Raw genomic sequence first — 56,856 nt, forward strand, 5'->3', positions numbered from 1 at the left:
AGACGCCGCACAGGTCTCCCTGCGCCGCATGGTGTTTCAGGGTTCGCTCGAGCGATACCGGGTCGATCCGGAAGTCGCTACCGGGGGTCACACTGCTGGTCGCCATCCGCATGCCGAATTTGGCGATGTGCCCGGCCACGCTCTTGTAGTAGCCCTCCGGGCAGACCAGGACGCCACCGGGCCGAGCCAGCGTGGCGATCGCCTCCTCCAGCAGGACGGTGCTCGAGTAGGGGCTGACGATCACCTCGCCGGGATCGATATCGACTCCCGGCATTCCGTCGATCGGTTGCGATATCCGCGCGAACAGCCGCTCGGCGGCCAACCGGCGCAGGACCGCCGGCTGCTTCTTGGCGTAGGGCGACCCGTCCCGGCCGTCGGTGAGATTTCCGCCGCCCGCCGCGCCATGACCGGCCATCACCTCGGCCCATGCGGAATTCAGGGCCGCCGTGGCGTTACGGTCCATGGGCAGCCCGGTTTCACCGTGATACGCGTCGATGATCCCGCGATAGATCCGGCCGTTCGTCCCGGCGAATCGGCTCTCGCTGTCGAGGTAGTTCCGCGCGAGATGCTTGCGCTGGTCGGAACGGTCCGCCACGTCGACCGGGTCCAGCGGCGGCGACACCGCGAACCCTCGGCTCATCTGGGCGCGCCTTCAGATCCGGGCTGCTCGTCGCTCCACGCCTGACGCAGGGCCGCACGGAAACGGTCGCGGCAGTCCTCCTGGTCCAGGTGCTCGAACCGAATGAGTCCCGTCCGTTCCACGAGATCGTTGACGACGAGCGCCATTCCGTCCGCCCTGAGATCGCGGAGGTGCTTGAACTTGCGGTGGGCGGTCTGGACATCGTGCCAGAGTGACGAGAACCGGCTGGAGTCACGCTCGCGGCGGCGGAAGTCATAGTCGCCCGCCAGCACGTAACTGTCGTCGACGATGAGCATGCCCTGTGCGTTGGGAGCGAACTCCCGGTTCACCAGGGTGGTTTCCACGTTCGCCTTGACCTGTTGCCAGAGCTTGTCCTCATAGGGCGTCACGTTCACAACGTCGTCCAGCACATAGACACGCTGCACCGACACACCGGCTCGGGCCTTGGCGAGGATCGCCCGGTGGTATTCGACGCCGACGTCGCCGCCGATCGCGCCCAGTTCGGCGGTGTGGATCGCGCAGATCCGCTGCTGCGCGCGATCCAGCACGGTCAGCCAGTCCAGGACCGTATTCCATTCCGGCACAACGACACTGCCCGAGGGAATCTGCACCAGCACCTCCTCGGCCCGGACCAGCTGGCGCTCGGCGATTTCCCGGAGCGGCACGAGCTGTTCGCCCATGTCGTCGAGGTTGGACAGGCTCTGAGCGAGCGCGAGGACGCGGGCGGCCAGGTCGGGCTTCTCGGTCGAGAGGATCTCGAAGCGGATGCGCAGGTCGCTGATGACACGCTCGGCCTCGGTCTCGTCGTCGAGGCCGGGCAGGCGTTCGCCCAGGGCCGCACTCAGCTTTTCGCGCTGGGGGCGGGGTGGAACGCGTCTGCCGTTCTCGATCTGTTGAATCAGACTGCGCGAGCAGCCGACCCGATCGGCCAGTGCCTCCTGGGTGAGATTGCGTTGCCGACGGAGTCGCTTGACTGCCGCGCCGATCTGCTCGCCGTCCGAGGCCGAGCCAGACATGCTCGTCTCCCATCATGATCCGCATTGCTCAGACGTGTCACGCGAAGCCCATCCTAAGCACGATGTGTCATCTTCGCCATCGCAGATGTAGCACGAGTCTGCCGATTCTTTTACAGGTCAGGCTAAACGGGCGAAACGACCATGGCGGATATCAGCTGGGCCGCAGATCTGTGATTGGAATACGGCAACACTCAGCGCGGCAGCACCCAAACCGCTTGATATCTGCGATATCCGGGATACTTGTATGCCGATACGCTTATTTCTAAGCAACGGCTGCTTTTTCAGTATCTGCCTTGAGCAATTCTTCTGGCTATGTGCCATCGAAGCACTCCAGTATCCTTGGTGCTACAACCACTCTTCGAGGAGGTTCCCGACCTCATGGCCCTCGAATTCACGCCCTGGACCGTCCGCAGCGACAAGACGCCCGAGATGGCCGTTCGCACAACACCTTCCACCGACAGCTGGGTGCTCACCTGGCTCCCGGACCGATTGCTCACCCAGGAAGCGGCCTGCCGCGGCCTGGTACTCGACGAGATCCTGAGCGATCCGAGTCCGGACGATCCCGATCAGGCGCTGGCGGTGGCCGAGCTGCTGGCCGCCGAGCTGGACCTCACCCTGCGCGAAGTCGTTGTGCTGCTGTGGGTTCGGTCCGCACAGCGAGACCTGCACACCGAATTCACACCGGCGCCGCCGCACCCGGCCGCCCCGGTCCACAGCTGATCAGCGAATCCGCTGACCGGCACCACCTTTCGAGATCCCGGGGAGGAGATCTCCATGACCACCTATTCCACCCTCCGATGTTCGCGCTGCGGCTGGACCAATGCGCACGATGCCCGCGCCTGCCGGGGCTGCAGGCGGCCCCTCGGGCAGGTCGCGGCGGTGCCGCTGCCGACGGCCGGGTATCGGAGGTCCAGTTTGATCGGCACGATCACCTCGCCGCCGCGACCGATGGAAATGCCTGCGCTGCAACCCTTGTGGTTCGTGGGTACCGCGGTGGCGCTGGTCGGCGAGGGAATGCTCCCGCTTTCGCGGGCGGCGATGGCGGTGACGGCGGGAGGGGTGGCCGTCACCGCCCTGCTCGTTCATCTGGCGGCCCGGCCCCGGATCGGCCCGCTGGCCCGGCTGGCCGGGCGCTGCGCGCCGGTACGCCGGTACCTCGGGATGCGGGTCGGTATCACCGATGATGCGGGGGCCCACTGGGTTCTGCATTTCCTGCCGCTGTTCGGCACCGACCTGCATCTGGGGGATCCCGCGTTCGCGGACGGCCACGAGAACCGGTTCGGGGAGTTCCGCGCGCTGACCGTCACCAATATCCGCACCGGCAACCGGCATTTCAGCCGCTGGGCGACCGGCTCGATCGCCGCCGCGACCAGCGTGGTGCTGGTCGGGCTGATGCTCGGGACCGCTCCCGCCTGATCAGGCACCCGCCCGGGCCGCCGCCGGTAGCGGCGGCACCACCGCGGGGTCGGAAAGGACTGCGCGGCGGGCGAAGCCGAGGGCGCCGGTGAGAATCCCGTTCTCGCCGAGGGCCGCCGGGGTGACCCGCAGGGCCAGGGCGGGCGCGAGGGCCCGGCGACCGGCGAGGCGGGACTCGATGGCCGGGATCAGCCAGCGGAACCAGTCGCTCAGCAGGCCGCCCAGGACCACTTCGTCGGCGTCGAGGAGTGCCGTGATGGACAGGATCGCGGTACTGAGGGCCCGGGCCGCGGCGTCGAGCGCGGCCAGCGCGCGGGTATCGGCCCGGCTCAGCAGGGCCAACAGTTCGGCCTGGGCGGCCTGCGAACCCTTGTGACGCAGCAGTTCCCCGAGTCCGGCGGCCTCGAACACCGCCTCCGGGCCCGCGAAGCAGACCAGGCAGCCGCGGGCGCCGCAGACGCAGGCGGGGCCGTCCATGGCGACCGGGATGTGCCCGGGTTCACCGGCAATGCCGTGGCTGCCGGTGTGGATGCGGCCGTCGAGGACGACGCCGCCGCCTATTCCGGTGCCGGCCTCGATCAGAACCAGGCCGCGCGAATCGTGCTGCAGAGCATGGAATTCGGCCAGCGCGGCCGCATTCGCGTCATTGACCACGTCGATCGCGACGACAGGCGCGGGCAGCCGGGCGGCCAACAGAGCACGCAGGCGCACAGGTTCCAGCCAACCGAAATCCGGTGCCAGCACGACGGTTTGCGCCGCGTCGTCGCGCACGGGTCCGGCCATGGCGATCACGACCCGGGCGAGCACCGGCGCGGTGTGCGGGCCCGAATCCGTTTCGGCGGCGACGAATCCGGGTAAGGACGTCTCGATGCGGGCGACGATGGCGGCGACGGCGTCCGCCATGGCCTCGGGCGTTCCGGGGGCCAGGTCGTGCGGCACGACCTCGCGGTGCACGACGCCGCCCGCGAGATCGGAGACGGCGACACCGAGATGTTCGGAGGAGATCTGGATCGCGGCCACCGCGGCGCGGCGCGGTTCGAGGCGGAGCGGCCGGCCGGGCCGGCCGCGGGTGCCGGAGCGGAGGACGTCGTCCTCGCGGAGCAGGCCGCGGTCGGTGAGATCGGCGACGAGGGCGGTGACGGAACCGTGGGCGAGTCCGGTGGCGGCGGCCACCTCGGTGCGGGGGCAGGGACCGTGGTCGGCGAGGTGACGCAGGACCAGGCCCAGATTGCGGCGGCGGATGGCGGCGGCATCGGTGGGCGGGGGTGCGGGATCCACGGGGTTGAGATTAGGGTGTCGGTTAATTATTTCAAGTATTGATGTAAATATGGATCAGGGGTTGGCATGGCCGCGGAACAGATCGGACGACGGACCCTCCTGCTCGGGGGAGGGGTATTGGCCTTGACCGCGGCCTGCTCGAGCGGGAAATCCGGATCGGACCGGACAAGCGTGACCGACACCGTCACCACCACCTCCGGGCCCGTCCGCGGCGAGCGCCGCGACACCGGCGTCGCCTTCCTCGGCATCCCCTTCGCCCAGCCGCCGATCGGCGATCTGCGCTTCGCCGCGCCCAAGAGCCCGGTTCCCTGGGTGGAGACCCGCGACTGCACGAAGTACGGTCCCACCGCGCAGATCAAACAGCTGTCGGAGGTGACCGCCATCCCGGAGCCCTCCATCCCGGGCGACGGCATCCTCACCGTGAACGTCTTCACCCCGAACCCGGACCGGACCGCGAAACTGCCGGTGCTGGTGTGGATTCACGGCGGCGGCTTCGTGGCGGGCAGCCCCGCCAGCCCGTGGTACGACGGCGCGGCCTTCAATCGCGACGGCGTGGTACTGGTGTCGGCCGGCTATCGGCTCGGCATCGAGGGCTTCCTGCATCTGGACGACGCTCCCGACAATCGCGGGGTCCTGGACTGGATCGCGGCGCTCACCTGGGTCCGCGACAATATCGGCGCGTTCGGCGGCGACCCGGCCCGGGTGACCATCGCGGGCCAGTCGGCCGGCGGCGGCGCGGTGTGGGCGCTGATGAACACCCCGTCCGCGAAAGGCCTGTTCCGCGCGGGCATTTCGGAGTCCGGCGCGGTCACGCAACCCAATGATCGCGCCACCGCGCTCGCCATGTCCGAGCTGTTCACCAAGCGCACCGGCATGCCCGCCACCGCCGCCGCGCTGCGCGACGTCAGCAAGGTGCAGTTGCAGGACATGGAGGACAGGCTGCGCGCACCCGGTCCGGACAGCACCGCCGCCACCCTGCTCGGCCTGGCCCCCTGGGCGGACGGCACGCTGATCCCCGCGACCAGCGCCGAGGTCCTGAAATCCGGTGCGGACCAGGATATTCCGCTCATGATCGGCTTCACCGCGCAGGAGTTCAACGGCGCCTCGCTCAGCGGCGAACAGCCGCTGGTCACCGACGCCACGCTGCCGGCGGCGCTGGGCGCGCTCGGTTTCGGCGGCGCCACCACCGCCGCGTTCGGCCTCGCCTACCCGGGGATGAACGCGAATCAGCTTGCGGGACAGGCGCAGAGCGACGCCGTCATCCGCATGCCGTCCTACCGGGTGGCGGAGATGCGGGCCGGGCGCAACCAGCCGACCTGGCTCTACGAGTTCACGTGGGCCTCGAATGCGCCCAAGTACCAGGGCATGTCGTTCCACTGCCTCGACGTGCCGTTCGCCTTCGACCTACTGGGGGCGCCGGGCGTGACCGCGGTGGCGGGTGCCAATCCGCCGCAATCGCTGGCCGATGCCGTGCACCGGGCGTGGGTGTCGTTCGTCAGCAACGCGGACCCGGGTGGCGGCTGGCCCCGCTACACTCTCGACCGGCGCGAGACCATGATCTGGTCCGATGCTCCGCTCGTCCAGTCCGATCCATTCGCCGCACAGCGTCCGATCTGGCTGCGCTGATCTCGGAGGCTACCGTGTAGCGAAAGCCGGAAGCCGTACGCGTCGAGTCGGATAGGTGGTAGGCATGCAGGTGAACCGTTGGATCGCACCCGTCGCGGTGGGCGTTACGCTGGGGCTGTCCGCCGCACCCGCCGCCCACGCCGATCCCGGCGACACGCAAGCCGCGCTCGGCGGCGGGTCCGGTCTGGTCCTGGGCCGCGCCACCAAATGCAGCCTGACCACCATCGGCTACGACGCCGCCGGGCGACTGGTCGGCTTCACCGCCGGGCACTGCGCCGAGGCGGGGACCCCGGTGCGCGGTGAGCAGTTCCCCGATGCCGGCGTGGTCGGCGTGGTCCGGGACGCCGACGAGCAACTCGACTATGCCGTCATCGAATTCGATCCGTCCGTGGTCACCCCGCTGCGCGCCGTCAACGGCAGCACCATCACCGCCGTCGCCCCCGCACCACCGGCGCTGAGCATCGTCTGCCAGAACGGCCGCACCAGTGGCCACGCCTGCGGCGTCGTCTTGGCCACCAGCCCCGTGGGCTTCCTCGAACAGGCCTGCTCCAGCTACGGCGACTCCGGCGGCCCCGTCACCAGCGGCGACCAACTGGTGGGCATGGTCTCCGCTCCCTTGATCAGCGACACCCGCGTCATCCACTTCAGCTGCACCAACGCCGACAACCCGGTCCACACACCGGTCATCGCCGTAGCCTTCGACACCGTCCGCGCCGCCGTCGACGCCGGCAAGGGCGTCGGCAGCGGCTTCCAGCCGATCTGACCTCCGGCCTACCCGGCGAGCACGTCGAGCGCCCGGTCGATGTCCGCCTCGGTGTTGTAGAAGTGGCAGGCCAGCCGCAGTCGCCCGGCCCGCAGGGCGCCGACGATACGCGCCTCGCGCACCCGCTCCAGGGTCTGCTCCGGCACGTCGATCGACACGATCGCCGAATTGCCCTCGGGCAGGCCGAGTCCCTTGCGCAGCCGATCCGCCAGCGCCACATCGTGCCGGTGAATGGCGTCGATACCGACCCCTTCGATCAGCTCCAGGCTCCGCCGCTGCCCGATCCATGCGGGCCACACCGGCCCGACATCGAACCGGCGCGCGTCCTCCGCCAGCCGCAACGGGCCGTCGTAGACGGTCTCCCAGGGGTTGTACCCGGCGTACCAGCCGGCGGCGACGGGGCTCAGATCATCCAGTGCCGCAGGCGTTCCCGCAAGGAACGCGGTGCCCTTCGGACCGAGCAGCCACTTGTAGCCGACACTCACGACCCAATCGGCCCCGGTATCGCGCACCGGCAGCCAGCCGACGGCCTGGCTCACGTCGAAGAGCACCCGCGTGCCGTGGGCACGGGCGGCGGCCACGGTCGCCGCCACATCCAGCACCGCACCGTCGGCGGACTGCACCAGGGCGGCGGCCACCACATCGTCGCCGGGCCGGATCGCGTCCGGCAGGTCGGCCAGCGGCACGACCCGCACGTTCACGTCGGTTCGGACCAGGAAAGGCCAGAGCACCGAATTGAATTCGTGCTCGGGCACCAGCACGTTCGCGCCCGGCCGGAGGCTCTGCGCCACCAGCCCGATCAGTTGCGAGACCTGCGCGCCGGCCGCCACCTGGGCCGCCTCGAACCCGGTGAGCCGTCCGAACGCGGCCCGGCACGCGTCGACGTGCGCGTCCACGCCGGGGATGTCGAACTCGCCGCGCATGCGCTGTTCCTCGGCCGCGATCACCTCCGCCACAACCGATTTCGGCAGCAGGCCGTAGCTGGCCGCATTCAGGTAGGTCGTCGCGGGCGCGAACTCCTCGCGCACCATGGCCGGGAACGAAGGCGGAGTGGTGGTCATTCCACCATCCTGCGACCCCGCCGGCGGTGCGCGAAAGGGCCAGCGGCCGGATCACTGGCTTGATCGTGAATCCGGCGGCGCGGGAAAAGGGTCAGGCGGAACGGGATTCGGCGGGGGTCGGGGTGGACTGGCGGGTGCTGCGGCGGAAGCGCAGGACGCCGTCCTCCAGCGGGGCCTTGCGGAGCATGGCGCGGTCGCGGAAGTAGTTGTTGATGACCTGCCATGGGCCGCGGGTGCCCTGGCGGGGCATGACGCCGTCGCCGCGCTGGATGTAGCCGGAGGTCAGGGCGCCGCCCATGAGGGACGCCTCGGAGCGGTCGCCCTCCTCGGGGATGGCGACGACCTCGGTGAATCCGTTGTCGCGCATGTGGTTCAGCAGGCGGCAGAAGTACTCGGCGGCCAGATCGGCCTTGAGGGTCCAGGAGGCGTTGGTGTAGCCGAGGATCACCATCATGTTCGGGACGGTGCCGAGCAGTGCGCCCTTGTAGGCCACCAGATCCCGGGTGGCGAGCGCCTCGCCGTCCACCTCCAGCTCCGCGCCGCCGAGCATCTGCACGGTGAGACCCGTTGCGCTGACGATGATGTCGGCCTCGAGCTCCTCGCCCGAGGACAGGCGGATGCCCTTCTCGGTGAAGGTCTCGATGGTGTCGGTGACGATGGACGCCTCGCCCTTGCGCAGCACCCGGAACAGATCGCCGTTGGGCACCACGCACAGGCGCTGGTCCCACGGGTTGTAGCTCGGGGTGAAGTGCTTCATGTCGATATCGGGCCCGACCTGTGCGCGCACCGCGGCAAGCATGAGCTTGGCCGACAGCTTGGGGTTGGTGCGCGAGAGCTGGTAGCTGGCCCGCTGCAGCGCGATATTGCGGGCCCGGCCCGCCCTGTAGGCAATGGCGGCAGGCACTCTCGCGAACTTGAAGCCGACCGCGACCGGGTCGTCGGCGGGCAGCGCGGCGATATAGGTGGGCGAGCGCTGCAGCATGGTGACGTGCGCGGCGTCATTGCTCATGGCCGGGATGAGCGTGATGGCAGTCGCGCCGCTGCCGATCACGACCACGCGCTTACCGCGGTAGTCGAGGTCCTCGGGCCAGTGCTGCGGGTGCACGATCTGCCCGCCGAAGTTCTCCTCGCCGGGGAACTGCGGCCGGTAGCCGTTGTCGTAGTCGTAGTAGCCGGTGCAGCCGACCAGGAAGTTGCTGGTGTAGGTCTCGGTCTTGCCGGTGCGCTCGTCGAGCACCTCGACGGTCCACCCGCCCTCGTCGCTGGACCAGGCGGTCTTGGTGACCTTGCGACCGAAGCGAATGTGGTCGGTGACGCCGTATTCGGCGGCGGTGTCCTCGATGTACTGGCGGATGTGCGGTCCGTCGGCGAGCACCTTGGTGCCGTGCCAGGGCCGGAAGCCGTAGCCGAAGGTGTACATGTCCGAGTCGGAGCGGATGCCGGGGTACTTGAACAGGTCCCAGGTGCCGCCGATGGCGGTCCGGCGCTCCAGGATCAGGTAGCTGCGCCCGGTCTGCTCGCGGGTCAGATGGCAGGCCATGCCGATTCCGGACAGACCCGCTCCGATGATCAGTACGTCGACATGCCGCGTCATTGAGGTTCTCGCTTCTCGTCGCGCCCGGACATCGGCGTCCGGACGCACCGAGTATTACATGTTATTTACGGTAACGTCTACTGTCGCGAGCGGGCGGGAACCGAAGCCCCCGGTCCACGCCCGCCACCCGGGTCAGGCCGCGCGGACCTGACTCGGGCGATCCGGTTCCGATCGGTAGCGGGTGGTCCCACCGTCGATACCCAGCGCCTTCCACACCTGCTTGGACACCGGATTCATCAGCCCGATCTTCTTGGCCAGCGACCGCACGTCACCAAAGAAGCCCGCGAAGGCCTCCTCGGAGTCGGGCAGCCCGAAGAAGACGTCCTTGCGGACCGAGCGCGGAATCCCGAATTCCCGGAAGAACGCGCGCGGCGGGACGAGGATGGCCCGCCCGCCGATCCACAGGACGATCGGGAAGGCCAGCGACAGCACGAATCTGCCGATCGGGTTCGCCTGCGGCACATGATGTTCCAGGAACTCGTGGGCGAAGGAGATGTGCCGGGCCTCCTCGGCGATGTGGATCGCCATGACACCGCGCATGATCGGATGAATGTCCTCGCCCGCACGCAGAATCGCCTTCTGGATGTGGTCGATCGGCTCCTCACCGGAGAGCACCGCCATGAAGAACAGGTTCGGGAAGACCGAGGCGAGCGGCGGCACCAGATAGGTGAGCTGCTTGAGGATCGGATTCATGCCCGGCACGTCGATCCCGATGCGGTTCACCATCTCCTGGAACATCAGGGTGTGGTTGCACTCCTCGATGACCTCGTGGGTGCAGTACCGGAACTCCGGTGAGCCATTGGGCAATTTGAAGGTGTGCTGCACCATGCCGCCGATGAGCAGCGTCTCGAACTGCAGCCCCACCTTGGCGATATTGGCCTGGCGCCACAGCCCGATGGCGATCTTGCGCGCCTCGGACTGCGCCTGGTACCACGGATGCCGGGCGAACATGTCGCCTGAAACCGGCAGGATCCACCGCTTGTCGTCGGTCTTCACCACGAAATCGGGGTGATCCCAGTCGATATCGGTGAACGGATCGAAATTCTTGTCGACCGAGCCCTGCGAGAGCAGCATGAGCTTCTCGGCATACTGCCGGGCGAGTGCGACCGCGGGGTCGCCGGCCGTCATGGATGCTGACGACATTGTCAGAGCCTCTCGGGAAGTGATCTATGTATCTGTTTCCCATAGTTACGCCTATATTGGCCGGTCGTCAACAGGAATCCACCCGCGCTGCCCGCCGTCTCGGGGCCCTAGGTGCGCGAGCACATAGGGTGGGTCCATGCTCGACACCCTGATCCTCGGCCTGCTGGCACTGCGCCCGCTGTCGGGCTACGACCTGGGCAAATGGATGGCCGGGCCAGGCCGGTTCGTCGGTTACCAGGTGACCCTGCCGCAGGTGTATCGCACGCTGGGCAAGCTGGTCGAGCGCGGGCTGGTCGAGTTCGAGGTCGAGGCCCGCGAGGGCAAGCCGGATGCCAAGGTCTACCGGCTCACCGCCAGCGGCCGGCAGACCCTGCTGGACTGGGCCCACTCCCCCTACAAGCCCGCGCCCCGCCGCCTGGATCCCGATTTCATGATGCGATTCCTGCTGGCCGGAGCACTCGGTCGCGAGCTCGCCATCGAGATCCTGCGCACCGAACTGGACTACCGCCGCGAGCAGGTGCGCACGCCCACCCGTATCGATGAGCTGACCGGTGCGCTCGCACCCATCGACGCCATCGATCCCGGCTGGGCCGGACAGGTCATGCGGGCCGCCCACGACCAGGGCCGCGCCTCGACCGCCGCCTATATCGGCTGGCTCGAAGTCACCCTCGCCGACTTCGAGAATCGCTCCGGCGAGTAGCCGCACCCTGCGGGCTCAGCCGCGGTGGAGCACCGCCTCGGAGTACGGGGGCAGGTCGATGGTGCCGGAAACCGTTGTGCGGGTTTCGGAGACCGTGTCACCGGAGACGAAGGCCGGGGCAGCGGTCGGAGATGCCGTATATACGGTCACGTCCTGCGCGCCGGTCACGCTGGGCGGCAGCGTGATTCGCAGGCACCGGTCGGAGGTGTTGATCAGGATCGCGGTGGCTCGGCCACCGTTCAACAACTCCGCGCCCGTGAATGCCTCCGCGGCACCGGCGTAGGGCGGGGAGATGAGCGCCGCGGGAGTTCGTACGGTCTGGTCGAGGTGCAGGGCACAGACCGTGGTGCCGTCCGCCATCGAACGGTAGATCGGGGTGAGCGCCCAGTTCAGCGCGGTGCGGCCGTACAGCTGCGAGCCGCCGGAACCGTCCGAGATGAGCGCGTGCACAGCCTGATTGGTGGTGCCGCCGCCTCCGGTCGTGGTGGCCGGCGCGCCGTTCAACGCGCAGTGCACGACCGCCAGCTCCATGCGCGGGTCGAGCAGGGCCCGCAGCGTGAAGGAGGCGACGCTGAGGCCGACGGCCCAGGTCTGCTGGACGGCGGGCAGGTGGTCCAGCGGAGGAGTCGCCTCCTTGCCCATCTGGTTGTATTCGGTGACCCAGGCCCGCATGCCCGCCGGCAGGTCACGCAGTACCTTCTCGGCGAGGGCGTTCCAGGTCACCGCGCCGCCGTCGGCCGTGGAGGCGATATCGGCGGCGACCGGATCGACGATCCAGTACGGATGGAATACCGCGGCGTCGGCGTCGCGAATCGTGTCGTACAGCCCGCGATTCCAGGTGGCCAGGCGCTGCAGGGCGCTGATGAGCGGCGAGGAATCGTCGACGGCCGAGACGCCGATACGAGCGTCCGGGAACTCGCGCCGGAGGGCGGCGATCCAGTCATTCATGGCCCGCCCGTAATCCGCGCCGGTGGGATAGGCCGCGGTGTACGCCGCCATCGGCGCCCAGAGCTCATTGCCGAGCTCGACAAACCGAATGGGCATGCCCAGCCGACGCGCCTCGCGCAGCATGTCGAGTTGATCGTCCAGGGTCGAGGTAACCACATTCAGGTCGAAAACCGGTGTCGCGCCGGTACGCCGGAGAATTCCGGCCCAGTCCGACAGTGTCAGCGGCGGCCTTTCGTCATTGCGCCCGGCGAAGCCGACACCCTCCCGTTCGTCGAAAAGCCCGGTGCGCCAATCGATCCACTGCGACGTGGTGCCGCCCTGCACCCGGATCAGGCCGGGCCCGACCGCGGCGAGGGTGTCCTGGAAGGCGGGATCATGCCACTGCCGGGCGTTCTCGGCGGAGATGATGCGAGCGCCGTTGACGCCGAAGAAGTCCCGGTCCGCGGTGCGGAAAGCCGGGTCGGCGGTGAGACGATACGCACCGGCGGCCGGATCGGCCAGCGCCGTGGGAGTCGCGGCCGAGACCGCCGCCAAGGCCGCGCCACCCAGCACGCCGAGGCCGAACGCACGCCGGCTAACGGGTCCACCGAACTCGCGGTAGGCGTTCGAGTGCTTCATCGGTGCGGCTACTTTCGGTTGTCGTTCGCCACGCAGCGAACCGTCGGATGGCGGTCTGGGTCGAGCGCGTGCAGCACCAGATCGACCGTGCGGGGATCGGTGGACCCGGCCATATGGCCGGTGTGGTCCTCGGGGCAACCGTCCTGGACCAGGATGTTGGTGACGCCGGGTGCGTCGATGAACGCCGTGCTGTAGGGCGTGACGATCTCGTCGTATGCGGTCGCGGTCATGACATAGCGGACGCCGGGTGCGACCGGTGGACCGCTGTCGAGCCCGGCCAAGTACGGCGAACCGGACAGCATGTCGAACATTGCCGGCGACAGGAACGGAAGCCCCTGCGGCACAGTGGCACCGGCAGGTAGAGCTGGCAGCCGCATGCCCGCGATGCTCGTGCCGTGCTGAGGTCCGCTCACCGCGACGACGGTCCGGACCGGGTTCACGGCGCGTCCGGCGAATTGCAGACCGACGGCTCTGGCGATCAACGCACCCTGCGACTTGCCGACCAGATCAAGGGAATTCGCCTGATTCACCGCGAGAATCCGGTCGACGGCGGCGGTGAAGTAGTCCACCGAGGTCGGCAGCGACTCGTCGGAGTCGTAGTCGAGGCCGTATACGCAGCGGCCGTCGTCGAGCAGCGCCTGCCGCACCGGTCCGAGGCTGGTGTTCACGTCGGCATGCGTGCCGTGGATCAACAGGACCGGTGGGTCGGTGCGGGAGGCCGCCGGACACGCCTCGAGGGTGTCGAGCGGCGTGCTGCCCGCGGATTCCGCGGCGGCCGTGCCCGCGCTGAAACCCATGATCGCGAGCGTGCCGAGAATGCTGGCGAGAGTGCGCACAAGGCCCTCCTGGATAGAGTTGCACGCATATATCTATCAGCAGGCAATGTGGATTGTCATCCACACATACAACTTCTTAATATGTGCACAGACACTTATGACCAGAAGCTCGGTGTGAGTCCCCAGGCTTCGAATTCGTCGATGACCTGATCCCGGAGCGCGGCGCGGGTCGGGAAGCGGTCCGGGTCAGCGCCGGTGATCGCGAGTGTGACGGTCTCGCCATCACTCGACCAGGACAGATTCAGCCCGACCTCGAGGCGGCGGAAGAGTTCGGTCTCGCCGGTGCAGACCACCGGGCGCATGAGGACCGAGCGGGCGCGGACACCTGCGATGGTGGCGACGCCCTGGCCGGTCTCGCCCAGATTGGTGCACAGGCATTCCGGAGCCTTGGCGGTGCGGGAGAGTTGGGCGAGCACGATTCTGGGCAGCATCATCTGGACCGGTTGCAGGTGCTGAAGGGCCGGGGTGTTGGCCGGATCGTAGGCCTGAATGGCGGTGTACGACGGTACTTCCCCAGAGCCGGGTGAGATCGCCACAGTCCCGGCGCCGTCGCGTAAGGCCGCGATTTCGGAGGCCAGCGCCCAGGCACGAGCAGTGGTAAGAGCCTTCCAGCGGAGACGATTGACAGGTCCGGGAAGGTGACCGCCCCCGGGCATGGCAAGCACCGCGACCGACCGATTCGGCCGGATCGGGAAGAAATGCATCGCCGCGAGCGGGATGCCGTGCTGCCGGGCAGCCTCAGCGGCCACCTCTTCACACGCCATCCCGCTCACAAGAACCTCGTTGTCCCCCGCGAGAGCGAGCAGATCGCGCGCGGCCTCGGCGAACCCACGCCGTCGCAGATCCAGCGCCGCGCGCACCCGCTGCACCGGATTCACGTGCCGGAACCGCCGGTCATCCCGCTGAGCACGCAACAACTCATCACTGTCGATTCCGAACGGCGCGGCCGAAACCCCGTGCCGCTCAGCGAACTCGACCAGATTCGGTGACACGGCCACGGTCACCCGGTGACCCCGAGCCGCCAGCTCCCGCCCGAGCAGCACCCCGGCTGCGCATCACCCCGGCTACCAGCGAAGGCGAGCAACACCTTCATCGCACACCCCCGATCCGATCCAGCCCCGGCGCGCGCACGACTCACACCTGCGCCGGGGCCGGGATCCGGGGCGCCGGCGTGGCCAGGTGCCGCCGGCGGAATGCCGAAAGGCTGTCGCGCGGAAGTGGTTCGGGCCGCATGGCCGCCGCCGGGGGTCCGATCCGTCACGTCGGTCCCGCCGCACAGGGCGGTTGCCGCCGGTTCCCCCGAAGCGAATTCGCGTATGGCGCAGGTGAATTCGGCGAGGAATCGGTCCATTTCGATGGTGGGGAAGGAGGCGGGGAAGCGCGTGGAGAGGCGGAGGCCGTCGGCGGCGCGGACGATCCAGAAGAAGACCTCGTCGGTGGAGTAGGACTCGGCGCGGAGGGCGTGGCCGCGGAGGGATTCGACGAGTTCGTAGTCGGGGAGGACGCGGATGTCGAGGAAGGAGATGCCGAAGCGGGGGCGGTCGGTGCAGTCGAGGAGTTCCAGCACTCGGGTCCAGGTGGCGTCGTGGGCGATGCGCGAACGACGCAGGACGGTGCGGGTGGATTCCAGGGCGCTGTCGGGGTCCAGGCCGGGGGCGAGGGTCCACGCCGCCCGACCGGCCGGCCGGGATCGAAATGGAGTTGCTCGCCGGTGCCCGGTTTCTGGGATCCTGGGCTGGTGAACGCAGGGGAAATCACCGTCGAGTTCGCGCCCGAGCTGCGCGTGTTCGTCGGTCAGCGCGACGGCTCGCCGGTCCGGGTGGACGGCACCTCGACGCTGGGGCATGTGGTGGAGTCATCTGGCGTGCCGCTCACCGAGGTGGGCGCCCTGCTGGTGAACGGGGAACCGGTTGCGGCCGGTCATATTCCACGCGGCGGCGAGAGCGTCATGGTGGCGGCGGTGGCGCGTCCGCAGACCAGCCCCGAACCGCTGCGCTTCCTGCTCGACATCCACCTGGGCACCCTGGCCCGGCGGCTGCGCCTGCTGGGGATCGATGCGGCATACGAGAATCCGGATATCGGCGACGCCGCGCTGGCGGCGCGCTCCGCGGCCGAGCGCCGGGTGTTACTCTCCCGCGATCGCGGCCTGCTGCGCCGCCGCGAAATCTATTCCGGCGCTTACGTTTACAGCCACCAACCGGCGGAGCAGCTGGACGACGTGCTGTCCCGCTTCGCCCCGCGCCTGGCCCCGTGGACCCGCTGCACCTCCTGCAACGGCACGCTGCGCCCCGCCGACCGCGAGACCGTCCGCGACCACCTGCCCGACAACACGGGCCAGACCTACGACTCCTTCGCCCAGTGCGTCGATTGCGGCCAGACCTACTGGAAGGGCGCCCACCACGCCCGGCTGGACGCCATCGTGGCGGACGCACTGGCCAAATTCGCGTGACCGGAAACACTGCCCGCGTACCCGTCGCCGATCACCGGCGTGGTGACCGGGCGGGGTCGGCGGTCCAGGGATCCGCGGTCAGCGGGCGCGGGCGGCTGCCGCGGCTGCGTCGAGGCGGGCGCCCAGGGCCTTGACCTGGTCGCGCAGCGTCTCGATGTCCTCGATCGGGACGCCGACCAGGTCCACCACGGTGCGGATCATCTCTTGTGCGCCGTGCTGGAGGTCGCGGCTGGCGTCGGTGGCGTGCAGCACCACCGCCCGGCCGTCGGTGGCGCTGCGGACACTCTCGACCAGGCCGCGCGACTGCAGTCGCTGGACCAGGGGCGAGAGCGTGCCGTAGTCGAGATGCACCTGTTCACCGAGGTCCTTCATGGTGATGCCGGGCCGTTCCCACAGCGCCAGCAGCACCAGGTATTGCGGGTAGGTCAGGTTCATGTCGTCCAGGAACGGCCGGTAGGCGGCGGTCATGGATCGCGACGTGGAGTACAGCGCGAAGCACAGCTGGGCATTGAGCGACAGCAGTGCGTAGTCGATCTCCTCGTCCGCTCCGGCCCGTTGCCCGTCGGGTGCGGAAGGCGGATGTTCGTGCATTACTGCACTGTACTGCGGACCGTGGCGAGCACGGCGTCGGTGGCCGCGCGATCGCCGACCGTGATGCGGATACCGGTGGGATAGGTCTTGACGTGGATGTCCGCGCCCGCCAATGCGGTTGCCACCCGATCGGCCTCGGCGCCGGACAGGGTGAGGTAGGAGAAGTTGGCATAGCTGTCGGGAACGCACAGGCCGAGCTCGCGCAGCCCGGCGGTGAGATGAGCGCGATGCTCGCCCAGCACCGTCACCCGGGCCGCGATCTCGTCCTCCGCCTCGTAGCAGGCCCGCACCGCCACCTCGGCCAGCGCGGTCATGCCGAACGGCAGCTGCCAGCGGGCGATGCGCTCGATGAGCTCCGGTGCACCGAGCGCGTAGCCGACCCGCAGGGCCGCGAGGCCGTAGGCCTTCGAAAAGGTGCGCAGCACGAGCAGATTCGGGTGCCGGTCCAGCAGGGCGAAGACATCGATGCGGTCCGCCTCGGCGACGAAATCCACGTAGGCCTCGTCCAGGACGACGGTGACCGCCGCCGGGATCTCATGCAGGAAATCCTCGAATTCCCCTGCCGGCACCAGGGTTCCGGTCGGATTGTGCGGGCTGCAGACCACCAGCAGCCGGGTCCGTTCGGTCACCGCGGCGGCCAGCGCCGCCAGGTCCTGGCGGCCCGCGCCGGTGAGCGGCACCGTGACGGGGCGCCCGCCCGCCATGCTGGTCAGGATGGGGAACCCGTCGAAGGTGGGCGTCGCCATGACGACTTCGGCCGCGCCGGAACCGAATTCCTGGACGATGTGCATGATCACGCCGGTCGCGCCGGCGCCCACCACGATGCGATCGGGGTCGCAGCCGAGCCGGGCGGCGATCAGCCGCGGCAGCCGCTGCGGCAGGAATTCCGGATAGCGATTGGCCGAGGCCAGGGCGGCGCTCAGCGCCTGCTGGACCGAGGGCGGCGGTCCGTAGGGAATCTCGTTGAGCTGCAGCCGATGTCCGGCCATGATCAGCGGACTCATCGCGGCCGGCCCCTCAGCGCCCGCCCCAGCGAACGGCGGCGGCCCCGGCGAAATCACCCGCGTGCGCGAAGCCCGCGAACATCACCAGCGACCCGGCCGGCACCCGGCCCTCGTCGACCGCCCGGTCGAAGGTGACGGGAATGCCCGCGCCGAACAGGTTTCCGCAGTCGTCGAAGGTATCCGGGTGCCGTTCGGGCGGCAGCTGGAGGGCATCGCGCCAGTTGCGCAGGAAGGCGCGGTTGGGCTGATTGGTGACCAGTAGATCCAGCTCCTGCGCGGACACCCCGATACGACCGCACACCGCGTTCGCCACCTCGGGCACCAGCCGGTTGCCGCGCTGCAGCACCTTGGCGATCTTGGATTCGGTGAAACCCACGTGCATCTGGCCGGATCCGGCCTCCCAGTAGCGGCGCGGCGGGTCGGCGATGACGGTCATCTGCCCGGCGAACTCCGGCAGGTGCCGGGTCTCGATATCCAGGATCGGCGAAACACCGGACTTCACCAGCAGTCCCGCGCCCGCGCCGTCGCCCGGAATCGCGGCCTGCGCCTTGCCGCGCACCTGCTCCTGGGTGAAGACCTGGCCCGCGACATTCTGGATGGTCACCACCAGGGCGGAGCGGGCGTCGGAGGAGAGCAGGATCTGGCGGGCCAGTTTCATGCCGTAGACGAAGGCCGCGCAGCCGCCGTTGTGCAGGTCGATCAGCCACTCCGGCGCGATGCCCAGGCGGGCGGCCACGTCGCCACCGCTGCCCACGATGCCGATGTCCGGCAGCTGGGTGTGCACGATGAGAACATCGATGTCGCGCAACGCATCCCGGCCCTGCCGGGCCAGGATCGGGGCCACGGCGCGCTCGGCCATGTCGGCCGGCGTCTCACCGGGCGCGACGTGGTGGCGGAACTTGGGGGCCTTGAACATGATGTTGGAGGTGACCTCGTCCGGATCCGCGTACTGCGCGAAATAGTCTGCGGGGACGATATTCTCGGGCAGGTATCCGGCGACGTCGAGCAGGCTGACAGTGCTCATGGTCAGGCCATCCATTCCGGCTTGATCGGCTGCCCGGCGGCATGCCGGTGTTCGCAGATCGCTTTGAGATTGCGCAGTTCCAGCAGGTGCCCGGCGGCGAAGAGGTGCCAGAAGTCGCCCACCCAGACCGGGCGACCCTCCGGCTCGGTGTCGGGATAGCCGTTGTCCTCGTAGAACGGGTGGTGGCAATTGGTCCAGGTGACAACGGATCCCGGCTTGTTCAGCACGAGTTGCGCGTCCACGACCCGCATCAGATAGATCATCCACAGGTGGTCGGCCTGGTCCCAGGCGCAGTGATAGTCCACGGTGCGGGCGTCGGGGTTGGCGACGGTACGGGTGTAGATGCGGGTGTGCGAGCCGATCCGGTCATCCGACACCCAGATCTCGGGATCGGCGGTGCGCTCGAAACCCCGCATGCTGTAGGTCCATTCGCACAGGCTGCGAGTGTCGGCCAGGTATCCGTACACCTCGTCCGGCGGGGCGGCGATGAATTCGGTGACGGTGCAGTAGTCCCCGTAGATCTCGTCGTGCGGGTACACGGCGCGGGTCATGTCGAGAACCAGCGGCATGCCCTCCTTGAGGGCCATGGTCTCGATGCGGTACACGCCCGGGATATCCAGCTCCGGGACTTCGATCGGCGCGTCGGTGGCGGTCTCGGTCATGCGAGCGACTCCTTCAGGAAGGGGGCGAACGGTGGGATTTCGTCTGGGTCACACTGCAGTTCGATGAACGCGGGCCCCGGCGTGGCCTGCGCCTTGTCCAGTGCGTTCTCGAAGTCGGACAGCGTGCGCGCGGTCCAGGCGGGCAGCTCGGGAAACATGGCCGCGACACCGGCCCCGATCTCCGCCGCGCGGAACCGGTTGAAGCTGTACTCGCCGGAGTAGAAGACCTGCTCCCGCGTCACGCACATGGCGTGCGCGTTGTTGTTGAACACCACGAAGGTCACCGGCACCTGGTACTCGACAGCCGTGTGCACCTCGTGGCCGTGCATGAAATACGCGCCGTCCCCGGCGATCACCACGGCCCGCCGACCCCGCCCCAGCGCACACCCGATCCCCGCCCCGAACGAGTACCCCATCCCGCCCATGCCGAGCGCGATGAGGAACCGCCCGTCCTCGGGGACCCGCAGGTAGTGCACGACCGCGGCGCCGGTGTTCCCGGCATCCGCGACCACATCGGTGCCGGGCTCCAGCGCCGCCTCGATGGCCACGACGGCCGGGCGATATCGCACACCCGGCCCGAACGTGGGCGGGACGGTCAGCTCGTGCGGTGCGTCGGGATTCGATTGCACACCAATCGATTCCGAGGCTGCCGCCGTGTCACCGGGCAGCGCCGGGAGATCGGGCAGGACGGCTGATTCCGCCAAGGAGGCACGCAGTTCCCCAAGGGAAGCACCCAGCGGCCCCCGCGCCTCGGCATGAACCGGTACGAAAGGCTGTTCCGCTCCCAGGTACACCACGCGCGGACAGGCGGCCAGCGCCGCATCCAATCCGGCCCGTGCGGTCATCGACAGCGGCGCCCCCACCAGCAGGCACAGCTCCGCCGCCGCGACGAGCCCGGCGGCATGGGGGTGCCCCATGACCCCGACGACCCCGGCGAAGCGGTCATCCCGATTCGAGAAGGCATCCTTGGCATCCGGGGTGACCAGCACCGCCGCATCCAGCACCCGCACCACCTCCGCCAGCTCGGCCCGTGCATCGGCCGCCGCGACCTCGGGTCCGGCGATGACGACCACCCGGCTTCCGGCCGGCACATCGGCAAGCAGCGTCGCGATGTCCGCCGGCGTTTCTTCCGAATTCGCAATCGGTTCATCCCTGCCCACGAGAGTGAGCTCGTATCGCAGGCCGGCCGCCAGGGTGGAGCCGCTCGAGATCAGGGTGGCCTGAATGTCCTTGGGGAGCAGCAGGACTGCTGGGCCGCCGGACAGCGCGGCGGCGATGGCACGGTCGAGTTCGGCGGAGATGTCCTGGGGCCGAGTGATTTTGACGCAGTGGCGGGAAACTGCGGTGAAGATGCGCTCGGCGTCGAGGCGGCCGGGGTGACCGCTGGCATCCTGGAAGGCGCCGCGGCCCTCGAGCGTGGTCGGGGGCTGGCCGACCAGAGCCAGGACCGGGACCCGGGAGTCGAAGGATTCGGCGAGGGCGGCGAGGAGATTCATGGCGCCGCCGCCGGAGGTGGCGGCCACCACGCCGAGGCGGGTGGTGGCGCGGGCGTAGCCGTCCGCCATGGTGGCCGCGCCGAATTCGTGTTTGGCGATGATGCCGGTGAGGCCGGGGTGCCGGTGGAGGGCGTCGTAGAGGTCCTCGATATTGGCGCCGCCCACGCCGAAGACGTGGTCGGTGTGTGCCGCGATCCGCTCGGCGATGAGGTCGGCCACGGTTCGGAATTCGGGTTTTCTCTCGAACACGATCCCCCGTTTCACATTGCCTTGTCCTCGATACATCGCACACAAGGTATCCATCCGAAGCAAGCTCGATCAACGTGTCCCAAATCACATCCGAGCCGGAAGTTGCTGTTGCGCAGCGTAATTAGCCACGCAAAGACCCCGCCGGGGATGCCTCGGCGGGGTCCCGGTCCGGACGCAGGGGGAGAACCGGACCGCATCTGGATGGCTACCGGCGTGGGGCCGGTCTATCCAGTCAACGATCGACGGCCTGCCAGGGTTCAGTGCGAATACCCGATCGGCGTGTCGGCTTCCCGAAGGCCGCGCCGGCCAGGCGGAGGCAACGCCGGTCGCCATTGAGAGTGAGCCCGAGGCGGTTGGGAACGTAGGCGAAGGAGAGCCCGGTTTCCGGATCGGCGAAACCGAGCGAGCCGCCCATACCGGGCGTGCCGTAGGCGCGGTGACCGGACGAACCGAACGGGAAGGTCGGACACGACTTCCGGAATCCGAGATGGAATCGGGTCGTGGTCTTCAGCACGGCATCGGGTGCGGGCACCGGTCCCGGGCCGGCGATACGGGCCCGCACATCGTCCGCGATCGGCAGCTCACCGGACAGCCCGGCCGCATAGATCCGGGCCAGGCCGCGCGCCGAGCCGACGCCATTGCTGCCCGGCAGCTCCACCGACATGATCTCGGGTCGCACGAAGTCCTCGGGCATGCCCAGGTTCGGAACCGTCAGCGCCCGGAACAGCGGGCCCCGGCGCAGCAGCGCCGGAACCGCCTGATTCCAGGGCAGATTCCGCTCGTGGCGCAGGTCCAGCCCGGAGGTGCGGACCAGCCGGGCGATTCGCTCACCCCCGAGATCCGCATCCAGCCCGATCGTGAAATCGACGCCCAGCGGCCCGGAGATCTCCTCGGCGATGAACCGCCGGATGCTGCGCCCGGCCGGGTCGGCGCGGCGCACCAGCTCATTGATGTACAGCCCGATACTGACCGGGTGATAGCCCTGCCGTGTGCCCGGCGTCCACCCCGGCCGCTGCGCCGCCAGCACGCTGGCGACGCGATCCAGATCGAACAGATCGGCCAGGGTCATCCGGGTATCGCGCAGAATGTGGAGGCCCACCTGGTGATCGATCAGCTGCCGGACGGTGACCTCGGCCTTGCCACGCGCCGCGAATTCGGGCCAGTACCGCGCCACCGGCTCGTCGTAGTCCAGCTGCCCGCGCGACACCAGCATGGCAAGCGTCAGCGCCGCAACACCTTTGGTCGACGAGAACACCGGGGCTATGGTGTCCCGCTCCCACGGCAGCCGCCGGACCGCATCGCGCCAGCCGCCCCAGAGGTCCACCACGGGCGTGTCCCCATCGAACACCGCCACGGCCGCGCCGATCTCCCCGTGCTGGAAGTTGCGTCGGAAGGCGTCCGCAACCCGCCCGTACCCGTCGGCCACATACCCGTGAATAGTCATGTCCCTCATCGGACGCGAGACTACGACACGCCCAATGCCACGCCGCACGCCACGGGTGCGGGCAGTGACTCGCGCCTCTCGCACCCCTTCCAGCCAATTGCAGAGCGTTCACCAATCGCGCGATCAGGGCGTCACCGCCTCACATGGCGGCTCCCAGCAATTGCGCCGTATGCTCGGGCATCGGCACGAACGTGGCACCCAGCCACTACTCCCGCTTTTGAAGGGGCCTGGATGCCACGCACCACCCGGATAACCATCATGCTGCTGTTCGCGGCGTGGGTGGTCGATTACATCGATCGGACCGTGATCAATTTCGCGTTGCCCTCGATCGGCGACGACCTGGGTCTCGACCACACGCAACAGGGTCTGCTGGTGTCGGTGTTCTTCATCGCCTATGCGCTCATCCAGGTTCCCGGAGGTTTGCTGGCGGATCGGTTCGGGGCCTTGAAGGTCGGCATCGCAGGTCTGACGGCCTGGTCGATCTTCACCGGATTGACCGCGGTCGCCTGGTCTTTCGCGGTCCTGCTGGGCATCCGGTTCCTGTTCGGCTTGGTGCAGGGTGTTTTTCCGGCGGCCGCCATCAAGGCGCTGGCGGAACGCAGTCTGCCCGAGCAGCGGACGACCGCGGCGGGGTGGACGAACTCCTCGAATGCGGCCGGCCTGCTGCTGGCGGCGGTGATCGCGGGGGTCATGCTGCCCACGGTCGGGTGGCGGGTGATGTTCGGGGTCATCTCCGTGCTGGGGGTGGCGGTCATTCTGGCGTGGCGTCGATGGATGCCGGAACCGCTGGTGCAGGACGAGATTCCGGTCACGAACACCGGCACGAGGGCCGAACGCCGCGCCGTGCTGCTCTCGCCCGCACTGATCGGCTTCGCGGTCATCTTCTTCGGCTACGACGTGCTGGTGTGGGGCGTCACCGCCTGGACGCCGACCTTCCTGCACGAGCAGCGCGGAATCTCCATGGGCGGCATCGCCATCGCCGCGGTGCCGACCACGCTGGCCGCGGCGGCCGGGGTGGTGCTGGGTGCCCGGCTCTCCGATCGGATCGGCGGGCGGCCGCGGGTGATCGTGGTGCCGGCCATGGCCTTCACCGCCGTCATGCTGTTCGCCCTGCCGCGCGCCGAGTCCTTCCCGCTGTTCGTCCTACTGGGCACGACGATGAGCCTGGTGGCCGGAATGGCCTACATGCCCGCGTTCTCGGTGCCGCTGCGGTCGCTGCCGAGCGCCTACATCGGCGCGGCCACCGGGGTGATCATCTTCGGCGGGCAGCTGGCGGGTGTGGTGAGCCCGCTCGCCTTCGGTGTCATCACCGATCACGTCTCGTACACGACGGCTTTCGAAGCCATGGCCCTCGGACCGCTGCTGGCGTTGCTGGCGGCGGCCGTGGTCCCGCAAACCGCCGACGCGTTCCGGGCGACGCTGGCCCGCCGCGCCTCGGCGACCGTCCCGACGAAGGAGAGTCTCACATGACCGAGCACTGGCAGCAGGTCTACCGCCATCTGCACGCCCACCCGGAGCTGTCGGGCCAGGAGCACGCCACCGCCCGCCTGGTGGCCGATGAGCTGCGCGCCCTGCCCGGCTGGGAGGTGACCGAGAACGTCTGTGGCACCGGCGTTGTCGGCGTGCTGCAGAGTGGTCCCGGGCCGGTGGTGTGGCTGCGCGCGGATATGGACGCGCTGCCGGTGCAGGAGGAGACCGGGCTCGACTACGCCTCCACGATCCCCGGCGTCATGCACGCGTGCGGTCACGACGTGCACGTCACGGCACTGCTCGGCACCTGCGCGGAACTGTCGGCGAATCCATTGCCCGGCACGGTGGTGGCGCTGTTCCAGCCCGCCGAGGAGACCGGTGCGGGCGCGCAGGGCATGATCAATGACGGTCTGCTGGAACGCTTTCCGCATCCGCGCATCGTGCTCGGCCAGCATGTGAGCCCGCTGCCCGCGGGCATCATCCTGAGCCGGCCCGGCACCCTGATGGCCGCCTCCGACTCGGTCCGGATCACCTTCGTCGGCAAGGGCGGCCACGCTTCTCAGCCCCACACCGCCATCGACCCGCTGCTCATGGCGGCCTCCCTGGTGGTGCGGCTGCAATCGCTCACCGCCCGCCAGACCGCCACCGCCGCCAGCCCGGTCCTCACCGCCGGCGCCCTGCACGCGGGCACCCGCCCCAACATCATCGCGGACACCTCCGAGGTCCTGCTCAGCCTGCGCACCTTCACCGACAGTTCGCGCAACCACATGGTCGAGGGCATCCAGCGCATGGCCGAGGCCGAGGCGGCCGCCGCCGGCGCACCCCAGGAGCCGAAAGTCGAGTTCTACGATCACTTCCCGGTCACCGAGAACACCCCCGGCGACACCGACCGGGTCCTGGCCACCCTCACCGCCGCCGGCCTCCCCGTCATGCCCATGGACCACCCCATCACCGGCAGCGAGGATTTCGGCGCCTTCGGCACCGCGGCCCACGCCCCCTCCGTCTTCTGGCACATCGGCGGCATAGACCCCGCCCGCTTCACCGAGGAGGACCAGGCCTACATGCTCACCGAGGGCGCCCTCCCACCCCACTTCCCCTCCAACCACTCCCCCCGCTTCGCCCCCGACCCCGCCCAAGCCCTCCCCGCCGCCATCACCACCATGCTCACCGCCACCCGAGCCGAACTCACCCGCGCCTGAAAGCCGACGACAGGGCGGGTTCGGCAGGTTCAGGCCATTATCGGACCCATCAGAAAGGCCGACCGCACGTCGTCGCCCGGACGCGAATACCGAAGGGCGTCTCCGGATTCCGTGGCATGGTGTGCTTCGGGCCCCGCGGGGGATTCGGCGGACGGTGATCCGAAGACGAAGCCGCGCAGGGCCAGGAAGCGGAGCGCGCCGATGGCCGCGGTGAGGGCGATGACGGCGGCCGCGCGGGCGAGGGGGCTCAGGCCGGGCGCATAGGAGTCGAGGGCGGCCAGGGCGGCCGTGCTGATCAGGAGGCCGATCACGGCCAGTCCGCCGCCTTCCCATTGGGCGGTGAACCAGGTGACGCGGCCGGCGGCGCGGAAGGTGAGGTGGCGGTGGAGTTCGTTGGCGATCACGGTGCTGAGGATCGAGCCGGCGATATTGGCGATCAGGGGACCGGCGCTGTTCAGGGTCAGGAACAGCAGGAGGTAGGTGATATTGCTGGCGCCGCCGACCACGGCGAAGCGGATCAGCTGGGCGAAGACGTGATCGCCGCGCAGGTAGCGCAGTCCGACATCGGCGGTGGTGTTCATGTGATCACTGTCGCCGGCGCGACTGACATCGACCTGACGTCGACCTGACGCGCGGCTTGCGTCGGGCGCTCACTGGTCGAAGGCGATGTGGAGGTCGTCCGATTCGGGCAGGGTCTGGCAGGCGAGGGTCAGGCCCTGGGCCAGTTCGTCTTCGATCAGGGATTCGTTCATCAGCATGCGGGTGCGACCCTGCTTGACGCTGCAGACGCAGGTGGCGCAGGCCGATTCGCGGCACACGTAGGGGGCGTCGATGCCGTGGCTCAGCAGGACATCGAGGAGTTTCTCGGATCTCGGCCACGGCAGGGTGTGGGTTTCGCCGTCGATGTCGACCCGGACGGTCGCGACATCCGCGGCGGCCGTGCCCGGGGCGGTCGCCACGACCTGCGTGGGTTCGGACGCCACCGGGGTGTGGTGTTCGAACGGGTTGTCGGTGAGCGAGCGGTAGTTCTCCTGGTGGATGGCCCGGCCGGGAATGCGGAGCTGACCGAGGCCCTGCTCCACCGAGGACGCGAAACCCGCCGGGCCACACACGTAGACGCCATGACGCCGGTAGGGACGCGCCCACAACGCGAAGACACGCGCGGACGGCAGCCCCCGCTCGGATTCGAGCCAGTGGGTCACTGTCAGCCGTCGCGGGTAACCGCGGGCCAGCTGCTGCAGCCGGTTCGCGAAGATGATCGATTCCCGGTCGCGGTTGGCATAGAACAGCGCGATATTGCCGCGCCCGATGGCGAGCGCCGATTTGAGGATGGAGAACACGGGCGTGATGCCGCTGCCCGCCGCGCAGAGCAGCAGATCGCGGTCCCACGCGCGCGGCACGAAATTGCCCGCCGGTTCGAGGACGGTGAGGATGTCGCCCGCGGAGACGTTGTCGCACAGCCAGTTCGAGCCGTATCCGCCCGGCGTGCGCTTGACCGTCACGGTGGGCCGGTCGTCGCAGTGCGGGCTGCTGGACAGGGAGTAGCAGCGGGCTACCGAGCCGGTGTGCTCGCTGGGAACGCGCAGGGTTAGGTATTGCCCCGGCGCGTAGGCGAAGCGGCGGGTCAGGTCGGTGGGGATATCGAAGATCAGCGAGACCGCGTCGGCGGTCTCGCTGATGACTTCGCGCACCTTCAACTGGTGGGCGCGTGCGTTCAACGGGGTCCTCCCCTGCCGAACGCCAGCTCCCCCAGGGACTGGATGCGCTCCATCGAAAGCGGTTGCGTCATACGGCGATTGACGCCGGGCGCGATACGCAGCATGAAGTAGCCCAGCCACGCCTCGGCGCGCACCGGAACCACCGCCAGGTCGTAGCGGACGGCGCGCACCACGGCCCGTGCCACCAGATCCGGGCTCAGCGGCGAGAAGGGCAGCCGCTCGGCCAGTTCCTGAATCTGCGCGGTGAGCTGCTGCCCGCGCTCCAGCAGCCGCGGATCGACGCCCACCGCGATTGCGTGCCGGGCGATATCGGTATTGATCACGCCGGGGCAGATCGCGCTCACCCCAACGCCTTTGGGCGCGAGCTCCAGCCGCAGGCACTCGGTGAGCATCTTCACCCCGGCCTTGGACACCGAGTACGCCGACATGACCGGCGTCGGCGTGAACGCGGCCGCCGAAGCGATGTTCACGATGTGCCCGCGCCTGCCCTCGTCGATCATGAGCCGCCCGAAGGCCCGGCAACCGAACACGACACCGAGCAGGTTCACGCTGAGCTGGTGCTCCCAATCCTCGGGCTCGAGGTCCAGAAACGCCCCGCTGACCAGGATTCCGGCATTGTTGACCAGCACATCCGGCACCCCGTGATCGGCGTGCACGTCCCGGGCGAAGGTGGCCCAGGCGTGCGGGGCGGTGACGTCGAGCTGCATGGCGACCGCCCGCTGACCCTGCGACTGGATGACGGCCACCGTCGACAGCGCCGCGTCCTTGTCGATGTCCGACACGATCACCCGGGATCCCATGCGCGCGAACCGCAGCGCCGTGGCCCGCCCGATCCCGCTGCCCGCACCGGTGACGACCACCAGCTTCGGATCGACACTGCTGAGTTTCACGAGACCTCCTCGGAGAGCACGACCGCCTCCGACGCCGCCGGAGCGCCCACCGTGTAGCGGTATAGGTCGATATTGAAATGGCCGTTCTGCCAATACATCTCGATGAACGACGGGATGTCCACCGCCACCACGGGATAGGTATTGGCGTGCCAGGTGCCGCCCACCCCGTCCCACTTGTCCACGATGACGAAGTCGTGGATGGCCTTGCGCTGCAGGGCGATACCGCTGCCGATGCCCCCGAATCCGGCCCTGACCACGATGACCTCGTGCTCCGGGCGGGCATCGACCGGCGCACCCTTGTCGCCGGCTCGCATGTCGCCCCCTCAGCCGATGCGGTCCAGCAGTTCGCCGTCCGCTCCGAACAGCTCCCGCCGCCACCGTTCGAGCAGCGCGTCGGTGTCGATGTCGTCCGGGTGGAACCCCGGCCGCATATAGGGCCGCATCTCCTTCAGCAGCCCCTTCACGATCGGCCCGCGGTACAGCCGAATCGACTGCCGCACCACCTGCAACGGCCGCCAGCTGCGCGGATCACCGAGGATCGAGGCGAGCACGCCGAGCGAGACCACCGGAATGGTGAAGACATACATCCCCGCCATCACGCCGATACGCACCATTTCGGTCCCGCCGGCGCTCCGGAACACATCGAAGGCCACCGACTTGTGCTCGAGTTCCTCGAAAGCGTGCCAGTTCAACAGATTCCAGACCTCGGGATCACCGGGTATGTCCTGGATCTCCTGGGTGCCCAGCACCCGCTTGGCGAGCGTCGCCGTGTAGTGCTCGGCCGCAGCGGTCATCGCCAGATGCACCTGCCGCGGCACCGCGTTCTCGATCGCGACCACACCCTTCTCCCGTAGCGCGCCGGGTGCGAAGGTGAACAGGCGGACGATGGGGAAGCCGTTCTCGATGAGCTGCTCGTTCAACCGCCGATGCTGCTGCCCGTGCACCGCCTCCTGACCGATGAATCCGGCCACCCGCTTCTTGAGCACGGGATCGGTGATCTCACCGGAGAATTTGCGCACCGAGCGGATGAAGGATTCCTCGCCCGGCGGGAAGGCCGCCGAGAGCACCGCAATCAGGTGGGTGAGGGGAATGTCGCCCTGGACGAACTGATGCGCCATCGGTTCGGGCTCGCCGAACCGGAATCGCATGCGCCGCACCTTCGGATAGGGCATGAGGGACGTGCTGTCCTGCCGACCGATCGCCATTGGCCGGTCCTTTCTTGCAATGGGGTTGTGACTACTTCACGTGGTCGACGAGCTGACCGTCCGCCCCGAAAAGCGCCTGCTGCCACCGGGACAGCAGTGCGGCGGTGTCGATGTCGTCGGGGTGGAAGCCGGGCCGCAGGTACCTGCCCAGCTCCGGCATGAGCCCGCGGAAGATGGGGCCGGTGAACAACCGGTATGCCTCGCGCGCCACGCGGTTCGGCTGCCGTCGCGCGGCCGGGTCACGCCCGACGGCCAGCGCCAGGCTCAGATAGGTCAGCGGCAGCGTCAGCGAGTACATGGCGAGCATGACCCCGATACGGGTGCGCTCGGTGCCGCCGACCGCGCGGAACACGTCGAAGGCCACCGACTTGTGCTCGAGTTCTTCCAGCGCATGCCAATTCAGCAAATTCCACACTTCCGGATCGCCGGGAACGGCCTGGATCTCGTCGCTGGACAGCACCCGCTGCGCCAGCACGGCGGTGTAGTGCTCGGCCGCCGCGGTCATGGCCAGGTGCACCTCGGGCGACACCCGCTCCTCGATCCAGAGCATGCGCTCCTTGGCCCGCTCGGAGTCCAGCCAGGCGATGGGATAGCCCAGCTCGACCAGCTTTTCATTGAGTTTGCGGTGCTCCTGGCCGTGCATGGCCTCCTGCCCGACGAAACCGGTCACCCGCTTCTTGAGCATCGGATCGGTGACCCGGTCGGCCACCCGGCGCACCGAACGGATGAAGGACTCCTCCCCCGCCGGGAAGCCGCCGGACATACCGGCCACGAAATGGCTGTAGACCATGTCGTTTTCGACGAAGTACTTGTCGCTGGAAGCGCGCTGATCGAATCGGAACCTGATGCGGCGGGCCTTGGGATAGGCCTGCGCCGGAAGGGCATTCGCCATCTGGACCATCCTTGATGCAACACGAAGTACCTAGTACTGCATGTTCGATGTGATGCCCAGTGTAGGATTGTCCCAGACAGCACACAAGGGGTGTGCCGTAACGGATCGAATTACAATCTGCCGCATGGCCTCCCACCCGCGTCACCGCCCGGGCGAGAGGAAGGGCGATGCGCGCTACGACCGCTGGCACTCGCACCGCACCTCGGTCCGGGCCGAACTCATCGAGGCCACCATCCGTGCCATCGACGCCCACGGCCCCGATCTGTCCATCGACGATGTGGTGAAAACCGCTGGTATACCGCGTCCCAAGCTGTATCGCTTCTTCGGCGACAAGGTGGAACTGCTGGCCGCGGTGAGCGGGAGCGTCCAGCAGCTCATCGTCGAGCGGGTCACCCCGCACCTGAACCCCGCCGGACCGGTCCGCGACGGTCTGCGCACCGCCCTGACCGCCTACATCGATCTGGTGGCCGAGCGCCCCAACCTGTTTCGCTTCATTGTCAGCTCACATGTGGTCGCGGCCTTCGGCGCGACCCGCCTGATCGAGGACGGCCGCCCACTGTCCGATACAGTCGCGGACTTCTTCTCCGGCGTGCTGCGCCTGCGCGGCGCGAACGGCGACCACACCCAGTTCGCGGTGGATGCCATGCTCGGCGCGATCGGCCTGGGTGTGCTGCGCTGGCTCAACGAACCGGCCATCACCGCAAAGGAACTCGCCGAGGAACTGACCACCTTCGCCTGGGGTGCGCTCGCGGCCACCGCCGCCGCCCGCGGCCTCACCCTCGATCCGGACGCGCCGCTGCTGCCGCTGCCCCAGCTCAGCGAATGAAGCGCTCCACCATCCGCCGCTCGCTGGCGGCATCGGCCAGCGGCCAGGTCAGCAGCGACAGCACCATGCGCACAATCCATTGCGCCGCTTCGTCATCCGGCGCGATCCCGGTGAGCAGGGTGGCGATCCGCCCCAGCTCCGGCGAGCTCGCGAAGGCCCCGTCGCTGCCGCCCGCCCGGGTGCCCGCGAATCCCTTGGCCAGCACCGGATCCGAGCGCACCGCCGCCACCGACGCCAGGATCGCCTCCACGATCCGGCGCGGGCCCTCGTAGCGCCGCACCGCCGCGGCCACCCGCTCCGCCACCGCGATCGCCGATTTGGCCATCACCGCGTCGAACAGTGCGGCCTTGCCGGGAAAGTGCCGATACAGCGTGGCCCGCGAGCAGCCGACTGCGCTCGCCACCTCGTCCATCCCCACATGGTCGAACCCGCGCGCCTGGAACAGTTCCGACGCGACCCCGACGATCCGGTCCGCGGCGACCGACCGCCGGACGCCACCCGCCAGCCAGTCCACGCGCTGCTCGGTCACCATGCCCACTCCTCATCGATGAAGATAAGGTCTCATCCTGAGATGTGAGTCACGATTCGTCCAGGGTCAATGCGGCCACCGCGGGCGGGCCGCTGGATATCCGTTGGATAGCTGAATCTCCGCGAATGCACCAAATTCACCTTGTGCACCCACCTGCAACAAACCTATCTCAAATTGCTGGAAGGTCACCCGTTCTGTGTGAGGCTGGCGAAAGACGTGGCAGTCGGAAATCCCAACAGTGAGGTGGCACATGACAGCAGCACCCGTTGATCGCACCGATTTCGACAATGCCGAGCGCGGATTCATCGCGCGACTCTCGCCCGCCGTGATTCCGGGGAAGAGCGGCGGCGTGGCCTACGACGCGGACTCCTTCGACTTCCTGAAGGCCGACGGCGCGGCCACCGTCCCGCCGAGCCTGTGGCGGCAGTCCCAGCTCACCGCGATGCACGGCCTCTACGAGGTGTGCGAGGGCGTGTATCAGGTTCGCGGCCTGGATATTTCGAACATGACGCTGATCGAATCGGACAACGGCGTCATCGTGATCGACCCGCTCGTGAGCGCGGAGACCGCCGCGGCGGCGCTGGCGCTGTACCGCGCGAACCGCGGCGACCGCGCGGTCACCGCGGTGATCTACACCCACCCGCACGCCGATCACTTCGGCGGCGTCCTGGGTGTGGTCGATCAGGACACCACCGTGCCGATCATCGCGCCCGAGCACTTCATGGAACACGCCATCTCGGAGAACGTGTACGCCGGCACGGCCATGCTGCGCCGCGGCATGTACTACTCCGGCGCGAATCTGGCGCGCGACCCGAAGGGGCTGGTCGGCATGGGCCTGGGCCCGGTCGCCTCGGCGGGTGAATTCGGGCTGCTCGCACCGACACTCGACATCACCGCCACCGGCCAGGAGGAAGTGGTCGACGGGGTGCGGATCATCTTCCAGATGACGCCCGGCACCGAGGCGCCGGCCGAGATGAACTTCCTGCTGCCCGACCGCAATGCGCTGTGCATGGCCGAGAACGCCTGCCACACCCTGCACAACATCCTCACCCTACGCGGCGCGCAGGTCCGCGATGCCCGCATGTGGTCGCGGTACATCGCCGAGGCGATCGAGATGTTCATCGACCGCACCGATGTCGTGTTCGCCTCGCACCACTGGCCGACCTGGGGCCGGGACAGCATCGTGGAATTCCTGATCCAGCAGCGCGACACCTACGCCTACCTGCACGACCAGACCGTGCGGCGAATGAACCAGGGCGAGATCGGAACCGAGATCGCCGAGAACTTCCCGCTGGCCCCGGACCTGGCCGCACAGTGGAACAACCGCGGGTACTACGGCTCCATCAGCCATGACGTGAAGGCCGTCTACCAGCGCTATCTCGGCTGGTACGACGCCAATCCGGCGCACCTGTGGCTGCACCCGCCGCAGGAGCAGGCCGCCCGCTACGTGCGGCTGCTCGGCGGCGTGGACGCGACCGTCGCCAAGGTGAAGGAGTTCGTGGACCAGGGCGATCTGCGCTTCGCGGCCGAACTCGGCAGCCACGCGGTCTTCGCCGACCCGTCCCACGCCGAGGCCAAGGAGACCCTGGCGGCGGTGTTCGAGCAGCTCGGCCTCGGTTCCGAGAACGCGACCTGGCGCAACTGTTTCCTCACCGGCGCACAGGAACTCCGCCGGGGCGTCGCCCCCACGGCGATCGCCGCCAGCCAGGCGGTAGCCCTCGCCATGAGCATCACCCAGCTGTTCGACACGCTGTCGCTGAACATCGTCGGATCCCAGGCGTGGGACGAGAAGTTCAGCATCGCTTGGCATTTCACCGACAGTGGCGAGGAGTACCGAATGGAGCTGAGCCATGGGGCGCTCATCCACCATCCGGCCACCCGCAAGCGGGATGCCGATCTCGACATCACCCTCACCAAACTCGGCCTGCTGCAGCTGATGGCGACAGGGAAGTTCGACAGCCTGCAGACCAAGGGCGATACCGGGGTGTGGAAGCGGCTCACCGGTCTGCTCGACAAGGCCGATCCCAATTTCACGATCGTCGTGCCCTGACGCTCGGGAGACCACCGGGCCGCCTCGACACCCGCGGGGGCGGTCCGGATCCGACTCGGCCACCACCGAATTCACCATCGAGGATGAGGGAGTAAGAGCATGAACTCGCCGGTGCAGACCACGCCCGGATCCAGCCGCGCGATGTCCATCGAGGCCATGGGAGTGACCGGAATCGTCTTCGCGCTGCTCGCCTTCATCGCGGTGGAGATGCTGCGCGGCCTTCCGGGCTGGAGTGCCGATCACGCGACCGTGGAGCAGTGGTTCGGGATGGCCGGGCATCGGAATCAGCTCACGGCCGTCGTCCTGATCATGGTGATGGCCTCGATCGCCCTGCTGTGGTTCATCGGCACGATTCGCCGCCGCATCGGCCGCGCCGAGGATCAGCTCTTCGCCACCGTATTCCTCGGTAGCGGACTGATTCTCATCACCGTCCTCCTGACCGCGGTCGCCGCCTTCGCGGTGCCGGCGACACTGGCGCAGCAGGTGAGCGCGAAGGCCGCCGCGGACGCGTACCCGGTCGGTCACGGCCTGGGCATGATCCTGATGACCATCGTCGCGCCGCGCATCGCGGCGGTGTTCATGCTCTCCCTGGCGAACCTGGCGCGGATCACCGGCGCATTCCCGAAGTGGCTGACGATCCTGTCCACGGTGGCAGCGCTTTTCATGCTGGTCGCGGTGACGGTCTCGATCCACATCGCCTGGATCCTGCCGACCTGGTGCCTGGTGGTCAGCGTGGTGATCATGTGGCGGCGGAAGCGATTTGCCGCGACGTGACCGATGGTCAGGGTTTTTCGGGCGGTCGGGCACCTCGCCTGGACCAGTTCGGTTTCCGGGTCTTCGCCGGCGCGGTCCGGACGACCTGGCCCCTGATTCCCCGGCCGCTGCGCTACGACAGGCGCGTCTACCGCAAGGTCCGCGCCGCCGAAAAGGGACTCAGTTGGAAGCCATTTCGCGTTGCACGGTGGTCGTGATCTCGGACGCGGTCAGGATCATGGCCACCAGGAAGTCGATGAGCTGGGCTCGGTCGATGTCCAACTCCTCGCGCAGCCATTCGATCAGGATCTCCAGTCCGCCGTGGGCGACCGTGCGGGCAGCAAGCTCGGCCTGCACCCCCGTGACGGCGGCGTCGCCCAGCAGTTCGCGCCCTTGATCGAGCATGACCTGGGCGACCACGTCGATGAGTTCGGTACGGCGGCGGCGCAATTCGTCGGTGGTCTGCATGTCGATGGCCAGCCGGCGGCGGGCGGGATGATCGGCGATGGCGGTGACACCGGCCTCGATCACGGCCCGCAGGCGGATCCGGGTGTCGGCGGGCGCGGCGGCGATGACGCCCATCACCGCGGCGACGACCTCGGCCAGCTGCTCGTCGACCAGTTCGTACAGCAGCCGGTCGGTGTGGCTGTAGGTCTCGTAGAAGTAGCGATCGTTGAGCCCGGCGCGGGCACACAGCGCGCGCACCTTCAAGCCGCCGATGCCCTCCTCCGCGATCACCTCCAGCGCGACTTCGCGCAACCGCTCGCGCCGCTGGTTCCGGCGCTCATCAGCGCTGAGACCGGCGTATCGGCCACGGGGTATGTCCACGGTTCCGCCCTGTCTGTTGCCATGCCGCAAGGTTTGGTGAAGACTATCACCAAAGTTCTGGTGACGCCCTTCACCAGAATCTGAACTCACCCAGGAGGCACGCAATGACGCGTTCCGAATTGCCCGATCCGGTGATCTTCCGGGAGTTCCCGTTCAATATCGGGGTCAAGATCCTCGCCCCCGGAGATATCCGCCCGACCCCCGAGCAGCAGGCCGCCTACCGCAAGTTCACCAAGATGGGCGACCCACTGGCCGACGCCGTGGTCGAGATGTTCCGGCGACTGCCGACCGGGCAGGGCCGGGCCATGTTCGAGACGGCCCTGGAGCGCGGCATCGACGCGGTGCCGGACGCGCCCGCCGAGCTGAAAGCCTTTTTCGCGCACATCGATTCGGTGCCGTTCTGGCTCGACCAGGACAAGATGGACCGGGCCGCGCGGGTCAGCGGCCGGGTCGGGCCGTGGGCGACCAACCTGGCCCTGTCGATGTTCTCGCTCAATGGCGGCTACCTCGCCTCGCGGGCGGGCAAGGTGCTGGTCGGCACCGGCGGGCTGTCGGCCGAGACCATGGCGCCCCGCCGGGTCGTCGAGACCGCGACCTGGTGGATCGACGTGACCGCGCCGGGCGGACTGCAGCGATTCGCGCCGGGATTCAAGAACACCGTGCGGGTGCGCATCATGCACGCGCAGGTGCGGGCGGGCATGAACCGGCGGCCGGATTGGGATTACGAGCAGTGGGATCAGCCGCTCAACCAGTCCCTGACCGCGGGCACGCTGATGTTGTTCTCGCTGGCCACGATTGCCGGGTGCAATGCCGTCGGGCTGCGGTTCTCGAAGAAGGAGAAGGCGGCCGTCTATCACCTGTGGCGGTATGTCGGCCACGTGATCGGGCTCGATCCCGAGATCCTGCCGGCCGACGAGACCGACACCTGGCGGCTGCTGTGGCTGCAGGCCGACTACGAATTCCTGCCCGATGAGGACTCGCGGCGGCTGTCCAAGGCATTGGTGTCCGCGCTCGGCCCGGTCTACGGGTTCGACGGGCCCGGCCTGCGCTCCCGCGCGCTGCGCTGGGCCTTCACCATGTATGCGGTCTCCTACAGCCGAATTCTGCTGGGCAAGACCAACTCCGACTTCCTGGAAATGCCCTACAGCCGCGTCTTCCTGGCGGCGGTGCTGGCCACGGCGGCCGTCAACGGCGTGCTGGAGGTGCCGCGCCGGATCATTCCGGGCGCAACCCGGCTGAGCGAGCGGCTGGGCCGCCGCGCCACCGAGCGCATGATGCGGCGGGCCGCCCTCGTGAACAATCCGGACCGCAGCTACGCCCGCCACGATCGGCTGGCCGAAACCCGCGCGGCCTGAACTTCTTAGCAGCGGTAACCTACGCCGGGTAACCCCTTGATGAAGGAATCTGGTCAATGAGCCTGCCGCCCATCCTGTCCGAGCGCCTGCGCCTGCCCGCGGTCGCCTCCCCCATGTTCATCGTGTCCGGGCCCGAGCTGGTGATCGCCCAGTCCAAGGCGGGCATCGTGGGTTCGTTCCCGTCGCTGAACGCGCGGCCGCAGTCGCTCTTCAAGGAGTGGCTGGTGCGGATCAACGAGGAGCTCGCCAAGCACGACGCCGACAATCCGGAGCAGCCGTCGGCGCCGTACGCGGTCAACCTGATCGTGCACAAGAGCAATGACCGGCTGGAGGAGGACCTGGCCACGGTCGTCGAGCACCGGGTGCCGATCGTCATCACCTCGCTGGGCGCGCGGCCCGATGTCAATGAGGCCGTGCACTCCTACGGCGGCATCGTGCTGCACGACATCATCAACAATGTGTTCGCGCACAAGGCCGTCGAACGCGGCGCGGACGGCCTGATCGCGGTGGCGGCGGGCGCGGGCGGGCACGCCGGGCCCCAGTCCCCCTTCGCGCTGACCCAGGAGATCCGGTCCTGGTTCGACGGCCCGCTGCTGCTGTCGGGGTCCATCGCACACGGCCGCTCCATCCTGGCCGCGCAGGCCGCGGGCGCGGACCTGGCCTACATCGGCTCGGCCTTCATCGCCACCGACGAGGCCAATGCGGTGCCCGGTTACAAGCAGATGATCGTCGACTCCGGCGCGGGCGACATCGTCTACTCCAACCTCTTCACCGGCGTCCACGGCAACTACCTGCGCGGCAGCATCACCGCCGCCGGCATGGACCCCGACAACCTGGGCCAGTCCGACCCGTCCGCCATGGATTTCGGCACCGGCGAATCGGACACGCCCGGCGCCAAGCCGTGGAAGGACATCTGGGGCTCCGGCCAGGGCATCGGCGCCGTCGACGCCATCCGCCCGGCCGCCGATGTCGTCGAACGTCTCATCCGCGAATACGACGAGGCCAAGGCTCGCCTGCTGGCGCTCTGACCGAACCCGCTCCACCGCCACGAAAGGGCGGGCGCACCCGCGCCCGCCCTTTCGCCATTGCAGCTCAACGACTTTCCCGGGTGGCCTCCGCGTGCCTCTTCGAACCCTCGTTGAAGCCGACCAGCGGGAGCCGCAGGGCGGCCGGGGCGGTGGGCGGGACGACCGGGTTGCGGGGCGGAATCGGGGGTATACGGCGGTAGGCCGCACCGATCTCCGGGCGGGGGTCGGGCTCACCCTTGTTGGGCCACAACGAGAGTGCGCGTTCGGCCTGGGCGGTGATGGTGAGCGACGGGTTGACGCCGAGGTTGGCCGAGATGGTGGAGCCGTCGATGACGTGCAGGCCCGGATGACCGTAGAGCCGGTGGTAGGCATCGACGACGCCGGTGGCGGGCGAGTCGCCGATGGCGCAGCCGCCCAGGAAATGTCCGGTCATGGGGATCTTCAGAATGCTGGAGCTGGCGCCGATGGGGATGCCGTCGATGGCGTCCGCCACCCGGCGGGCGACCTCGTGCCCGGCGGGGACCCAGGTCGGATTGGGCTGGCCCTCCCCCTGTTTGGTGGTCATGCGGCGGCCGAACAGCCCACGCTTGGTGTAGGTGGTGATGGAGTTGTCCACCGACTGCATGACCAGCAGACCGATGGTGCGCTCGGACCAGTGCCGCGAATTGTGCACCCGGACCGCGTCGCGAGGCCGACGGCCGGCCGCTCGCAACCAGAGCCGCCAGCGCGGGGTATCGCCCTGATCATCGACCATCAGAGTGCTCATCACGCCGAAGGCATTGCTGCCCTTGCCATAGCGCACCGGCTCGACATGGGTGTCGTGGTCGGGGTGGATCGAGGACGTGATCGCCACGCCCCTGGTGTAGTCCGCGTGCTCGTCACGGCTGCGCACACCGAGTAATTCCTCGGAATTGGTGCGTGACAGATAGCCGAGCCGGTCGGAGATCCCGGTGAGCGAGCCTTTGTCCCGCAGCCGGTGCAGCAACCGCTGGGTCCCGAGCGAGGCGGCGGCGAAGATCACGTGCTCGGCCGTGAATTCGCGACGCTGCCTGCGGACCACGCGCCCGGTACGGACGGTCTCCACCGCGTAGCCGCCGCCGCTCAGCGGTCGCACATCGATGACCGTGGTGAGCGGATGCACGGCGGCACCGGCCTTTTCGGCCAGGTACAGGTAGTTCTTGACCAGCGTGTTCTTGGCATTGTGCCGGCAGCCCGTCATGCATTCACCGCAGTGGGTACAGGTTCGCCGGTCCGGCCCGGCGCCGCCGAAGAACGGGTCCGGCACGTCCTCGCCGGGGCGGCGGCCGGGTCCGCCGAAGAAGACGCCGACCGGGGTGGGCTGGTAGGTGTCGCCGATTCCCATCCCCTCGGCCACATCTCGCAGCACGCGATCCGCCGGGGTGGTCGCCGGATTGGCCGTCACGCCCAGCATGCGCCTGGCCTGGTCGTAGTGCGGGGCGAGCTCGTCCTTCCAGTCCGTGATGTGACCCCACTGCCGGTCCGCGTAGAACTTGTCCGGCGGCTCGTAGAGGGTGTTGGCATAGACCAGCGAGCCGCCGCCGACACCCGCACCCGCCATCACGAAGGTGTCGTTCAGCAGCGCCAGCCGCTGAATTCCGAAGCAGCCCAGGGCCGGGGCCCACAGATACTGCCGCAGCCGCCACGAGGTCTTCGCGAACTCGTGGTCCTCGAAGCGGCGGCCGGCCTCCAGCACACCGACGCGGTACCCCTTCTCGGTCAGCCGCAGGGCGCTGACGCTGCCGCCGAAGCCGGAACCGATGACGAGGACGTCGTAGTCGAATCGCATTGCTACTCCTGAGATTCTGCGTGGGCGACCGGGGTGAGCCGGTAGTCGGCGGGGTGCAGGCGGCGGGTCGCGCGGCGGTATCTGCGCTGGCGCCGGTTCCGATCACGGCCACCCGCTTCCCACGCAGGTCCACGTCGTGATCCCACTCCGCCGAGTGGAAGGCGGCGCCGGTGAAGGTCTCGATGCCGGGCAGGTCCGGCACCGCCGGGCGGGAGAGCTGGCCGACCGCCGAGACCACGATGCCGGCGCGCAGCTCGGCGCCGTCGGCCAGCCGCACCGTCCACGTGCCGGTCGCATCGTCGAATTCGGCCGCGGTGACCTCGGATCCGAAGCGGATCCGGCCGAGCAGCCCGTACTTCTCGGCCAGCCCGCGCAGGTACCGCTGGATCTCCGCCTGCAGCGCGCATCGCTTGGACCAGGGCTGGTGGTCATGCGTCCCTCTCCTCACCTCGATGTGCTCGGGTCCGACGCTACGACCTGCGCATATCCCGTGATGAAAGAGCGACGGCCACAAAATCAACACTTTCGGCCATAATCGGTCCACCGTGCCCGCCGACGTGCAGCGCTTCCTGGTCGAGCGGGACATCATCGCCATGCACCGGGTGATGAGCGATCTGCTGAGGGCGTGCGTCGACTACACCCGCGCCGAATTCGGCTATCCGGGAACCGATGCCGGGCAGCGACTGGAATCGCTGTTCGGCGTGCGACCGCGATTCGACTGCCCGCACACCGTTTTCGGCATCGACCCCGGCCTGCTGGCCCGCCCGCTGCGCCGCCATCTCGAGGCGGCCGGTACCTCCTACCGCGCGCTGCTCGACGAGGTGCGCCGCACCCTGGCCGAGGAGATGCTGACCGCGACGCCACTGTCGGTGGACGACATCGCCATTCGGCTCGGGTACGCCGAGGCCACCCCGTTCATCCACGCGTTCAAACGCTGGACCGGCACCACACCGGCCGCGCATCGGCGCGCGCACCTCCGCGACTGAGCGGAAACAGCGCGACCGGGCTGGAATCAGGCCGATTCCAACGCTGTCCGAAATCCTCCGGGCATCCCATAGTGCAGACCTGCTGTACTGCGCTTTCTCGACCTGGAGGCCCCTGGTGAACAGTCCCAATCCCGCGCCGGAGACATCCGCCGCCCGGCCGTCGTGGCCCGACACGCTCGGACGTCTGGGTGCCGACTGGTGGTCGGTGGTCGTGTCGGGCGTGGTGACCGTGCTCGCCGTGTTCGACGTGCTGCCGAAGATTCCGTGGTGACGCCGTGAGTGACACCACCGTGAATCTCGGAAAGAACGCCGAAACCGACCCCGGGGCAACCGACTTCGACGAGCCCTCGGGTCCGCTCACCGTTGCCCGCCTGCTCGGCTACGTCCCGGGCATTCTGCTGCTCATCGCGGTCGGCGTGCTCGGCAAGTACGCGCAGATCTGGTGGAACGCCGCTGCCAAGCATCAGCACTGGACCGTCCCCGATATCGAATACGTGCTGTGGGCCATCCTGATCGGCCTGCTCATCACCAATACCGTTGGCCTGCACCCGATCTTCCGGCCCGGAGTCGGCACCTACGAGTTCTGGCTCAAAGTCGGCATCGTGGCGCTCGGCTCGCGCTTCGTGCTCGGCGATGTGGCGAAGCTGGGCGGTACCAGTTTCATTCAGATCCTGGTCGACATGACCGTGTCGGGCGCGATCATCCTGGCGGTGGCACGCTGGCTGGGCCTGTCCGGCAAGCTCGGATCGCTGCTGGCCATCGGCACCGCCATCTGCGGGGTGTCGGCCATCATCGCGGGCAAGGGCGCGATCCGGGCCCGCAATTCCGATGTCGGCTATGCCATCGCGGCCATTCTCGCGCTGGGCGCCGTCGCGCTGTTCGCGCTGCCGCCGCTCGGGCACGCCATCGGGCTCAGCGATCACGAGTTCGGGCTGTGGGCGGGCCTGGCCGTGGACAATACCGCCGAGACCACCGCCACCGGATATCTGTTCTCCGATGACGCGGGCAAGATCGCGGTACTGGTGAAGTCCACCCGCAATGCCCTCATCGGGTTCGTGGTGCTGGGCTTCGCGGCCTACTGGGCCGCGCGCGGCGAGGCCGAGGCCATCACGCCCGGGCTGCGGGCGAAGGCGGTGTTCGTGTGGTCCAAGTTCCCGAAGTTCGTGCTGGGCTTCCTGGCCGTGTCCGCGGTGGCGACCTTCCACTGGCTGAGCAGGCAGCAGGTCACCAATTTGGCCAATGTGTCCCGCTGGGCCTTCCTGCTCACCTTCGCGGGCGTCGGGCTCAATACCAATATCCGCGAGCTGGCCCGCACGGGTTGGCGGCCGCTGGTGGTCGCCGTGGTCGGCCTGGTGACCGTCGCGGTGGTCTCACTCGGACTGGTGCTGTTCACCTCGCGCGTCCTGCATTGGGGTGTCGCGGGCTGAGATTCGCGAGAAAAGGCCGGGATCCGTCGGTGGATCCCGGCCCTTTCTCGATGATTACGCCCCGCGGAGCAGCACCGGAGCGTCGGCCTCCTCGGTGAAACGCTCGGAGAGGAACCGCATGGCCGGTCCCGCGAAGGCCATTGCGCCGCCGATGTGTTCACGTCCCCGCATGGTGTGCATGGTGACATCCGCGCCCAGCGCCTCCCACTCCTCCGCGAGGCGCACGGCCTGCGGATACGGGATGACCTGCTCGCTGGTGCCGCCGGCCACCAGAACCGGTGTGGCGGGCGCGATTCCGCCCAGCCGGTTCTCCAGCAGCCGGGCCTTGACCTCGGGCACGTCGAACGGGGGCCGGTGGCAGAAGGTCGACACCTTCGTGGGCACGATCAGACCCGCACCGATCCCGAGCACGGCCGCGGCGGCGACATGGGTGTGGCGGAACAGCGCGGCCAGGGCGCGGCCCTGCGGCTTGAGGTGCTGCAGCACATTCAGTTCCGGATAGGCGGCCTCGATGCCGAGCACACCGTAGAAGAGCAGGAAGGCGTAGGGCGTGCCGTCCAGGAACTTGACCATGTCGACCATGTCGGCCGGCGCCGAGCCGACCACGCCGCCGGCGAGCGGCAGGTCAGGGGCATAGTCGGGCTGCAACTGCAGCGCCCAGCCCGCGGCATTGCCGCCCTCGGAGTAGCCGTAGATGCCCAGCGGGCCATCGGGATCCAGGTCCGCCTCGGGCAGCCGGCGCGCGGCGCGCATGCTGTCCAGGACAGCCGGGCCCAGGGCGCGGCCCATGACGTACGGGTGCAGACCCGGAGTGCCCAGGCCCGGATAGTCGGTGATGGCGAGCGCCCAGCCGTGGCGCAGGGCGGCGCGGAGGAAGACCGATTCGTACTCCAGCCCGAACCGCAGCTGCCAGGACGCGGCGGCGACCGTGTTCGCCAGGCCCTGCGTGCCGACGGCGTACCCGACCAGCGGGCGCGCACCGGGTCCGCGCCACGGCGTGTTCGGCACCAGCACGGTGCCGCTGACCTGCGTCGGAGCTCCGGTGGCGGTGGTCGATGTGTACTTGATGCGCCAGGCGCGAGCAGGCAGCGGAACCCCGGGCAGCATCCGTGCGGTCATCGGTTCGGCGGCCAGCAGCCTGCCGGGTTCGAACGCACCGGGATATCCGGCACCGACCGCCGCCTCGTCGAGGCGGTTGGTGTTCGCAGTCATCGTTGCCTGCCCTTCTTGCACACACTCGCGTTATGCAGTTGTCGTACAACCGGACCTGAGGGGTGGCTTCAGCTGTCCCGGACAGTTCGGTTGAACGGAACCATACCCACTATGAGAGATAGCGACACCTCTTGTCACAACAACTCCCATTCGGTGGGACGGCGCATAAGAGTCAACGACCCCCTGACCTCGAAATACTCCCGGCCCCAGCCGTGTTGGCGCAGTTGTGACTATTCCCCGCATCCTGTTGATTTCGGGCAGCACTCGCGAGGGCTCGACGAACACCGCCGCGCTGCGCTCGATCGCCGCCGACGCCGGGTCCGACTTCGAGGCCGTTCGGTACCAGGGCCTGCTCGACCTGCCCGCTTTCATCCCCGGTGACGAGCCCGAGCCGCCCGTGGTCGAGGCCCTGCACCGGCAGCTCGCCGAGGTCGACGCGGTGCTGTTCTGCACCCCGGAATACGCGGGGATGATCCCCGGCAGCCTGAAGAACCTGCTCGAGTGGACGGTCGGCAATGCCGATCTCAGCGACAAGCCGGTCGCCTACGTGAACGTCGCCTACGAGGGCCGCGGTGAGGCCGCCGTGGCCACCCTGCGCACCGTGCTCGGCTACGTCGGAGCCGAGTTGGTCGAGGCGGCCTGTGGCCGCATCACCGTGCTCCAGAGCGGTATCGGACCGGATGGCCTGGTTGCCGATGCGGATGCCCGCACCAGCCTGAATGCCGCCGCCCGCACCCTGGCCGCGCGTGCTGCCCACCCCGCCGAGCAGCTCACCTCGGTACAGCTCGATAACTGACGCATCCCCTCGACCCGAAACGCCGAGTGGCACACCTTCGAGGCCTCCCGGAGGTGTGCCACTCGCCGGGAAACCCGGTCAGTCGGTCTCGTCCGGGAACGCCTGCTGGCGCTGGCCACCGCGGAGGGTGCCCTCCAGGTAGGCCGCTTTGCAGGCGCGGCGGGCGATCTTGCCGCTGGAGGTGCGCGGAATCGAGCCCGCGGGAACCAGCAGCAGGTCCCGCACGGTGACGCCGTGGCGCTTGGCGATGGCCGCCCGCACGGACTCGGTGATCGGCTCCGGGTCGAGCTTGGCCGCGCCGGTGCCGCGTTCGGCCACGATGACCAGTTGCTCGGAGGCCGGCGCGGCGGTGTCGACCGCGACCACCTCGGCCGGGAGCTGATCCCCCGCGACCGAGAAGGCCGCCACGAAACCCGGGCGCAGGGCGGTGCTGGACTCCTGGGCGGAGTACTCCAGATCCTGCGGATAGTGGTTGCGGCCGTCCACGATCACCAGGTCCTTGACGCGGCCGGTGATGAAGAGCTCGCCGTCGTAGTACGCGCCGAAGTCGCCGGTGCGCATCCAGTTCCCGTCCGCCGCCGCACCTTCCGCGTGGCTCGCGGGCTGCCGGGAGGTGAGCCTGTTGTGGAACGTGGCAAGGCTCTCCTCCGGACGGCCCCAGTAGCCGCGACCGATGTTCGCACCGTGCAACCAGATCTCGCCGACCTCGCCCTCGGCCTTCTCCACGCCGGTGTCCGGGTCCACGATGGCCGCCCACTGGGACTTCGCCACGTAGCCGCAGGACACCTGGGCCACAGCGTTTTCCGCGTACTCGTCGACCTCGACCATCTGCCCGGCATTGAGCCGGGTGCGGTCCACCCAGACCGTGCGGGCCTCGTCCTCGCGCTTGGTTGCGGAGACGAACAGCGTGGCCTCGGCCATGCCGTAGCAGGGTTTGATGGCGGTCTTGGGCAGGCCGTACGGGGCGAAGGCATCGTTGAACTTCTGCATCGAGGTCACCGACACCGGCTCGCTGCCATTGATCAGTCCGATGACATTGGACAGGTCCAATTCCTCACCGGCCTTGGGCAATCCGCGGACCGCGGCGTGCTCGAAGGCGAAATTCGGTGCGGCGGCGAAGATCTCGGCGCCGTCCTCCTGGGCGGCCAGCTCCTTGATCCAGCGGTAGGGCCGGCGCACGAAGGCGCTGGGCGACATGATGGTGATGTACTTGCCGCCGATGGTGGGCAGGATGACCGTCAGCAGCCCCATATCGTGGAACAGCGGCAGCCAGGTGACGCCGCGGGCCTTCTCGGTGATGCCGATGGCATCGATCATCTGCAGCAGGTTGGTGCCGACCGCCCGGTGCGTGATCTCCACGCCGGCCGGAGTACGGGTGGAGCCCGAGGTGTATTGCAGGTAGGCCACATCGTCCATCTGCAGGTGCGGCCGCACCCAGCTCTCCCCCACGCCGTCCGGGATCGCCTCGACCGCCACGATGCGCGGACGCTGCGGCGCGGGTAGGTGTTTGAAGATCTCGCGCACCCCGGAGGCGGCCGCACCGACCGTCAGGACGGCCGCGGGCATGCAGTTCTCGAGCACGGCGTAAAGCCGGTCGGTGTGCCCCTGCTCGTCCGGATCGAACAGCGGTACCGCGATATTGCCCGCGTACACCGCGGCGTACATCGCCACGATGTAGTCGAGTCCCTGCGGCGCCAGGATGGCGACCCGGTCGCCCGGCTGCGTGACCTGCTGTAGTCGGGCGGCTACGGCGCGTAGCCGGATGCCGAAGCGATTCCACGTGATGTCGTGGTACTCGCCGTCGCGTTCGCGTGAATAGTCGATATAGCGGTAGGCGAGCTCGTCCCCGTTGGCCGCGGCGTGCTTGTCGAGCAGGTCGACCATGGTCTGGCTGTCAGGGATCTTGATGTTGCCGTGCTCGTCCAGATAGTCATCGATGGTCTCGCCGATCATTCCCTATCCTTTTTCAACTCACAGTCGTCAGAACTGTGCAGTGACACCGAACAAAGATCGACACGAAAGCCCGAATGTAGCTGGGGGCTGGGGAACTCTAGCAGGTGCCGGAATCCGGCGTCACTGCCTACGGCCGATGGAGGTACCGCGTACGGCCGGGGCGATCAGTAGCGGCCGAAAGCAATGGCCACGTTGTGCCCGCCGAAGCCGAAGGAGTTGTTCAGGGCGTAGTCGTAGCGACCCGGCCGGGCCTGGCCTTTCACCACATCCAGGTCAATCTCGGGGTCCTGATTCTCCAAATTCAGTGTGGCGGGGATGATTCCGTCCCGCACGCTGAGGACGGTGATGATCGACTCCAGCGCGCCGACCGCGCCGATGGAATGCCCGAGGGCGGATTTCGGCGCGTACACCGCAGCGTGATTGCCGACAGCTTGCTTGATGGCGTTCGCCTCCGCGGTATCGCCGATGGGCGTGGCGGTGGCGTGCGCATTGATATGCGTGACATCGGATTTGGACAGGCCCGCGTACTCCATGGCGCGGGACATGGCACGCGCCGCGCCGGTGCCCTCGGGGTCGGGGGCGACCAGGTGGAAGCCGTCGGAGGTGACGCCCGCGCCCATGATGCGGGCGTGGATGGTGGCGCCGCGGGCCTTGGCGTGCTCCTCGGTCTCGATGACCATGAGCGCGCCCGCCTCACCGAAAACGAAACCGTCGCGGTCCATATCGAACGGCCGTGAGGCGCCCTTGGGGTCGTGGTTGCGGGTGCTCAAGGCGCGCATCATGGAGAACCCGGCGATGGGCAGCGCCTGAATGGAGCCCTCCACGCCGCCGGTGACCACCATGTCGGCGTCGCCCATCACGACCATGCGCCAGGCATTGCAGATTGCCTCCGAACCGGACGAACAAGCCGAAACGGGAGTGCACACACCGGCCCTCGCGCCCAGCTCGACACCGACGCAGGCGGCCGCGCCATTGGGCATCACGGCCTGCACGGTGTTCGGGACCACCTTGCGGTAGCCGCCGTTGACCAGCTTGTCGCGAGCGGACATGAGCATCTCCGCGCCGCCGATCCCGGTGCCGATGGAGACGCCGAGGCGATCCTGGTCCACCTCGGGGCTGCCGGCATTGGCCCACACCTCGCGACCCAGCACCAACGCCATCTGCTCGACGTAGGACAGGCGCCGGGCCTCGGCATTGGTCACCAGGCCGGCGGGCGAGACCTTGAGGTGACCACCGATGCGGACCGGTAAGCCGAAATCGTCGAGGAAGCTGTCCTCGAGGACGTCGATCCCGCTCTCCCCGTTGAGTAGTCCCTTCCACGTCGAGTCGACGTCGCCCGCGATCGAGGTGGTCGCCGCGAGCGCGGTGACCACGACACTGGGGTACTGCCGGCGATGGGGCGTCTGCATGTTCACTCTCCGTAGCAATGCTTCGGCGAACCAGCGTGCGATCCGCATGGCTGTCAAGGACTGGTTTGGAACTAGCGAGCAAGCCCGGCCGTGAACGCATCGGCGGGGTATGAAGCCAATATTCGGCGAACTGAGCTAGATTATCCGAGGCGGAGCCGATCAGTCTCGTTAAGCGACACGCGGGCATCCCTTTCAACTTCACGGATCCCCTCGCCGCGACGGCGATCGCCGGATCTCCAGCATTTCTCTCCTAACATCATTCCCCCAGCGCCGAGCCATTTCGAGGGAGGGCACAGGATCGTGGCCAGGAGTCTCACGCAGTTGGAGCTGCTCATCGAGCTGGAACCGATTGCCGAGCAGAACGTGAACCGTCACCTATCGATGGCCAAGGACTGGAACCCGCACGACTACGTGCCGTGGGATCTCGGTCGCAACTTCGCAGCTATGGCAGGTGTGGACTGGGAACCCGAGCAGTCGAAGCTCAGCGAGGTTGCCAAGGCGGCCATGGTGACCAATCTTCTCACCGAGGACAATCTGCCCAGCTATCACCGGGAAATCGCCGAGAACTTCTCCCAGGACGGGGCTTGGGGTACCTGGGTGGGCCGCTGGACGGCCGAGGAGAACCGGCACGGCATCGTGATGCGCGACTATCTGGTGGTCACCCGGGGGGTGGATCCGGTGGCGCTGGAACAGGCACGAATGATTCACATGACCGACGGGTACAACCCCGCGCATCTGATCAGGAAGTACTCGGATACCGAGTTCATTCAGGCCGATGCCGGATTTATGCATTCCGTCGCTTATGTGACATTCCAGGAATTGGCGACCCGGGTGTCCCACCGCAATACCGGCAGAGTGTGCGACGACCCCATCGCGGACCGCATGCTGCAGCGGATCGCCGCGGACGAGAACCTGCACATGCTCTTCTACCGCAACATGTGCGCCGCGGCCCTGGACCTCTCGCCCGACCAGGCCATGGATGCCATCACCAATGTCGTGGTGAGCTTCCAGATGCCCGGCCTGGGCATGCCCAACTTCCGCCGCAACGGCGTGCTGATGGCCAAGCACGGCATCTACGATCTGCGCCAGCACCTCGACGAGGTGCTGATCCCCAACCTCAAGAAGTGGAACATCTTCGAGCGCACCGACTTCGGCCCTGCCGGCGACCGGCGCCGCAACGAGCTCGGCGAATTCCTCGACAAGCTCCGCAAGGATGTGGTCCGCTTCGAGGAGCAGCGCGACCGCGCGCTCGCCCGCGAAGCCCAGCGCTCCGGCAAACCCCCGGTCCTCGTGGGCTGAATCATCCGGTGGCACACGGCGGAGCGGGCCGAGCCCGCCCCGCCGTTACCGCGTCCACATTCAGGGTCGACCCTGCCGCATTCACGGACGACCCAGCGCCGGGAGGAGCGACCGGGCCAGGATGGCGGCGACGAGGTAGACCGCGGCGGCGATCGCCAGCGGGATGGCGAGCGAATCGGGGGCGATCGGAATCAGCGCGCCCAGGACCGCGACACCGAGCGCCGAACCCAGCTGCCGGGCGGCATTGAACGCGGCGGCGGCCAACCCCGCGTGCGCCGGGCCCGCAGCCGAAACGGTGACATTGGTGGCCGCGGGCATGGTGTAGGCCATACCGAAACCGATGAGCAGCAAGGGGATCGCGACCACCGGATAGGGCGTCCGGGCGCTGATGCAGGCAAGGCCGATCAGCCCCGTCGCGCCGATGGTCAGACCGGTGACGATGACCACCCGGGGGCCGCGGCGCGCGGCGTGCCGGCCGCCCAGGGCGGAGGCCAGGATGCCGACGGCCATCTCGGGCAGCAGTGCCGCACCGGCCAGCGCGGGCGAATAGCCCAGGTGCCGTTGCAGGTACAGGCCGACCACGAAGAGCTCGCCGTAGAAGCCGAAGTTCTGCGCCAGGCCGATCATCGCACCGCCGGTGAAACCACGTTCGCGGCGAAGCCCCTTGGGCAGCAGCCCTTTACCCGAGCGTGCCGCCGCAGATCCCAGCAGCAGACCTGCCGACGCCGCCACAACCGTGACCGTGAGCAGCTCCGGACGCATGGGACGGGCACCGCCGAGAATCACGAAGGCGGTGACTCCCGCCATGGCGACGACGGCCGCGACGTGCCCCGACACCGGAATCGGCTGCGCCACACCGGGTACAGACGGTGCTGCCCGATGGATCAGCACCGCCGTCACCGCGCACACCGGCACGTTGATGGCGAAAATCGCGGGCCAGCCAAAGGTTTCGGAAAGCACGCCGCCCAGCACCGGCCCGCAACTGGCCGCCGTCGACCCGATCGCACCCCAGATCCCGGTGGCCCTCGCCCGCTCCGCCGCATCCGGATACGTGAACCGGATCAATGCCAGCGAGGCCGGAATCAGCAGCGCCGCACCGATTCCCTGCATCACCCGGGCCGCTACCAGCAGCCCGACTTCCGGCGCCACCGCACACCCCACCGAGGCCACCGCGAAGAACCCCAGCCCCGCCTGAAAGGACCGCCGAGCCCCGAACCGATCCGCCAGCCCGCCACCCAGCATGAGCAGCGCCGCGACGGTGACGGTATACCCGTCGACCACCCACTCCAGCCCCGTCACCGTCGTATGCAGCCCGACCGCCATCCGATCCAACGCGATGTTCACGATCGTGGCATCGAGAATGACAACGAAATACCCGGCGGAAATCGCCGCCAGCGCCGGCCCACCACTCCCGGTCCGCGCCTTTTCCAGTGTTCGGATCATGCCCTCCACCCTGGCCCCCAACAACTTCGGCCCGGACCGAACCATCCCGGCGTCGATCGACCCGGAGATGGCGTGCCTGCCGGTGTTCGTGTGGGAGGTGCGCGGCCCGGTCTTTCAGGCGCCGCGTGGAACGACCTTTGCGGGGGCTGGGGTGGCGGTTCCGGCGGGGTCGGAGCTGATGGCGGTCTTGTCGATGCCGGCTGTACGGTCGAGTGCTGCCCAGCCGGCGGGGGTGAATGCCATTGCGCGGGGGGTGGTTCCGGCGGCGCACCAGTTTTTGTCGAGCATGCGGCGCAGCATCAGTGCGCCGAGGCCGCCGGCCAGGTGGTAGCGGCGTTCGGACCAGTCGAGGCAGACCTTGACCGGTGGGCGGCGGCCGAAATGGCGGAGATCGGTTGGGGTGATGGCCAATTCGTCGAGGAGGGGGTGGGTGTGGTCGGTGGCGGTCCAGTGGCCGCCGATCACGTTCAGCAGGGCGGCGTCGTGCAGGGCGTCGAAGATCGCTACCCCGACGGCTCCGGCGAGATGGTCGTAGCAGGTGCGGGCGAGCTTCAGGTCGCGGTTGGCGCGAGCGCCACGTAGCGAACGGACCGGTTGGACCGGCGAGATCAGGGCCATGGCTTCCAGGACCTGGACCACCTCGGGGAGTGCGATGCGGTAGTAGCGGTGGCGGCCCGCCTTCTCGACGGCCAGCCAGCCCTGATCGACCAGCTTGCCCAGGTGCTCGCTGGCGGTCGCGGCCGTGACGCCCGCCGCCCGGGCCAGTTCGCCGGCCGGCTGGGCGCGGCCGTCGGCCAGGACGGTGAGCATGCGGGCCCGGGCCGGGTCGGCCAGGAGGCGGGCGGCTCCGGAGATGTCCACATCGCCGTCTCTGATCGGTTCCATGGGTCCAGTGTCCCGCCGCCATCCTTCGGCCCGCGCCGAACGGTCCGCGGGTCCGGTCAGAACAGGGTCATCGGGTCGGTGGGGAGGGGGTCCGGCAGGGGTTCCAGGTCAGGGAGGTGGGCACGGACCTCGGCGTGGAAGCGGCGGGCGAGGGTGCGGGCCGAGGCATTGTCGGGCGTGTGGATGAACACGGTCGGGGAGCGGCCTTCGCGCAGCCAGGCGACGGTGGTGTCGATCCAGGGCTGCCAGCCGGCGACGGTGGTGGCGATGTCGTCGCGGCCGTGATAGCGCACGATGGGGTATTCGGTGAGGGCGCGGGTGCGGCGCGGGTTATTGGGCTTCTTGGAGCGGGCCTCGTACTCGGCCGGGCTGACGGGCGGGCCGTCGAACAGGACGGTGGTGTCGAACGGGATCCACTCCGCACCCGCGGCCGTCAGTACCTGTTCGAGTTGGGCGGTGGCGCGCGGGTTTTCGAAGAAGGCGGGATGGCGCACCTCGACGGCGCAGCGGTAGTGCGACGGCAGGCCGTCGAGCAGCTCGGCGAGGGCGGGCAGATTGGTGAAGGAGGCGGGCAGCTGCACCCACAGCGAGTGCAGGCGGCGGCCCAGCGGTTCGATGGCGTCCAGGAATGCCGCCATCTCGTCGTCGATGCCGGTGAGGCGGCGGTCGTGGGTGATGGTGCGGGGCAGTTTGATCACGAAGCGGAAGTCGGGATCGGTTTGGCGGGCCCAGGATTGGACGGTGCGCCGCTGCGGGACCGCGTAGAAGGTGGTGTTGCCCTCCACCGCATTGCACCAGGAGGAGTACGTGCGCAGGCGTTCTGCAGGGGGTAGCGGCTTCTCCTGCCAGTCCGGGTGTGTCCACATTGCGCAACCGACGTAGAGCCGCATACCTGCCACGTTAGGTCAACGACTTCCGCGTCGTCAGGGCACCGGCTTGTTGGGCCGCAGCCAGCCGAAGGTAAGCTGCACGGCCCGCTTCCAGTTGTCGTACTCCTCGGCGCGCAGGTCGGCGTCCATGCGCGGCAGCCACTGCGCCGCGACGCGCCAATTGTGGCGCAGGCCCTCGAGATCCGGCCAGTAACCGACCGCCAGGCCCGCCGCGTAGGCCGCGCCCAGCGACACCGTCTCCGCCACGATCGGACGCATGACCGGTATGTCGAGCACGTCGGCAATGATCTGCATGAGCAGGTTGTCCGAGGTCATCCCGCCTGCCACCCGCAGCGCCCCGGCCTGCAGTCCCGAGTCGGCATTCATGGCCTCCACCACGTCGCGCGTCTGCCAGGCCGTGGCCTCGAGCACGGCACGGGCGATGTGCCCCTTGGTGATGTACGAGGTGAGCCCGATGAGCAGCCCGCGCGCGTCACTGCGCCAGTGCGGCGCGTACAGCCCCGAGAAGGCGGGCACCAGATAGCAGCCGCCGTTGTCTTCGACTGTGCCCGCGAGGGTTTCGATCTCCGGCGCACTGGCGATGAGCCCGATATTGTCCCGCAGCCACTGCACCAGCGAGCCGGTCACCGCGATCGGCCCCTCCAGCGCGTACACCGGTTCCGGCCCCACCTGGTACCCGATGGTGGTGAGCAGTCCGTGCTCGGACCGCACCAGCTCCCGCCCGGTGTTCATGAGCAGGAATCCGCCGGTGCCGTAGGTGCATTCGGTCTCGCCGGGCGCGAAACAGGTCTGCCCGAACAGCGCCGCGTGCTGATCGCCCAGCGCCGCCGCGATCCGCACCCCCGGCAGCACGCGCCGCGCCGTGCCGAATTCACCGGTCGAGGGCTGGATCCGGGGCAGCATCGCCTTGGGAATATCGAAGAACCGCAACAGTTCTCGATCCCACTCCAGGGTGGACAGGTTCATCAGCAGCGTCCGACCGGCATTGGAGACATCGGTGACGTGCACCCCGTGATCGGCTCCCCCGGTGAGGTTCCAGATGAGCCAGGTCTCCATGGTCCCGAACAGCACGTCGCCGCGCTCGGCCCGCTCCCGCAGTCCCGGCGTGCGATCCAGCAGCCATCGCAGCCGCGGCGCGGCGAAGTAAGTGGCCAGCGGCAGGCCGCACAGCTCCCGAATCCGTTCCGCCCCGGGCGATTTCCGCAGCCGCTCGACGAGCTCCTCGGTGCGCACGTCCTGCCACACGATGGCCCGCCCGATCGGCGTCCCGGTGTGCCGGTCCCATACCACCGTGGTCTCGCGCTGATTGGCGATCCCGACCGCGGCCACCTGCTCCAGGGTGATCCCCGAATCCCGCAGTGCCGCGGGCACGATGCGCTCCACATTGCGCCAGATCTCGAGCGCGTCCTGCTCCATCCACCCCGGCCGCGGATAGTGCTGCCGGTGCTCGCGCTGCGCCACCCCGGTCAGCCGCGCCCGCTGATCGAAGAGGATGGCCCGGGTGGAGGTGGTGCCCTGGTCGATGGCGAGCACATAGCGTTGCGTCATCCGAGCCTGCTCCTGTCCGGAAAAGTCATTGCGCGCCACCGAGATCCCGGGACACCGCGGCGGCCGCGTCGCGCACCTGGGCGATGGGCGCGGACCGGAACCGCAGCTGCCCGTCGCAGAGCCGGTCGACCGGCCCGGTGATGCCGATGGCACCCACCACCAAACCACCCCGGGAGCGAATCGGCGCGGCGACGCTCGCCTCACCGGAACGGTATTCGCCGATATCCCCGGCCCAGCCGGTGCGCCGCACCTCGGAGATGGCCCGCCGCAGCTCCGCCGGATCGGTGAGGGTGCGGTGCGTGATCGCGGGCAGCCGGCCGTCGCGCGCCGCGTCGGCGAGCTCCCCGTCGTAGGCCAGCAGCACCTTGCCCAGCGCCGTTGCGTGCGACGGCAATTCCTCTCCGACCGCCAGTTCCTGCTCGGTATTGTCGGGCCGGAAGACGTGGTGGATCACCACCACTCCCCCGTCCACCGGCGCGGCGATCCGCACCGATTCCCCGCTGCGCGCGGCCAGCGCGTCGGCGCGGTTGATGGCACGGGAACGCAGCTCATTGGCGTCCAGGTGCCCGGACCCGAGATCCTGCAGTGCCGGACTCAGCAGATACTTGCCCGTCACGGGATCCTGATCGACGAATCCCACCCCTTGCAGCGTCCGCAGAATGCCGTGCGCGGTCGGCTTGGCCAGCCCCAGCGCCGCGGCGATCTCCCCCACTCCCATGCGCCCGGACCCGCGCGCGAGTAGCCGCAGCATGGCCGCGGCGCGCTCGATCGACTGAATCGGACCCGGCATGCCCGTAACCTATCAGCCAACCGTTCGGCATTGTCGAACGCGCCCCCTGCCGTAGGCACGTTCCACTTCGTAACGTTGAGCCCGGGCCCGGCTGTTACCGGTCTCACCAGGGCAAACGGACTCAATGACGAGCTTCCCGGAAGGACCGTGATGACGCAGTACGTCGGAGCCATCGATCAAGGCACGACCTCCACGCGATTCATGGTGTTCGACCACGGCGGCAATGCGGTTGCCCGCCATCAACTCGAACACGAGCAGATTCTCCCGCAGGCCGGCTGGGTGGAGCACAACCCGGACGAGATCTGGGAGCGCACCCGCACCGTCATCAAGAGCGCTCTGGCCGGAGCCGGTCTCACCGCGAGCGACCTGGCCGCCGTCGGCGTCACCAATCAGCGTGAGACCACCATCGTGTGGAACCGCCACACCGGACGCCCCTACTACAACGCCATCGTCTGGCAGGACACCCGCACCGACCGCATAGTGGCCGAGGTGGAGAAGGCCGGCCACGGCGATCTCATTCGCGAACGCGCCGGACTGCCGCCCGCGCCGTACTTCTCCGGCGGCAAGCTGCAGTGGATCCTCGACAATGTCCCCGGCGTGCGGGCGGACGCGGAGAACGGCGACGCCCTCTTCGGCACCTCCGACAGCTGGATCATCTGGAACCTCACCGGCGGCGTCCACGGCGGTGTGCACGTCACCGACCCGACCAATGCGTCGCGCACCATGCTCATGGACCTCGAAACCCTGGACTGGGACGACGAATTGCTCGCCGCGTTCGGGGTGCCCCGCGCCATGCTGCCGCACATCGCGCCCTCGTCGAATCCCGAGGGCTTCGGCACCACCTACCCCGACGGCCCGTTCAAGGGCGCGGTGCGAATCGCGGGCGTGCTCGGCGACCAGCAGGCCGCCACCGTCGGCCAGGTCTGCTTCCGGCCGGGCGAGGCCAAGAACACCTACGGCACAGGGAATTTCCTGATGCTGAACACCGGCACCGAGATCGTGCACTCCGAGCACGGCCTGCTGACCACGGTCGCCTATCAGTTCGGCGACGACAAGCCGGTGTACGCGCTGGAGGGCTCGATCGCCGTCACCGGCTCGGCCGTGCAGTGGCTGCGCGACCAGCTGGGCATCATCTCGGGCGCGGAAAGGGTTGAGGCCCTTGCCCGTCAGGTGCCCGACAATGGCGGCGTCTACTTCGTGCCCGCCTTCTCCGGGCTGTTCGCACCCTACTGGCGCCCGGATGCCCGCGGCGTGATCGTGGGCCTGTCCCGCTTCAGCAACAACGCCCACATCGCCAGGGCCACACTGGAATCCATCTGCTACCAGACCCGCGACGTGGTCGAGGCCATGCAGCAGGACTCCGGGGTGCGGCTCGACACCCTGCGCGTCGACGGCGGCGTCACCACCAATGAACTCGCCATGCAGATCCAGGCCGACTTCCTCGGCGTGCCGGTCTCCCGGCCGGTGGTCGCCGAGACCACCGCGCTCGGCGCCGCCTACGCCGCCGGTCTCGCGGTCGGATTCTGGCGTAGCACGGACGAACTCGTCGCCAACTGGCACGAGGACAAGAACTGGCAGCCCACCATGACCGAGGAACAGCGGCAGCGCGGCTATGCGCGCTGGGTCAAGGCCGTCTCGCGCACCCTCGACTGGGTCGACCTCGACGACGAGGACTGACCGGTGGCCCACAAGCTTCGAAACACCGATAACAAGGAGTATTTCGTGTCCGCACAACTGGATCCCGCCTACCGCGCCCGGGCGATTGATTCGCTCGGCGACACCGAAATCGACGTTCTCGTGATCGGTGGCGGAGTGACCGGGGCGGGCGCCGCCCTCGACGCCGCCTCTCGCGGCCTGTCCGTCACCCTGGTCGAGGCGCGCGACTTCGCCGCCGGCACTTCCAGCCGGTCCTCCAAGCTCATCCACGGCGGCCTGCGCTACCTGGAACAGTACGACTTCGCGCTGGTCCGTGAGGCTTTGAAGGAGCGCGGCCTGCTGCTGAACAAGCTGGCCCCGCACCTGGTGCACCCGGTGTCGTTCCTGTTCCCGCTGCAGAAGCACTACGAGCGCTTCTACATCGGCGCCGGCATCGCCCTCTACGACACCATGGGCGGCGCGCGCTCGGTGCCCATGCACCGGCACCTGAGCCGTTCCGGCGCACTGGAATTGGCGCCGGCGCTCCGGGAAGACGCCATGACCGGCGCCATCCGCTACTACGACGCGCAGGTCGACGACGCCCGGTACACCATGATGATCGCCCGCACCGCGGCCCAGCACGGCGCGACCGTGCTGACCCGCACCCGGGTCACCGGGCTGCTGCGCGATGGCGAGCAGGTCGTGGGCGCGAAGGTCGTGGATCTGGAAACCGGTCTGGAGCACAGCATCCGGGCCAAGACCGTGATCTCGGCGACCGGGGTGTGGACCGACGACATGATCAAGATGACCGGCGTGGACTTCCCGTTCCACGTGCGCATGTCCAAGGGCGTGCACATCATGGTCCCGCGCGAGAAGCTGGACCTGAACACCGGCATCGCCATGAAGACCGAGAAGTCCGTGCTGTTCGTCATCCCGTGGGCCGAGCACTGGATCATCGGCACCACCGACACCGACTGGTCGCTGGACAAGAACCACCCGACCGCGACCGCCGCGGATGTGCAGTACATCCTCGACCACGTCAATTCCCTACTGCGCGAACCGCTCACCCGCGCCGACATCGTCGGCACCTACGCGGGCCTGCGGCCGCTCATGACCGGTGCGTCGAAGGAGACCTCCAAGCTGTCGCGCGAGCACGCGGTGGCCGAACCGGCCCCGGGCCTGTTCGTGATCGCGGGCGGCAAGTACACCACCTACCGGGTGATGGCCGCCGATGTGGTGGACGCCGCCGCCGAGCGCCTCGGCAACGATGTCGCGCCGTCGGTGACCGCGAACCTGCCCATCCTGGGCGCGGTCGGCTACCAGGACATGGTCGACACCATCGCCGATGTGGCGGCGCGGGCCGGGCTGCCGGTCGAGACCGTGGCGCATCTGCTGGGCCGCTATGGCTCGCTGACCGCGGAGATCTTCGACCTCATCGCCGCGGTTCCCGAACTGGGCCAACCGATTCCGGGCGC

Annotated in this window: 51 protein-coding genes and 3 pseudogenes (1 of these 54 only partly in view); 20 read left to right on the forward strand and 34 right to left on the reverse strand. The window is 68.5% G+C overall.

What is annotated here, in order from left to right; translation table 11 throughout:
- On the reverse strand, nt 1–640 hold a 640-nt coding region (locus ACFXN1_RS36455; RefSeq protein WP_379463796.1), incomplete at its 3' end, for a hypothetical protein.
- The gene (locus ACFXN1_RS36460; protein ID WP_379400565.1) at nt 637–1,656 is read right to left on the reverse strand and encodes a helix-turn-helix domain-containing protein; all 1,020 of its coding nucleotides are present in this window, start codon (nt 1,654–1,656) and stop codon (nt 637–639) included. The genes ACFXN1_RS36455 and ACFXN1_RS36460, both read right to left, overlap by 4 nt.
- 342 nt (nt 1,657–1,998) lie before the next feature.
- Here ACFXN1_RS36460 and ACFXN1_RS36465 point away from each other — a divergent pair, with 342 nt between their 5' ends.
- Both ACFXN1_RS36465 and ACFXN1_RS36470 read left to right on the forward strand, forming a co-directional pair.
- Nucleotides 1,999–2,376, forward strand: a complete 378-nt coding sequence (locus tag ACFXN1_RS36465; protein ID WP_379436531.1) for a hypothetical protein — start codon at nt 1,999–2,001, stop codon at nt 2,374–2,376.
- Between the two features lie 54 nt (nt 2,377–2,430).
- The gene (locus tag ACFXN1_RS36470) at nt 2,431–3,072 is read left to right on the forward strand and encodes a hypothetical protein (protein ID WP_379436529.1); all 642 of its coding nucleotides are present in this window, start codon (nt 2,431–2,433) and stop codon (nt 3,070–3,072) included.
- Here the strand turns inward: ACFXN1_RS36470 and ACFXN1_RS36475 are convergent, their stop codons facing one another.
- A complete protein-coding gene (locus ACFXN1_RS36475) occupies nt 3,073–4,350 on the reverse strand; it encodes an ROK family protein (protein ID WP_379436528.1) in 1,278 nt (425 codons plus the stop codon).
- A gap of 171 nt (nt 4,351–4,521) precedes the next feature.
- Between ACFXN1_RS36475 and ACFXN1_RS36480 the strand changes: the two genes are divergently transcribed.
- Both ACFXN1_RS36480 and ACFXN1_RS36485 read left to right on the forward strand, forming a co-directional pair.
- On the forward strand, nt 4,522–5,976 hold the full coding sequence (locus ACFXN1_RS36480; protein WP_379436526.1) for a carboxylesterase/lipase family protein: 1,455 nt from the start codon (nt 4,522–4,524) through the stop codon (nt 5,974–5,976).
- Nucleotides 5,977–6,040: 64 nt separating this feature from the next.
- Nucleotides 6,041–6,739 (forward strand): hypothetical protein, encoded by a 699-nt coding sequence (locus ACFXN1_RS36485; RefSeq protein ID WP_379400570.1) that lies wholly within the window; start codon nt 6,041–6,043, stop codon nt 6,737–6,739.
- A gap of 8 nt (nt 6,740–6,747) precedes the next feature.
- On the opposite strand, the gene ACFXN1_RS36490 is transcribed toward ACFXN1_RS36485, so the two are convergent.
- From ACFXN1_RS36490 to ACFXN1_RS36500, 3 genes are all read right to left on the reverse strand, one after another.
- Complete coding sequence (locus ACFXN1_RS36490) at nt 6,748–7,800, reverse strand: aminotransferase class V-fold PLP-dependent enzyme (protein ID WP_379436525.1); 1,053 nt, start codon at nt 7,798–7,800, stop codon at nt 6,748–6,750.
- Nucleotides 7,801–7,891: 91 nt separating this feature from the next.
- Nucleotides 7,892–9,394, reverse strand: coding sequence for a flavin-containing monooxygenase (locus ACFXN1_RS36495; RefSeq protein ID WP_379436523.1), 1,503 nt, complete (start codon nt 9,392–9,394; stop codon nt 7,892–7,894).
- Between the two features lie 132 nt (nt 9,395–9,526).
- Complete coding sequence (locus ACFXN1_RS36500; protein WP_379436522.1) at nt 9,527–10,537, reverse strand: diiron oxygenase; 1,011 nt, start codon at nt 10,535–10,537, stop codon at nt 9,527–9,529.
- A 136-nt stretch (nt 10,538–10,673) separates the two neighbouring features.
- Between ACFXN1_RS36500 and ACFXN1_RS36505 the strand changes: the two genes are divergently transcribed.
- Entirely contained in the window at nt 10,674–11,237 is a 564-nt protein-coding gene (locus ACFXN1_RS36505) for a helix-turn-helix transcriptional regulator (RefSeq protein WP_379436521.1), read from the forward strand.
- 15 nt (nt 11,238–11,252) lie between these two features.
- Here the strand turns inward: ACFXN1_RS36505 and ACFXN1_RS36510 are convergent, their stop codons facing one another.
- The 4 genes from ACFXN1_RS36510 to ACFXN1_RS36525 form a co-directional block, all read right to left on the reverse strand.
- Nucleotides 11,253–12,803 (reverse strand): hypothetical protein, encoded by a 1,551-nt coding sequence (locus tag ACFXN1_RS36510; protein WP_379436519.1) that lies wholly within the window; start codon nt 12,801–12,803, stop codon nt 11,253–11,255.
- A gap of 8 nt (nt 12,804–12,811) precedes the next feature.
- Nucleotides 12,812–13,639 carry an esterase/lipase family protein gene (locus tag ACFXN1_RS36515; protein WP_379436518.1) on the reverse strand — a complete coding sequence of 276 codons (828 nt, stop codon included), beginning with the start codon at nt 13,637–13,639 and terminating at the stop codon, nt 12,812–12,814.
- A gap of 95 nt (nt 13,640–13,734) precedes the next feature.
- Nucleotides 13,735–14,643 carry a hypothetical protein gene (locus ACFXN1_RS36520; protein ID WP_379436516.1) on the reverse strand — a complete coding sequence of 303 codons (909 nt, stop codon included), beginning with the start codon at nt 14,641–14,643 and terminating at the stop codon, nt 13,735–13,737.
- A complete protein-coding gene (locus tag ACFXN1_RS36525; protein WP_379436515.1) occupies nt 14,640–15,206 on the reverse strand; it encodes a hypothetical protein in 567 nt (188 codons plus the stop codon). The genes ACFXN1_RS36520 and ACFXN1_RS36525 overlap by 4 nt, the downstream gene beginning before the upstream one ends.
- 171 nt (nt 15,207–15,377) lie before the next feature.
- Between ACFXN1_RS36525 and ACFXN1_RS36530 the strand changes: the two genes are divergently transcribed.
- A complete protein-coding gene (locus tag ACFXN1_RS36530) occupies nt 15,378–16,088 on the forward strand; it encodes a Mut7-C RNAse domain-containing protein (protein ID WP_379436514.1) in 711 nt (236 codons plus the stop codon).
- Between the two features lie 78 nt (nt 16,089–16,166).
- On the opposite strand, the gene ACFXN1_RS36535 is transcribed toward ACFXN1_RS36530, so the two are convergent.
- The 6 genes from ACFXN1_RS36535 to ACFXN1_RS36560 all read right to left on the reverse strand — a co-directional run bounded on the left by ACFXN1_RS36535 (nt 16,167) and on the right by ACFXN1_RS36560 (nt 22,567).
- Nucleotides 16,167–16,556: a MarR family winged helix-turn-helix transcriptional regulator gene (locus tag ACFXN1_RS36535; RefSeq protein WP_379400661.1), complete on the reverse strand. Its 390-nt coding sequence runs from the start codon at nt 16,554–16,556 to the stop codon at nt 16,167–16,169.
- A 122-nt stretch (nt 16,557–16,678) separates the two neighbouring features.
- Entirely contained in the window at nt 16,679–17,683 is a 1,005-nt protein-coding gene (locus tag ACFXN1_RS36540; protein ID WP_379400577.1) for a pyridoxal phosphate-dependent aminotransferase, read from the reverse strand.
- 13 nt (nt 17,684–17,696) lie between these two features.
- Entirely contained in the window at nt 17,697–18,707 is a 1,011-nt protein-coding gene (locus ACFXN1_RS36545) for a 3-oxoacyl-ACP synthase III family protein (protein WP_379436512.1), read from the reverse strand.
- Nucleotides 18,708–18,709: 2 nt separating this feature from the next.
- Complete coding sequence (locus ACFXN1_RS36550; RefSeq protein WP_379436511.1) at nt 18,710–19,369, reverse strand: SRPBCC family protein; 660 nt, start codon at nt 19,367–19,369, stop codon at nt 18,710–18,712.
- Nucleotides 19,366–21,150, reverse strand: coding sequence for a thiamine pyrophosphate-binding protein (locus tag ACFXN1_RS36555; protein WP_379436509.1), 1,785 nt, complete (start codon nt 21,148–21,150; stop codon nt 19,366–19,368). Before ACFXN1_RS36555 ends, ACFXN1_RS36550 begins: the two co-directional genes overlap by 4 nt.
- A 196-nt stretch (nt 21,151–21,346) precedes the next feature.
- Nucleotides 21,347–22,567 carry a serine hydrolase domain-containing protein gene (locus ACFXN1_RS36560; RefSeq protein WP_379463797.1) on the reverse strand — a complete coding sequence of 407 codons (1,221 nt, stop codon included), beginning with the start codon at nt 22,565–22,567 and terminating at the stop codon, nt 21,347–21,349.
- Between the two features lie 222 nt (nt 22,568–22,789).
- Here ACFXN1_RS36560 and ACFXN1_RS36565 point away from each other — a divergent pair, with 222 nt between their 5' ends.
- Complete coding sequence (locus ACFXN1_RS36565) at nt 22,790–24,028, forward strand: MFS transporter (protein ID WP_379436506.1); 1,239 nt, start codon at nt 22,790–22,792, stop codon at nt 24,026–24,028.
- Nucleotides 24,025–25,227 carry an amidohydrolase gene (locus tag ACFXN1_RS36570; protein ID WP_379436505.1) on the forward strand — a complete coding sequence of 401 codons (1,203 nt, stop codon included), beginning with the start codon at nt 24,025–24,027 and terminating at the stop codon, nt 25,225–25,227. The genes ACFXN1_RS36565 and ACFXN1_RS36570 overlap by 4 nt, the downstream gene beginning before the upstream one ends.
- Before the next feature lie 29 nt (nt 25,228–25,256).
- Here the strand turns inward: ACFXN1_RS36570 and ACFXN1_RS36575 are convergent, their stop codons facing one another.
- The 6 genes and pseudogenes from ACFXN1_RS36575 to ACFXN1_RS36600 all read right to left on the reverse strand — a co-directional run bounded on the left by ACFXN1_RS36575 (nt 25,257) and on the right by ACFXN1_RS36600 (nt 29,941).
- A complete protein-coding gene (locus ACFXN1_RS36575; RefSeq protein WP_379436503.1) occupies nt 25,257–25,808 on the reverse strand; it encodes a GtrA family protein in 552 nt (183 codons plus the stop codon).
- Nucleotides 25,809–25,877: 69 nt separating this feature from the next.
- The gene (locus ACFXN1_RS36580; RefSeq protein ID WP_379436502.1) at nt 25,878–26,945 is read right to left on the reverse strand and encodes a 2Fe-2S iron-sulfur cluster-binding protein; all 1,068 of its coding nucleotides are present in this window, start codon (nt 26,943–26,945) and stop codon (nt 25,878–25,880) included.
- A complete protein-coding gene (locus tag ACFXN1_RS36585) occupies nt 26,942–27,835 on the reverse strand; it encodes an SDR family NAD(P)-dependent oxidoreductase (protein WP_379436500.1) in 894 nt (297 codons plus the stop codon). The genes ACFXN1_RS36580 and ACFXN1_RS36585 overlap by 4 nt, the downstream gene beginning before the upstream one ends.
- Nucleotides 27,836–27,936: 101 nt before the next feature.
- A pseudogene (locus tag ACFXN1_RS36590) lies at nt 27,937–28,149 on the reverse strand (NAD(P)/FAD-dependent oxidoreductase); the annotation flags it as partial.
- Between the two features lie 9 nt (nt 28,150–28,158).
- Nucleotides 28,159–29,040, reverse strand: a complete 882-nt coding sequence (locus tag ACFXN1_RS36595; protein ID WP_379436498.1) for a metal-dependent hydrolase — start codon at nt 29,038–29,040, stop codon at nt 28,159–28,161.
- Nucleotides 29,041–29,071: 31 nt separating this feature from the next.
- Nucleotides 29,072–29,941: a metal-dependent hydrolase gene (locus ACFXN1_RS36600; protein WP_379436497.1), complete on the reverse strand. Its 870-nt coding sequence runs from the start codon at nt 29,939–29,941 to the stop codon at nt 29,072–29,074.
- A 115-nt stretch (nt 29,942–30,056) separates the two neighbouring features.
- Between ACFXN1_RS36600 and ACFXN1_RS36605 the strand changes: the two genes are divergently transcribed.
- Nucleotides 30,057–30,758: a TetR/AcrR family transcriptional regulator gene (locus ACFXN1_RS36605; protein ID WP_379436496.1), complete on the forward strand. Its 702-nt coding sequence runs from the start codon at nt 30,057–30,059 to the stop codon at nt 30,756–30,758.
- Here ACFXN1_RS36605 and ACFXN1_RS36610 read toward each other — a convergent pair.
- A complete protein-coding gene (locus tag ACFXN1_RS36610; protein ID WP_354841428.1) occupies nt 30,748–31,290 on the reverse strand; it encodes a helix-turn-helix domain-containing protein in 543 nt (180 codons plus the stop codon). The genes ACFXN1_RS36605 and ACFXN1_RS36610 overlap by 11 nt on opposite strands.
- Before the next feature lie 247 nt (nt 31,291–31,537).
- On the opposite strand from ACFXN1_RS36610, the gene ACFXN1_RS36615 reads away from it, so the two are divergent.
- Entirely contained in the window at nt 31,538–33,337 is a 1,800-nt protein-coding gene (locus tag ACFXN1_RS36615) for an alkyl/aryl-sulfatase (RefSeq protein ID WP_379436495.1), read from the forward strand.
- Nucleotides 33,338–33,436: 99 nt separating this feature from the next.
- Nucleotides 33,437–34,111 carry a hypothetical protein gene (locus ACFXN1_RS36620; protein WP_379436493.1) on the forward strand — a complete coding sequence of 225 codons (675 nt, stop codon included), beginning with the start codon at nt 33,437–33,439 and terminating at the stop codon, nt 34,109–34,111.
- A gap of 159 nt (nt 34,112–34,270) precedes the next feature.
- Here ACFXN1_RS36620 and ACFXN1_RS36625 read toward each other — a convergent pair whose 3' ends face one another.
- The gene (locus ACFXN1_RS36625; protein ID WP_379436492.1) at nt 34,271–34,918 is read right to left on the reverse strand and encodes a TetR/AcrR family transcriptional regulator; all 648 of its coding nucleotides are present in this window, start codon (nt 34,916–34,918) and stop codon (nt 34,271–34,273) included.
- A gap of 104 nt (nt 34,919–35,022) precedes the next feature.
- Between ACFXN1_RS36625 and ACFXN1_RS36630 the strand changes: the two genes are divergently transcribed.
- Nucleotides 35,023–36,273, forward strand: a complete 1,251-nt coding sequence (locus ACFXN1_RS36630; protein WP_379436490.1) for an oxygenase MpaB family protein — start codon at nt 35,023–35,025, stop codon at nt 36,271–36,273.
- A gap of 56 nt (nt 36,274–36,329) precedes the next feature.
- Complete coding sequence (locus ACFXN1_RS36635; RefSeq protein WP_379436489.1) at nt 36,330–37,301, forward strand: NAD(P)H-dependent flavin oxidoreductase; 972 nt, start codon at nt 36,330–36,332, stop codon at nt 37,299–37,301.
- A gap of 64 nt (nt 37,302–37,365) precedes the next feature.
- Here ACFXN1_RS36635 and ACFXN1_RS36640 read toward each other — a convergent pair whose 3' ends face one another.
- Nucleotides 37,366–39,108 carry a GMC oxidoreductase gene (locus tag ACFXN1_RS36640; protein ID WP_379436487.1) on the reverse strand — a complete coding sequence of 581 codons (1,743 nt, stop codon included), beginning with the start codon at nt 39,106–39,108 and terminating at the stop codon, nt 37,366–37,368.
- 130 nt (nt 39,109–39,238) lie between these two features.
- Nucleotides 39,239–39,703: pseudogene (locus ACFXN1_RS36645) on the reverse strand (hypothetical protein); the annotation flags it as partial.
- Between ACFXN1_RS36645 and ACFXN1_RS36650 the strand changes: the two are divergent.
- The 3 genes and pseudogenes from ACFXN1_RS36650 to ACFXN1_RS36660 all read left to right on the forward strand — a co-directional run.
- Nucleotides 39,654–40,094 (forward strand): helix-turn-helix domain-containing protein, encoded by a 441-nt coding sequence (locus ACFXN1_RS36650; protein ID WP_379436485.1) that lies wholly within the window; start codon nt 39,654–39,656, stop codon nt 40,092–40,094. The pseudogene ACFXN1_RS36645 and the gene ACFXN1_RS36650 overlap by 50 nt on opposite strands.
- A 115-nt stretch (nt 40,095–40,209) precedes the next feature.
- Entirely contained in the window at nt 40,210–40,365 is a 156-nt protein-coding gene (locus ACFXN1_RS36655) for a hypothetical protein (protein ID WP_379436484.1), read from the forward strand.
- A 94-nt stretch (nt 40,366–40,459) separates the two neighbouring features.
- Nucleotides 40,460–41,521: pseudogene (locus ACFXN1_RS36660) on the forward strand (YeiH family protein); the annotation flags it as partial.
- A gap of 54 nt (nt 41,522–41,575) precedes the next feature.
- On the opposite strand, the gene ACFXN1_RS36665 reads toward ACFXN1_RS36660, so the two are convergent.
- Complete coding sequence (locus ACFXN1_RS36665) at nt 41,576–42,733, reverse strand: lipase family protein (RefSeq protein ID WP_379436483.1); 1,158 nt, start codon at nt 42,731–42,733, stop codon at nt 41,576–41,578.
- Nucleotides 42,734–42,959: 226 nt separating this feature from the next.
- Here ACFXN1_RS36665 and ACFXN1_RS36670 point away from each other — a divergent pair, with 226 nt between their 5' ends.
- Nucleotides 42,960–43,529 (forward strand): NADPH-dependent FMN reductase, encoded by a 570-nt coding sequence (locus tag ACFXN1_RS36670; RefSeq protein ID WP_379436481.1) that lies wholly within the window; start codon nt 42,960–42,962, stop codon nt 43,527–43,529.
- A 78-nt stretch (nt 43,530–43,607) separates the two neighbouring features.
- Here the strand turns inward: ACFXN1_RS36670 and fadD32 are convergent, their stop codons facing one another.
- Together fadD32 and ACFXN1_RS36680 are read right to left on the reverse strand one after the other, a co-directional pair.
- The gene (gene fadD32, locus ACFXN1_RS36675) at nt 43,608–45,479 is read right to left on the reverse strand and encodes a long-chain-fatty-acid--AMP ligase FadD32 (protein ID WP_379436558.1); all 1,872 of its coding nucleotides are present in this window, start codon (nt 45,477–45,479) and stop codon (nt 43,608–43,610) included.
- Nucleotides 45,480–45,646: 167 nt separating this feature from the next.
- Nucleotides 45,647–46,891 carry a KasA/KasB family beta-ketoacyl-ACP synthase gene (locus tag ACFXN1_RS36680; protein ID WP_379400601.1) on the reverse strand — a complete coding sequence of 415 codons (1,245 nt, stop codon included), beginning with the start codon at nt 46,889–46,891 and terminating at the stop codon, nt 45,647–45,649.
- 300 nt (nt 46,892–47,191) lie between these two features.
- Here ACFXN1_RS36680 and ACFXN1_RS36685 point away from each other — a divergent pair, with 300 nt between their 5' ends.
- A complete protein-coding gene (locus ACFXN1_RS36685; RefSeq protein WP_379436480.1) occupies nt 47,192–48,190 on the forward strand; it encodes an acyl-ACP desaturase in 999 nt (332 codons plus the stop codon).
- An 81-nt stretch (nt 48,191–48,271) separates the two neighbouring features.
- Here ACFXN1_RS36685 and ACFXN1_RS36690 read toward each other — a convergent pair whose 3' ends face one another.
- From ACFXN1_RS36690 to ACFXN1_RS36710, 5 genes are all read right to left on the reverse strand, one after another.
- Nucleotides 48,272–49,633 (reverse strand): MFS transporter, encoded by a 1,362-nt coding sequence (locus ACFXN1_RS36690; RefSeq protein ID WP_379436479.1) that lies wholly within the window; start codon nt 49,631–49,633, stop codon nt 48,272–48,274.
- 114 nt (nt 49,634–49,747) lie between these two features.
- Entirely contained in the window at nt 49,748–50,518 is a 771-nt protein-coding gene (locus ACFXN1_RS36695; protein WP_379436477.1) for an ArsR/SmtB family transcription factor, read from the reverse strand.
- 56 nt (nt 50,519–50,574) lie between these two features.
- Nucleotides 50,575–51,408, reverse strand: a complete 834-nt coding sequence (locus ACFXN1_RS36700; protein WP_379387839.1) for a DUF72 domain-containing protein — start codon at nt 51,406–51,408, stop codon at nt 50,575–50,577.
- A gap of 33 nt (nt 51,409–51,441) precedes the next feature.
- On the reverse strand, nt 51,442–52,956 hold the full coding sequence (gene glpK / locus ACFXN1_RS36705) for a glycerol kinase GlpK (RefSeq protein ID WP_379436476.1): 1,515 nt from the start codon (nt 52,954–52,956) through the stop codon (nt 51,442–51,444).
- A gap of 25 nt (nt 52,957–52,981) precedes the next feature.
- On the reverse strand, nt 52,982–53,746 hold the full coding sequence (locus ACFXN1_RS36710; RefSeq protein ID WP_379436474.1) for an IclR family transcriptional regulator: 765 nt from the start codon (nt 53,744–53,746) through the stop codon (nt 52,982–52,984).
- A gap of 150 nt (nt 53,747–53,896) precedes the next feature.
- Here ACFXN1_RS36710 and glpK (ACFXN1_RS36715) point away from each other — a divergent pair, with 150 nt between their 5' ends.
- Together glpK (ACFXN1_RS36715) and glpD are read left to right on the forward strand one after the other, a co-directional pair.
- Nucleotides 53,897–55,423: a glycerol kinase GlpK gene (glpK, locus tag ACFXN1_RS36715; RefSeq protein WP_379436473.1), complete on the forward strand. Its 1,527-nt coding sequence runs from the start codon at nt 53,897–53,899 to the stop codon at nt 55,421–55,423.
- 45 nt (nt 55,424–55,468) lie between these two features.
- A protein-coding gene (gene glpD, locus ACFXN1_RS36720; RefSeq protein WP_379436471.1) for a glycerol-3-phosphate dehydrogenase crosses the window boundary here: on the forward strand, nt 55,469–56,856 show its 5' portion. 289 nt of this gene lie beyond the right edge of the window; only the first 1,388 of its 1,677 coding nucleotides appear in the window; the start codon lies at nt 55,469–55,471; its stop codon lies beyond the right edge, outside the window.

The sequence above is a fragment of the Nocardia sp. NPDC059154 genome (assembly GCF_042755705.1).
Taxonomy (GTDB): domain Bacteria; phylum Actinomycetota; class Actinomycetes; order Mycobacteriales; family Mycobacteriaceae; genus Nocardia.

Coding starts and splice junctions, on each gene's coding strand:
- ACFXN1_RS36460 (WP_379400565.1), bottom strand. CDS start 1,656: ATGTCTGGCTCGGCCTCGGACGGCGAGCAGATCGGCGCGGCAGTCAAG.
- ACFXN1_RS36470 (WP_379436529.1), top strand. CDS start 2,431: ATGACCACCTATTCCACCCTCCGATGTTCGCGCTGCGGCTGGACCAAT.
- ACFXN1_RS36485 (WP_379400570.1), top strand. CDS start 6,041: ATGCAGGTGAACCGTTGGATCGCACCCGTCGCGGTGGGCGTTACGCTG.
- ACFXN1_RS36490 (WP_379436525.1), bottom strand. CDS start 7,800: ATGACCACCACTCCGCCTTCGTTCCCGGCCATGGTGCGCGAGGAGTTC.
- ACFXN1_RS36495 (WP_379436523.1), bottom strand. CDS start 9,394: ATGACGCGGCATGTCGACGTACTGATCATCGGAGCGGGTCTGTCCGGA.
- ACFXN1_RS36500 (WP_379436522.1), bottom strand. CDS start 10,537: ATGTCGTCAGCATCCATGACGGCCGGCGACCCCGCGGTCGCACTCGCC.
- ACFXN1_RS36505 (WP_379436521.1), top strand. CDS start 10,674: ATGCTCGACACCCTGATCCTCGGCCTGCTGGCACTGCGCCCGCTGTCG.
- ACFXN1_RS36510 (WP_379436519.1), bottom strand. CDS start 12,803: ATGAAGCACTCGAACGCCTACCGCGAGTTCGGTGGACCCGTTAGCCGG.
- ACFXN1_RS36535 (WP_379400661.1), bottom strand. CDS start 16,556: ATGACCGCCGCCTACCGGCCGTTCCTGGACGACATGAACCTGACCTAC.
- ACFXN1_RS36540 (WP_379400577.1), bottom strand. CDS start 17,683: ATGAGTCCGCTGATCATGGCCGGACATCGGCTGCAGCTCAACGAGATT.
- ACFXN1_RS36545 (WP_379436512.1), bottom strand. CDS start 18,707: ATGAGCACTGTCAGCCTGCTCGACGTCGCCGGATACCTGCCCGAGAAT.
- ACFXN1_RS36550 (WP_379436511.1), bottom strand. CDS start 19,369: ATGACCGAGACCGCCACCGACGCGCCGATCGAAGTCCCGGAGCTGGAT.
- ACFXN1_RS36555 (WP_379436509.1), bottom strand. CDS start 21,150: ATGTATCGAGGACAAGGCAATGTGAAACGGGGGATCGTGTTCGAGAGA.
- ACFXN1_RS36560 (WP_379463797.1), bottom strand. CDS start 22,567: ATGAGGGACATGACTATTCACGGGTATGTGGCCGACGGGTACGGGCGG.
- ACFXN1_RS36565 (WP_379436506.1), top strand. CDS start 22,790: ATGCCACGCACCACCCGGATAACCATCATGCTGCTGTTCGCGGCGTGG.
- ACFXN1_RS36570 (WP_379436505.1), top strand. CDS start 24,025: ATGACCGAGCACTGGCAGCAGGTCTACCGCCATCTGCACGCCCACCCG.
- ACFXN1_RS36575 (WP_379436503.1), bottom strand. CDS start 25,808: ATGAACACCACCGCCGATGTCGGACTGCGCTACCTGCGCGGCGATCAC.
- ACFXN1_RS36595 (WP_379436498.1), bottom strand. CDS start 29,040: ATGGCGATCGGTCGGCAGGACAGCACGTCCCTCATGCCCTATCCGAAG.
- ACFXN1_RS36600 (WP_379436497.1), bottom strand. CDS start 29,941: ATGGTCCAGATGGCGAATGCCCTTCCGGCGCAGGCCTATCCCAAGGCC.
- ACFXN1_RS36605 (WP_379436496.1), top strand. CDS start 30,057: ATGGCCTCCCACCCGCGTCACCGCCCGGGCGAGAGGAAGGGCGATGCG.
- ACFXN1_RS36610 (WP_354841428.1), bottom strand. CDS start 31,290: ATGGTGACCGAGCAGCGCGTGGACTGGCTGGCGGGTGGCGTCCGGCGG.
- ACFXN1_RS36615 (WP_379436495.1), top strand. CDS start 31,538: ATGACAGCAGCACCCGTTGATCGCACCGATTTCGACAATGCCGAGCGC.
- ACFXN1_RS36620 (WP_379436493.1), top strand. CDS start 33,437: ATGAACTCGCCGGTGCAGACCACGCCCGGATCCAGCCGCGCGATGTCC.
- ACFXN1_RS36630 (WP_379436490.1), top strand. CDS start 35,023: ATGACGCGTTCCGAATTGCCCGATCCGGTGATCTTCCGGGAGTTCCCG.
- ACFXN1_RS36635 (WP_379436489.1), top strand. CDS start 36,330: ATGAGCCTGCCGCCCATCCTGTCCGAGCGCCTGCGCCTGCCCGCGGTC.
- ACFXN1_RS36640 (WP_379436487.1), bottom strand. CDS start 39,108: ATGCGATTCGACTACGACGTCCTCGTCATCGGTTCCGGCTTCGGCGGC.
- ACFXN1_RS36665 (WP_379436483.1), bottom strand. CDS start 42,733: ATGACTGCGAACACCAACCGCCTCGACGAGGCGGCGGTCGGTGCCGGA.
- ACFXN1_RS36680 (WP_379400601.1), bottom strand. CDS start 46,891: ATGCAGACGCCCCATCGCCGGCAGTACCCCAGTGTCGTGGTCACCGCG.
- ACFXN1_RS36690 (WP_379436479.1), bottom strand. CDS start 49,633: ATGATCCGAACACTGGAAAAGGCGCGGACCGGGAGTGGTGGGCCGGCG.
- ACFXN1_RS36695 (WP_379436477.1), bottom strand. CDS start 50,518: ATGGAACCGATCAGAGACGGCGATGTGGACATCTCCGGAGCCGCCCGC.
- ACFXN1_RS36700 (WP_379387839.1), bottom strand. CDS start 51,408: ATGCGGCTCTACGTCGGTTGCGCAATGTGGACACACCCGGACTGGCAG.
- glpK (WP_379436476.1), bottom strand. CDS start 52,956: ATGACGCAACGCTATGTGCTCGCCATCGACCAGGGCACCACCTCCACC.
- ACFXN1_RS36710 (WP_379436474.1), bottom strand. CDS start 53,746: ATGCCGGGTCCGATTCAGTCGATCGAGCGCGCCGCGGCCATGCTGCGG.
- glpK (WP_379436473.1), top strand. CDS start 53,897: ATGACGCAGTACGTCGGAGCCATCGATCAAGGCACGACCTCCACGCGA.